General features: G+C 43.0%; 62 protein-coding genes, 1 tRNA gene and 2 pseudogenes (2 of these 65 running past the window's edge). 11 read left to right on the top strand and 54 right to left on the bottom strand.

The features are described from left to right. Window positions 1–623: the 3' portion of a transcriptional factor MsvR gene (locus tag BMX02_RS07620; protein WP_091690089.1), read on the top strand. 112 nt of this gene lie to the left of the window's left edge; only the last 623 of its 735 coding nucleotides appear in the window; its start codon lies off the left edge, out of view; the stop codon is at window positions 621–623. Window position 624: 1 nt separating this feature from the next. Here BMX02_RS07620 and BMX02_RS07615 read toward each other — a convergent pair whose 3' ends face one another. The 4 genes from BMX02_RS07615 to BMX02_RS07600 form a co-directional block, all read right to left on the bottom strand. Then, the gene (locus BMX02_RS07615; RefSeq protein WP_091690088.1) at window positions 625–1,314 is read right to left on the bottom strand and encodes a DUF2110 family protein; all 690 of its coding nucleotides are present in this window, start codon (window positions 1,312–1,314) and stop codon (window positions 625–627) included. Between the two features lie 24 nt (window positions 1,315–1,338). Then, window positions 1,339–1,917 (bottom strand): helix-turn-helix domain-containing protein, encoded by a 579-nt coding sequence (locus BMX02_RS07610; protein ID WP_244624949.1) that lies wholly within the window; start codon window positions 1,915–1,917, stop codon window positions 1,339–1,341. Between the two features lie 138 nt (window positions 1,918–2,055). Continuing rightward, window positions 2,056–3,216, bottom strand: a complete 1,161-nt coding sequence (locus BMX02_RS07605; protein WP_091690153.1) for a tRNA (guanine(10)-N(2))-dimethyltransferase — start codon at window positions 3,214–3,216, stop codon at window positions 2,056–2,058. 29 nt (window positions 3,217–3,245) lie between these two features. After that, entirely contained in the window at window positions 3,246–3,632 is a 387-nt protein-coding gene (locus BMX02_RS07600) for a cupredoxin domain-containing protein (RefSeq protein WP_091690087.1), read from the bottom strand. Window positions 3,633–3,816: 184 nt separating this feature from the next. On the opposite strand from BMX02_RS07600, the gene BMX02_RS07595 reads away from it, so the two are divergent. The 3 genes from BMX02_RS07595 to BMX02_RS07585 are packed head-to-tail and all read left to right on the top strand — an operon-like array spanning window position 3,817 to window position 6,487. Continuing rightward, window positions 3,817–4,395: a helix-turn-helix domain-containing protein gene (locus tag BMX02_RS07595; protein WP_091690086.1), complete on the top strand. Its 579-nt coding sequence runs from the start codon at window positions 3,817–3,819 to the stop codon at window positions 4,393–4,395. 10 nt (window positions 4,396–4,405) lie between these two features. Continuing rightward, window positions 4,406–4,807, top strand: coding sequence for an acyl-CoA thioesterase (locus BMX02_RS07590; protein WP_091690085.1), 402 nt, complete (start codon window positions 4,406–4,408; stop codon window positions 4,805–4,807). A 36-nt stretch (window positions 4,808–4,843) separates the two neighbouring features. Next, window positions 4,844–6,487, top strand: a complete 1,644-nt coding sequence (locus BMX02_RS07585) for an AMP-binding protein (RefSeq protein WP_091690084.1) — start codon at window positions 4,844–4,846, stop codon at window positions 6,485–6,487. Window positions 6,488–6,663: 176 nt separating this feature from the next. On the opposite strand, the gene BMX02_RS07580 is transcribed toward BMX02_RS07585, so the two are convergent. Beyond that, window positions 6,664–7,056 carry a thioredoxin family protein gene (locus BMX02_RS07580; RefSeq protein WP_091690083.1) on the bottom strand — a complete coding sequence of 131 codons (393 nt, stop codon included), beginning with the start codon at window positions 7,054–7,056 and terminating at the stop codon, window positions 6,664–6,666. Window positions 7,057–7,388: 332 nt separating this feature from the next. Between BMX02_RS07580 and BMX02_RS07575 the strand changes: the two genes are divergently transcribed. Then, window positions 7,389–8,264, top strand: coding sequence for a DMT family transporter (locus BMX02_RS07575; protein ID WP_091690082.1), 876 nt, complete (start codon window positions 7,389–7,391; stop codon window positions 8,262–8,264). Window positions 8,265–8,624: 360 nt separating this feature from the next. On the opposite strand, the gene BMX02_RS07570 is transcribed toward BMX02_RS07575, so the two are convergent. The 4 genes from BMX02_RS07570 to BMX02_RS07555 all read right to left on the bottom strand — a co-directional run bounded on the left by BMX02_RS07570 (window position 8,625) and on the right by BMX02_RS07555 (window position 13,927). Continuing rightward, window positions 8,625–9,275 (bottom strand): methyltransferase cognate corrinoid protein, encoded by a 651-nt coding sequence (locus BMX02_RS07570; RefSeq protein WP_091690081.1) that lies wholly within the window; start codon window positions 9,273–9,275, stop codon window positions 8,625–8,627. A 274-nt stretch (window positions 9,276–9,549) separates the two neighbouring features. Further along, the gene (gene mtgB / locus BMX02_RS07565) at window positions 9,550–10,977 is read right to left on the bottom strand and encodes a glycine betaine--corrinoid protein methyltransferase (RefSeq protein WP_091690080.1); all 1,428 of its coding nucleotides are present in this window, start codon (window positions 10,975–10,977) and stop codon (window positions 9,550–9,552) included. 30 nt (window positions 10,978–11,007) lie between these two features. Further along, the gene (locus BMX02_RS07560) at window positions 11,008–12,543 is read right to left on the bottom strand and encodes a glycine betaine uptake BCCT transporter (RefSeq protein ID WP_091690079.1); all 1,536 of its coding nucleotides are present in this window, start codon (window positions 12,541–12,543) and stop codon (window positions 11,008–11,010) included. Between the two features lie 655 nt (window positions 12,544–13,198). Further along, window positions 13,199–13,927, bottom strand: a complete 729-nt coding sequence (locus tag BMX02_RS07555; protein WP_091690152.1) for a methyltransferase cognate corrinoid protein — start codon at window positions 13,925–13,927, stop codon at window positions 13,199–13,201. 497 nt (window positions 13,928–14,424) lie between these two features. On the opposite strand from BMX02_RS07555, the gene BMX02_RS12135 reads away from it, so the two are divergent. Next, complete coding sequence (locus BMX02_RS12135; protein WP_135643955.1) at window positions 14,425–16,116, top strand: ATP-binding protein; 1,692 nt, start codon at window positions 14,425–14,427, stop codon at window positions 16,114–16,116. Between the two features lie 223 nt (window positions 16,117–16,339). Here BMX02_RS12135 and BMX02_RS07545 read toward each other — a convergent pair whose 3' ends face one another. The 5 genes from BMX02_RS07545 to BMX02_RS07530 all read right to left on the bottom strand — a co-directional run bounded on the left by BMX02_RS07545 (window position 16,340) and on the right by BMX02_RS07530 (window position 21,784). Next, on the bottom strand, window positions 16,340–18,718 hold the full coding sequence (locus tag BMX02_RS07545) for a PAS domain S-box protein (RefSeq protein ID WP_091690078.1): 2,379 nt from the start codon (window positions 18,716–18,718) through the stop codon (window positions 16,340–16,342). Window positions 18,719–18,892: 174 nt separating this feature from the next. Continuing rightward, on the bottom strand, window positions 18,893–19,012 hold the full coding sequence (locus tag BMX02_RS12415; RefSeq protein WP_244624951.1) for a hypothetical protein: 120 nt from the start codon (window positions 19,010–19,012) through the stop codon (window positions 18,893–18,895). Next, complete coding sequence (locus BMX02_RS07540) at window positions 18,975–19,292, bottom strand: hypothetical protein (protein WP_244624953.1); 318 nt, start codon at window positions 19,290–19,292, stop codon at window positions 18,975–18,977. The genes BMX02_RS12415 and BMX02_RS07540 overlap by 38 nt, the downstream gene beginning before the upstream one ends. 20 nt (window positions 19,293–19,312) lie before the next feature. After that, the gene (locus BMX02_RS07535; protein WP_091690077.1) at window positions 19,313–19,843 is read right to left on the bottom strand and encodes a gamma carbonic anhydrase family protein; all 531 of its coding nucleotides are present in this window, start codon (window positions 19,841–19,843) and stop codon (window positions 19,313–19,315) included. A 423-nt stretch (window positions 19,844–20,266) separates the two neighbouring features. Next, complete coding sequence (locus tag BMX02_RS07530) at window positions 20,267–21,784, bottom strand: glycine betaine uptake BCCT transporter (protein WP_091690076.1); 1,518 nt, start codon at window positions 21,782–21,784, stop codon at window positions 20,267–20,269. Window positions 21,785–22,182: 398 nt separating this feature from the next. Here BMX02_RS07530 and BMX02_RS07525 point away from each other — a divergent pair, with 398 nt between their 5' ends. Continuing rightward, window positions 22,183–23,529: an MATE family efflux transporter gene (locus BMX02_RS07525; RefSeq protein ID WP_091690075.1), complete on the top strand. Its 1,347-nt coding sequence runs from the start codon at window positions 22,183–22,185 to the stop codon at window positions 23,527–23,529. Window positions 23,530–23,602: 73 nt separating this feature from the next. Here the strand turns inward: BMX02_RS07525 and BMX02_RS07520 are convergent, their stop codons facing one another. Both BMX02_RS07520 and BMX02_RS07515 read right to left on the bottom strand, forming a co-directional pair. Continuing rightward, a complete protein-coding gene (locus BMX02_RS07520) occupies window positions 23,603–24,994 on the bottom strand; it encodes a tetratricopeptide repeat protein (RefSeq protein ID WP_091690074.1) in 1,392 nt (463 codons plus the stop codon). Between the two features lie 137 nt (window positions 24,995–25,131). Beyond that, a complete protein-coding gene (locus tag BMX02_RS07515; RefSeq protein WP_091690073.1) occupies window positions 25,132–25,698 on the bottom strand; it encodes a zinc ribbon domain-containing protein in 567 nt (188 codons plus the stop codon). Here BMX02_RS07515 and BMX02_RS07510 point away from each other — a divergent pair. Together BMX02_RS07510 and BMX02_RS07505 are read left to right on the top strand one after the other, a co-directional pair. Next, complete coding sequence (locus tag BMX02_RS07510) at window positions 25,627–25,995, top strand: ATP-binding protein (protein WP_342707212.1); 369 nt, start codon at window positions 25,627–25,629, stop codon at window positions 25,993–25,995. The two genes, BMX02_RS07515 and BMX02_RS07510, sit on opposite strands and share 72 nt — an antisense overlap. Before the next feature lie 18 nt (window positions 25,996–26,013). Further along, complete coding sequence (locus BMX02_RS07505) at window positions 26,014–27,306, top strand: hypothetical protein (RefSeq protein ID WP_091690071.1); 1,293 nt, start codon at window positions 26,014–26,016, stop codon at window positions 27,304–27,306. Between the two features lie 147 nt (window positions 27,307–27,453). On the opposite strand, the gene BMX02_RS07500 is transcribed toward BMX02_RS07505, so the two are convergent. The 9 genes and pseudogenes from BMX02_RS07500 to BMX02_RS07465 form a co-directional block, all read right to left on the bottom strand. After that, complete coding sequence (locus BMX02_RS07500; RefSeq protein ID WP_091690070.1) at window positions 27,454–27,861, bottom strand: 30S ribosomal protein S6e; 408 nt, start codon at window positions 27,859–27,861, stop codon at window positions 27,454–27,456. An 85-nt stretch (window positions 27,862–27,946) separates the two neighbouring features. Further along, entirely contained in the window at window positions 27,947–29,722 is a 1,776-nt protein-coding gene (gene infB, locus BMX02_RS07495) for a translation initiation factor IF-2 (protein ID WP_091690069.1), read from the bottom strand. 165 nt (window positions 29,723–29,887) lie between these two features. After that, window positions 29,888–30,337, bottom strand: coding sequence for a nucleoside-diphosphate kinase (gene ndk, locus BMX02_RS07490; RefSeq protein WP_091690068.1), 450 nt, complete (start codon window positions 30,335–30,337; stop codon window positions 29,888–29,890). A gap of 13 nt (window positions 30,338–30,350) precedes the next feature. Beyond that, window positions 30,351–30,539 carry a 50S ribosomal protein L24e gene (locus tag BMX02_RS07485; protein ID WP_091690150.1) on the bottom strand — a complete coding sequence of 63 codons (189 nt, stop codon included), beginning with the start codon at window positions 30,537–30,539 and terminating at the stop codon, window positions 30,351–30,353. A gap of 5 nt (window positions 30,540–30,544) precedes the next feature. Further along, complete coding sequence (locus tag BMX02_RS07480) at window positions 30,545–30,760, bottom strand: 30S ribosomal protein S28e (protein WP_048205001.1); 216 nt, start codon at window positions 30,758–30,760, stop codon at window positions 30,545–30,547. Window positions 30,761–30,782: 22 nt separating this feature from the next. Next, complete coding sequence (gene rpl7ae / locus BMX02_RS07475) at window positions 30,783–31,136, bottom strand: 50S ribosomal protein L7Ae (RefSeq protein WP_048194001.1); 354 nt, start codon at window positions 31,134–31,136, stop codon at window positions 30,783–30,785. A gap of 327 nt (window positions 31,137–31,463) precedes the next feature. Then, window positions 31,464–31,619 (bottom strand): annotated as a pseudogene (locus BMX02_RS12390) (ISNCY family transposase); the annotation flags it as partial. A gap of 205 nt (window positions 31,620–31,824) precedes the next feature. Beyond that, window positions 31,825–32,670 (bottom strand): hypothetical protein, encoded by an 846-nt coding sequence (locus BMX02_RS07470; protein WP_091690067.1) that lies wholly within the window; start codon window positions 32,668–32,670, stop codon window positions 31,825–31,827. A 138-nt stretch (window positions 32,671–32,808) separates the two neighbouring features. Next, window positions 32,809–35,352 (bottom strand): PAS domain-containing protein, encoded by a 2,544-nt coding sequence (locus BMX02_RS07465; RefSeq protein ID WP_091690066.1) that lies wholly within the window; start codon window positions 35,350–35,352, stop codon window positions 32,809–32,811. 341 nt (window positions 35,353–35,693) lie between these two features. Here BMX02_RS07465 and BMX02_RS07460 point away from each other — a divergent pair, with 341 nt between their 5' ends. Continuing rightward, the gene (locus tag BMX02_RS07460; protein ID WP_091690065.1) at window positions 35,694–36,599 is read left to right on the top strand and encodes a tetratricopeptide repeat protein; all 906 of its coding nucleotides are present in this window, start codon (window positions 35,694–35,696) and stop codon (window positions 36,597–36,599) included. Here BMX02_RS07460 and BMX02_RS07455 read toward each other — a convergent pair whose 3' ends face one another. The 4 genes from BMX02_RS07455 to BMX02_RS07440 are packed head-to-tail and all read right to left on the bottom strand — an operon-like array spanning window position 36,600 to window position 39,767. Continuing rightward, window positions 36,600–37,067, bottom strand: a complete 468-nt coding sequence (locus BMX02_RS07455; protein ID WP_091690064.1) for a nucleoside deaminase — start codon at window positions 37,065–37,067, stop codon at window positions 36,600–36,602. It lies immediately after the preceding gene. Between the two features lie 3 nt (window positions 37,068–37,070). Further along, window positions 37,071–37,667 carry a DUF447 domain-containing protein gene (locus BMX02_RS07450; RefSeq protein ID WP_091690063.1) on the bottom strand — a complete coding sequence of 199 codons (597 nt, stop codon included), beginning with the start codon at window positions 37,665–37,667 and terminating at the stop codon, window positions 37,071–37,073. After that, window positions 37,667–38,638, bottom strand: coding sequence for a triphosphoribosyl-dephospho-CoA synthase (locus tag BMX02_RS07445; protein WP_091690062.1), 972 nt, complete (start codon window positions 38,636–38,638; stop codon window positions 37,667–37,669). Before BMX02_RS07445 ends, BMX02_RS07450 begins: the two co-directional genes overlap by 1 nt. Continuing rightward, the gene (locus tag BMX02_RS07440) at window positions 38,628–39,767 is read right to left on the bottom strand and encodes a methanogenesis marker 9 domain-containing protein (protein WP_091690061.1); all 1,140 of its coding nucleotides are present in this window, start codon (window positions 39,765–39,767) and stop codon (window positions 38,628–38,630) included. The genes BMX02_RS07445 and BMX02_RS07440 overlap by 11 nt, the downstream gene beginning before the upstream one ends. Before the next feature lie 138 nt (window positions 39,768–39,905). Here BMX02_RS07440 and BMX02_RS07435 point away from each other — a divergent pair, with 138 nt between their 5' ends. Next, window positions 39,906–40,706, top strand: coding sequence for a carbon-nitrogen family hydrolase (locus BMX02_RS07435; RefSeq protein WP_342210517.1), 801 nt, complete (start codon window positions 39,906–39,908; stop codon window positions 40,704–40,706). A gap of 9 nt (window positions 40,707–40,715) precedes the next feature. Here BMX02_RS07435 and BMX02_RS07430 read toward each other — a convergent pair whose 3' ends face one another. The 25 genes and pseudogenes from BMX02_RS07430 to BMX02_RS07315 all read right to left on the bottom strand — a co-directional run. Beyond that, the gene (locus tag BMX02_RS07430) at window positions 40,716–41,693 is read right to left on the bottom strand and encodes a methanogenesis marker 12 protein (protein WP_091690060.1); all 978 of its coding nucleotides are present in this window, start codon (window positions 41,691–41,693) and stop codon (window positions 40,716–40,718) included. 18 nt (window positions 41,694–41,711) lie between these two features. Beyond that, a complete protein-coding gene (locus BMX02_RS07425) occupies window positions 41,712–42,059 on the bottom strand; it encodes a DUF2103 domain-containing protein (RefSeq protein WP_091690059.1) in 348 nt (115 codons plus the stop codon). A 131-nt stretch (window positions 42,060–42,190) separates the two neighbouring features. Continuing rightward, the gene (locus BMX02_RS07420; protein ID WP_091690058.1) at window positions 42,191–42,628 is read right to left on the bottom strand and encodes an ACT domain-containing protein; all 438 of its coding nucleotides are present in this window, start codon (window positions 42,626–42,628) and stop codon (window positions 42,191–42,193) included. A 45-nt stretch (window positions 42,629–42,673) separates the two neighbouring features. Then, window positions 42,674–43,978, bottom strand: a pseudogene (locus BMX02_RS07415) (phenylacetate--CoA ligase family protein). A gap of 49 nt (window positions 43,979–44,027) precedes the next feature. Further along, the gene (locus BMX02_RS07410) at window positions 44,028–44,993 is read right to left on the bottom strand and encodes a DHH family phosphoesterase (protein WP_091690057.1); all 966 of its coding nucleotides are present in this window, start codon (window positions 44,991–44,993) and stop codon (window positions 44,028–44,030) included. A 63-nt stretch (window positions 44,994–45,056) separates the two neighbouring features. Then, window positions 45,057–45,410 carry a prefoldin subunit beta gene (locus tag BMX02_RS07405; protein WP_091690056.1) on the bottom strand — a complete coding sequence of 118 codons (354 nt, stop codon included), beginning with the start codon at window positions 45,408–45,410 and terminating at the stop codon, window positions 45,057–45,059. 83 nt (window positions 45,411–45,493) lie between these two features. Beyond that, window positions 45,494–45,748, bottom strand: a complete 255-nt coding sequence (locus BMX02_RS07400; protein ID WP_091690055.1) for a KEOPS complex subunit Pcc1 — start codon at window positions 45,746–45,748, stop codon at window positions 45,494–45,496. Next, window positions 45,745–46,212: an rRNA maturation protein gene (locus BMX02_RS07395; RefSeq protein WP_091690054.1), complete on the bottom strand. Its 468-nt coding sequence runs from the start codon at window positions 46,210–46,212 to the stop codon at window positions 45,745–45,747. Before BMX02_RS07395 ends, BMX02_RS07400 begins: the two co-directional genes overlap by 4 nt. Before the next feature lie 6 nt (window positions 46,213–46,218). Beyond that, the gene (locus tag BMX02_RS07390; RefSeq protein ID WP_091690053.1) at window positions 46,219–46,359 is read right to left on the bottom strand and encodes a DNA-directed RNA polymerase subunit P; all 141 of its coding nucleotides are present in this window, start codon (window positions 46,357–46,359) and stop codon (window positions 46,219–46,221) included. 4 nt (window positions 46,360–46,363) lie between these two features. Further along, the gene (locus tag BMX02_RS07385; RefSeq protein ID WP_048193974.1) at window positions 46,364–46,651 is read right to left on the bottom strand and encodes a 50S ribosomal protein L37ae; all 288 of its coding nucleotides are present in this window, start codon (window positions 46,649–46,651) and stop codon (window positions 46,364–46,366) included. A gap of 94 nt (window positions 46,652–46,745) precedes the next feature. After that, window positions 46,746–47,537, bottom strand: coding sequence for an exosome complex protein Rrp42 (gene rrp42, locus BMX02_RS07380; protein ID WP_091690052.1), 792 nt, complete (start codon window positions 47,535–47,537; stop codon window positions 46,746–46,748). Then, on the bottom strand, window positions 47,518–48,543 hold the full coding sequence (gene rrp41, locus BMX02_RS07375; protein ID WP_091690051.1) for an exosome complex exonuclease Rrp41: 1,026 nt from the start codon (window positions 48,541–48,543) through the stop codon (window positions 47,518–47,520). Before rrp41 ends, rrp42 begins: the two co-directional genes overlap by 20 nt. A 50-nt stretch (window positions 48,544–48,593) precedes the next feature. Continuing rightward, the gene (gene rrp4 / locus BMX02_RS07370) at window positions 48,594–49,382 is read right to left on the bottom strand and encodes an exosome complex RNA-binding protein Rrp4 (RefSeq protein WP_091690050.1); all 789 of its coding nucleotides are present in this window, start codon (window positions 49,380–49,382) and stop codon (window positions 48,594–48,596) included. An 11-nt stretch (window positions 49,383–49,393) separates the two neighbouring features. Next, entirely contained in the window at window positions 49,394–50,086 is a 693-nt protein-coding gene (locus tag BMX02_RS07365) for a ribosome assembly factor SBDS (RefSeq protein WP_091690049.1), read from the bottom strand. A gap of 42 nt (window positions 50,087–50,128) precedes the next feature. Further along, a complete protein-coding gene (gene psmA, locus BMX02_RS07360; RefSeq protein WP_091690048.1) occupies window positions 50,129–50,902 on the bottom strand; it encodes an archaeal proteasome endopeptidase complex subunit alpha in 774 nt (257 codons plus the stop codon). 114 nt (window positions 50,903–51,016) lie between these two features. Beyond that, complete coding sequence (locus BMX02_RS07355) at window positions 51,017–51,379, bottom strand: Rpp14/Pop5 family protein (RefSeq protein ID WP_091690047.1); 363 nt, start codon at window positions 51,377–51,379, stop codon at window positions 51,017–51,019. Continuing rightward, window positions 51,376–52,107 carry a ribonuclease P protein component 3 gene (gene rnp3 / locus BMX02_RS07350; RefSeq protein WP_091690046.1) on the bottom strand — a complete coding sequence of 244 codons (732 nt, stop codon included), beginning with the start codon at window positions 52,105–52,107 and terminating at the stop codon, window positions 51,376–51,378. Before rnp3 ends, BMX02_RS07355 begins: the two co-directional genes overlap by 4 nt. Next, window positions 52,100–52,555 (bottom strand): RNA-binding protein, encoded by a 456-nt coding sequence (locus BMX02_RS07345; RefSeq protein ID WP_091690045.1) that lies wholly within the window; start codon window positions 52,553–52,555, stop codon window positions 52,100–52,102. The genes rnp3 and BMX02_RS07345 overlap by 8 nt, the downstream gene beginning before the upstream one ends. Then, window positions 52,552–53,145, bottom strand: coding sequence for a 50S ribosomal protein L15e (locus BMX02_RS07340; RefSeq protein WP_091690044.1), 594 nt, complete (start codon window positions 53,143–53,145; stop codon window positions 52,552–52,554). Before BMX02_RS07340 ends, BMX02_RS07345 begins: the two co-directional genes overlap by 4 nt. Window positions 53,146–53,334: 189 nt before the next feature. Beyond that, window positions 53,335–53,533 (bottom strand) — tRNA-Trp (locus BMX02_RS11885). Window positions 53,534–53,652: 119 nt separating this feature from the next. Then, complete coding sequence (gene cobT, locus BMX02_RS07335; RefSeq protein WP_091690043.1) at window positions 53,653–54,699, bottom strand: nicotinate mononucleotide-dependent phosphoribosyltransferase CobT; 1,047 nt, start codon at window positions 54,697–54,699, stop codon at window positions 53,653–53,655. A gap of 30 nt (window positions 54,700–54,729) precedes the next feature. Continuing rightward, window positions 54,730–56,166 (bottom strand): proline--tRNA ligase, encoded by a 1,437-nt coding sequence (gene proS, locus BMX02_RS07330; RefSeq protein ID WP_091690042.1) that lies wholly within the window; start codon window positions 56,164–56,166, stop codon window positions 54,730–54,732. 70 nt (window positions 56,167–56,236) lie between these two features. Then, window positions 56,237–56,902 (bottom strand): ZPR1 zinc finger domain-containing protein, encoded by a 666-nt coding sequence (locus tag BMX02_RS07325; RefSeq protein WP_091690041.1) that lies wholly within the window; start codon window positions 56,900–56,902, stop codon window positions 56,237–56,239. After that, window positions 56,899–57,279, bottom strand: a complete 381-nt coding sequence (locus BMX02_RS07320) for a cell division protein SepF (protein WP_091690040.1) — start codon at window positions 57,277–57,279, stop codon at window positions 56,899–56,901. Before BMX02_RS07320 ends, BMX02_RS07325 begins: the two co-directional genes overlap by 4 nt. Before the next feature lie 183 nt (window positions 57,280–57,462). Further along, window positions 57,463–57,671, bottom strand: partial view of an RNA-binding protein gene (locus BMX02_RS07315; protein WP_091690039.1) — the end only. The gene runs 277 nt beyond the window's last position; the window shows 209 of its 486 coding nt (coding positions 278–486); its start codon lies off the right edge, out of view; the stop codon is at window positions 57,463–57,465.

Raw genomic sequence — 57,671 nt, 5'->3', positions numbered from 1 at the left:
TCGATGAGATCGTAAAATACACAGGAAAAGCAAAATCCACGATCTCCGTGCACCTGAGTGACCTTAAGCAAAATAACCTTCTTGAAGAAAGGATCGATCCAAAGGACAAACGCAAGAAGACCTATGTGATGTGTTCCCAGTATGCAGCATGCTCACAGAAGCCCATCGTGGAACACTACCATGCAGCACTGAAAAAATTTACGACCACATTCGATAATGAAAGAGAACTTCTAACATCCATTCTTCATGCAGTGCAAAGCGGCTTTGAGGCCCAGGGTATCAACCACAGGCCAATAATGGAAACTATCGGACAGGATGTCGGCATGAGGGTCGCTGAAAATTTTACATCCACATACATTGAAGGACTTTTTGAAGAAGTCGCAGATTATTGGGAGACGCACAAGCTCGGATACCTTTCTGTTCCATCCTATGACCCCCTGGCAATACAGATCGATGATTGCTTTGTGTGCAAAAGCGCACCTGACATCGGACAAAAACTCTGCTCTTTTGGTGAAGGACTTCTTCAGGGAATAATATACCAGAAACTTAACATGCAATGTAATCTTGTGGAGATCGAATGTCATGGCAATGGCGATGACCACTGCCTGTTCGTGATGCAATGAATTAGTGAGTGCCCCTTATTACACCTATATCTGCCTTTACCAGAGGACCTATTTCCGCTACAATTCCCGGACCATCGGTTTTCTCACGGCAGACCACTATATTTTCCAGCAGGCCAATCCTTTCGATGCCGTAGATATCCCTACCATGACCCTTCTTCTTTATCGCACTTTTCAGTTCAGATCGTGTCACAGAGTTCACAATAAGCCTGTCAGTAGCAGCTTTTTTCCAGCCCCAGAAAAGATCGAGCTGGTCCTTAGTAAAACGGCCTGTAACCACACCATCCTGCCCTTCGATCCTGACAGAAACAGGGAGATGCGGGATCAAGCCAAAGCGGGATGCTATCTGTGAAACAGTACCCACGCCAAGAGCTTTTAGAGCCTCCGGCAGGAGCTTTACAGTAACACCGACATCAACAGTTATCCCTTCATCATCAATTGAAGAAATAGAGCCCTTGTAGACAATAGTATTTTCTACTTTGGTAACAGGAGTGCCGTATTTATCGATCAGGAAATTAGCCGCAAATACTTCATCCTCGCCTGAAACATTTGCCTGAAGCCAGCCTTCAGAATTTACGGAAACCTCGACGGTGGCATCAATATCCTTAAGTTCGTTTTCCAGCATGAACGCTGCAGAGCTTAATGCACGTTCTAAATTAGCGTATAGTTTGATAGTCAAAATTGCTGTTTCCATGGCTACTCATTGAACAGCAAGCATTTAACCGTTTTTGTTCAGAAGGGATAGGAATACTTCCCTTGTAGCATTAAAGGCACTGATGACATCATCATCGACAGGCGTTTCGGAAGAATCGATCACATCACCTATCATCGCCAGTTCACGGCTAAATGGTCCAAGTTTTCTTTTGGCGGTCTCAGCATCAGCATCAGAATCCACCAATTCCTTGTAAATGCTCTCAACCTTGAGGCGCAACTTATTGATCCTGTCCAGGATCTCAGCAGAAGTCGGATCAAGTTCATCACCACTAACCTCATGCCTGCCCTCAAGATCGTATTCATCCGGAAGCTCTCCACCCAAAGAGATGACAAGTTCCTTCAGGAGAGAAACGACATTGTGCCCTTTTTCGGTCAACTCAACATACTTGATCCGCCCTTCAACAGAAAATACTACAAGACCATCCTCTTCCATTCTTGACAGTATCTTTGTTGTGTGTGCGAATGTGGAATTGATCTCTTTTGTAATAACAGAGGCATATGTCCTTCCATAGAACCAGATAGCCAGTAAAGCAAGTGTTGGCTTCTCCTGCAAGAACAGATATTCCGGGTTTTCCTTTGCCAATCTAATCTCCTCTGAATACATATATATAAGTAGTTCTATATTTTTCGAACTAAACAATCATTATCTAATTTGATATATATTACTTTCTATAGTACATCGATAGTATATGATAATATTTGATAGTGTAATCCCATTGGCTTACAGTGATCTAAGGACATCATTTATGCGATCAAGATCTGCATCGGTCTTAAAAGAGGTGCCGCTAAAATGTGTTCTTGAAACACTGGCACCTGTTTCCCGAAGGGCTTCGACAAAAGCATCCATTGCAGGCGCTGAAATACCGATCCTTTTGCATATCAGATGCTGATCATAGAAGAAAGGCATGTCAAATTCATCCCGACAGGCAACAATGATCTTCTTTGCCTGCTCTTTCTTACCGAGATCCAGAGATTCCATCTCTGCCAGGACCTCATCACAGAACTCCTTTTCATGCAGTTGTCCCAGCCATAGAGGACCCGCGATCTGCATATTGCTTTCACATGAAGGGCATTTGTCATCGATCGCAACAGCCAGACCATAGAAAAATCTCCTTTGACCACATTTCTCACAATAGGCAAGAAATCCAAGTTCCCTGAGGGACCTGTCGGCCTGTTTAGCGCCTTTTTTAACCTGAAGATAGGCACGGACGTAATGCCTTGTAGCATGCGAAAGAAGCGGGGTCATGCCTTTGTCATGCTTTGCAAGTTCCCTTGCGACTTTACCAAGAAGTATACGCACGCCCATCTCGCTGTGGAACTCATTATTCAATGGCACAGAAGCGTATTTTCGCATTCCTGAATTAAAATGTGCACCGCAAAGTGGAGCTGTATCGGTTGCCGTGACCTCAAGAAGATGAACAACTGACCTTGTCGCAGCATCCAGATAAGGTGCAGGACTCCCAAAAGGATCGAGGTCCACAATATTGAACCTTCTCTCATGCATCAGCACATTCGCATTCTTGCATGTGGCTTCTGCGGTCTCCGATAGACCGGTCAGTTCAATATTCTCAAGAATAAGCTCAAAGGCATCATCGCTCCAATCGTTCAAAGTTGTTGAAACACCAACTTCGTTTGCGATCCTGAGTCCCCTGATACCTGATGCGGACATGGTATCAACATAGCTTATGTCCTCGATCCCGATATCCTTCTGGAATGAGAGTCTCCTTGCATACGCTAAAGTAGCTGCGACGGAGATATCGCGATTCAGTTCCATATGAGGATTGTAGAATACCGGTGCCTCTGATGGCGGGAATGATACGCCTTCAGGAGGTACCGGTACAAGGACCGTAGTATTACCTTCGGTGACCTTTGTGCTCTTCATCTGCATATTGCACGCTGTACAGCCCGCCATCATTTAACGATAACGGTACTGTTCATACTGTGCCATGGAGGGACACTGAAATTATACGTTCCTGCCTCGGTGAAGGTGTAATTGAACTGCATTCCGTAATTGATCCTCTGCTCTTCCCAAAGGCCATCTTCACTTATAACCTCAAATATCAGCTTTCTCTCGCTCTGCTCATTTCTCCAGTAGACCGTATCCCCTCTATTGATCTCAAGATAATTGGGTAATGCGGTATACCTATCCAGCCTTATTACGTAGACCTGTGGCTCAATGACCTCTCCGTTCTCATCAACAAGAACATCATCTTCTGAGATGTTCTCATCAGGAACATCAACAGGAGTTTCGTTCTCTTCCTCAGTTATGTCCCCATTGTCCCCAATACATCCTGCCATCAATAAAGATGATAGCACCAATATCAATATCAGCATTTTACTTTTCATGTGAATTCACAATGATATTTGGTTTTCAATATATTATAAACGTTGCCTGTAAACCATAACAGATACCTATTTAAGTTACGATTCTAATTTGAAATACCATTTATTTGCGTTGATCTGCGCAAAAGAGGTGAATACATTGACAGAAAAAAACAGCGTCGGAGAGAAGATACGCCAGTTCCGTGAGAATCAGGAGATGACCGTGGAAGAGCTGGCCAAAGAAAGTCAGAGCAGTGTGGAACTTATAGAGAAACTTGAAGCAGGTGAGCTGATTCCATCATTGACACCTCTTTTGAAGATCGCACGTGCACTGGGAGTACGCTTGGGCACATTCCTTGATGATATGCCACAGACAGGTCCTGTTGTCGTACGAAATGGAGCTTCAACCAACGTAGTTCGTTTTTCCGGAAAATCCAAAAACTCTGAAGAAAGTGCACTCGATTTCCATTCACTTGCAGCAGACAAGCAGGCAAGGAACATGGAACCATTCATCATTGATGTTCACCCTTTCAAGAATGAAGAGGAGCACGAATTATCATCCCATGAGGGAGAAGAGTTCATCTACGTGCTTAACGGCAACATAGAAGTGACATATGGAAAGGAAAACTACACATTGACCGTAGGGGATAGCATCTACTATGACTCCGTTGTACCACATGATGTCCACGCAGCAGGAACAGAAGCAAAGATACTGGCAGTAGTCTACACACCTATCTAAGGGATAAGAAATGTTCGTTACAACTGTGGCACCGCGATTTGGCGACATCGATGGTCTGGGACACGTCAACAATACTGTACTTCCGGGATGGTTCGAAGAGGCAAGAAATCCCATATTCAGAATGTTCAGTCCTACCCTTGACCTGACCCTTGGGAAATGGAACCTGATCATGGCAAGGATAGACTTTGATTTTCTTGGAGAGATGTTCTTTGACGGTGATGTTGAAATAAGGACCTATGTCCAGAAAATTGGCAATTCTTCCTTCACATTACTACATGAAGCCTGGCAAAGAGGAGAGTTAAGGACCAGGGGAACTGCAGTTCTGGTACATTATGATTTCATCAACAAGAAGTCTATTCCCTTGACCGGGACCATCAGGGAAGCATTAAGCGAACACCTCATCACAGAGTAATAAAAACGAATAACAGAACATAGAGGACCTGAGATCATGCTATTTACTAAATCTACTATTGGTGAGTTCTTTGAGGAACAGGTTAGAAAAGACCCGGACAGGGACTTTATGGTCTATCCTGACCGAAACCTGCGTTTTTCATACCGGGAGTTCAATGAAAGGGTCGATGACCTTGCAAAAGGACTTTTGTCCCTGGGGATCACAAAAGGCGACCATGTCGGCATATGGGCACGTAATGTCCCTGATTGGCTTACCTTCACATTTGCAACTGCAAAGATAGGTGCTGTACTTGTAACAGTGAACACCGCATACAAGAGCCATGAACTTGCCTATGTCATGAAACAGTCAGACATGAAGATGCTTGCGATCGTTGACCATTTCAGGGATGTCGATTATGTGGAGACGGTCTACGAACTGGTACCTGAGCTGAAGACCTGCAAGAGAGGCAATCTGAAAAGCGAGGAATATCCAAAACTTGAAAGTGTCATATTCATCGGGCAGGAAAAACATAGGGGAATGTACAACACTACTGAGATGCTCCTCCTCGGAAAACACACCAACAGCGACGAGCTGAACCGGATCAAGAAGACACTGAACTGTGAAGATGCCATTAACATGCAGTACACTTCAGGAACCACCGGATTCCCGAAAGGTGTCATGCTTACACACAAGAACATCCTTAACAACGGATACTACATCGGTGAAAGGCAAAAATTCACCAAAGAGGACAGGCTGTGCCTGCCGGTACCGCTGTTCCACTGTTTCGGTATCGTACTCGGTGTTCTTGCAACCCTCACCCATGGCGGAACCCTTGTAATGATAGAACTGTTCGACCCACTTCTTGTACTTGCTGCAGTACAGAAAGAGAAATGTACAGCACTTTATGGTGTGCCTACAATGTTCATCGCAGAGTTCTCACACCCAATGTTCGAAATGTTCGATATGTCTTCCCTGAGAACCGGCATAATGGCAGGTTCACCATGCCCGATCGAGGCTATGAAGAAGGTCATCGATGACATGAACTGCAAGGATATCACCATTGCCTACGGTCTGACAGAGGCATCTCCTGTTTTCACCCAGACAAGCACTGATGATACCATTGAACGTCGTGTAGGAACCGTAGGTACTTCAATGGATCATATCGAGGTCAAGATCGTGGACCCTGAGACCGGGGAAATTGTCAAACCAAACGAACAGGGTGAGATATGCTGCCGTGGTTACAATGTGATGAAAGGCTACTACAAGATGCCTGAAATGACCGAAAAGGCCATTGATAAAGATGGCTGGTTACACAGTGGTGACCTGGCAACAGTGGATGAGGAGGGCTATTACCGCATTACCGGAAGGATAAAGGACATGATCATCCGCGGTGGAGAGAACATCTACCCGAGAGAGATCGAGGAGTTCCTCTACACCATTGATGGAATTAAAGATGCACAGGTGGTCGGAATACCTGATGAAAAATATGGAGAGATAGTAGGTGCATTCGTAGTTCTTAACGATGATTCTAATCTCACACCTGAGGACATACGAGATCACAGCTTGACAAAGATCGCACGCTACAAGGTTCCAAAGCACATATTCATAGTTGATGAATATCCGATGACAGCCAGTGGTAAAGTTCAGAAGTTCAAACTGCGTGAGATGGCAACAGAACTTCTTGAAAACAAGAAAAATTAAATCAAAGATCGATCTAAAGGGTCCTTAAAGGACCCTTTAATATTCTATTTTTAGCGCTTGACCAGATAATTTTATTTTAGGATCCTGTCTATTATCAGGTTACAATTAGGTTACAATATTCTATATTGACAATTCTCTTACGATGTTTATTTAACATCGATCGTGATCCTGAACTTTCATTCATACAAAGAGATATCGTACTTCAGTTTTGTGATGTTCGCAGCACATGTCGATCCTTCTTTAATGAAATCCTCGATATTACTCTTGAGTATTGAAGGATGAGACACTCCGGCAAGCCCCTGTATCACAGTGCCCCCACAGAGAAATACGAACGTGGGTGTTCCTTCTACACCATATCTTTCCGCAGTCCAGGGACTCTGCTCTGCATCGATCCTGACAAATTTGCAGGATCTACTGAACTCCCCGGCATAATCCTGAAAATATGGTTCTATTGCTTTGCAATGTGGACATGTTGTAAGATAGAACATTGCCACTACTGGAAGTGATTCCCTTTCAACTAGCTCTTCCCAATTACCATCGGTTGCTTCTACGATAAGTTCATCCTGCATAATATCCCCATGTAAACAATGCCATTAATAAAATAAATAATTCATGTACAAAAAAGGCAATTATAAGATTTTTAATCTTAAACTACATTATATTCAACGAATGTATGATATTTAAAATGTATGTAAAATTCCTTTGTGAACCTATTCATCTCTTATTAAAATTATCGTGACATTCCTGCTCAGATTGTAGCTAAATATGTTCTTTACATTCTTATTCTTGAGAAAATTGCAGTATTTCAAAATAACACCAACAAATCCCAAATTCAAAGACAGTCCTCTCAAAGAGAAACATATTTCTATGTTTGGTAAGTCTATGAACACGAGAATAACACATGAAAAAACATTCATATGCTTTAATTGGAACAGGTGCCGCATTTTGGGCATCGATCTCAATTTTTGTCAATGCTCTTTATGAAGCAGGATTTTCAGCCCTGGAAATTGTGTTTCTCAGGGTTCTAAGCGCAGCTTTGATCATGTTCGTATACATAGGCCTTACAAATAGGGAACTTTTTAACATCCGCTTTTCTGACACCTATTATTTTATCGGGACTGGCATTTTCAGCCTTGTTTTTTTTAACTGGTGTTATTTCACAACCATCCGAGAAGCTTCTGTTGCAATAGCAGCAATCCTTCTCTACACTGCTCCCATCTTTGTACTGCTCATGTCCCGAATGGTCTTTAAAGAAAGACTCTCTTCGATCAAGATCTTTGCATTAACCGTAGCTGTTGCCGGATGCGTTCTCATATCAGGTTATCTTCCATCAGGGGGGGTCTTACTCTCGACCAGCATGCTTCTCATAGGTCTGGGGTCTGGTTTTGGTTATGCCCTTTACACTATATTAGGAAAAGCCGCCCTTGAAAAATATGATCCTATGACCGTTATAACCTATACGTTTGTTACCGCAACCATTGGCCTGTTTCCCATTAGTGGAATGGGAGCTGTGATCACTGTTTCTCATAACATCGACACATTGTTTTACATATTTGGTCTTGGCCTTATTCCGACCGTACTGGGATATGTCCTTTATACAAAAGGTCTTCACTACGTGGAGGCCAGCAAAGCATCCATCATAGCAGCAGTAGAACCCGTTGTTGCAACAACTATCGGAATATCCGTTTTTAATGAAATATTATCCATATGGCAGTTTGCAGGAATATTGATGATCCTATTTGCGGTACTTCTTGCAGAAAAGGAAAATGGGAAATGAGATGAGATCATTGAAAAGATGGATACAAATAGTGTTTATTTTTCATTTTGCTGATCCTATTGCACATTTTTTCAAACGACGATGGAATGTGAATTTGTAGAATTGTAGTATAAGTCAACAAAGTTGCATCTGCATAAGTTTCCTGTACCATTTCCAGGACTACATGTCATGAAAGTAGCCGTATTTAACTTTGAAAGTTTAAAAATACCTTAAAAGAGATCTCCCTCATATTTTTATTTTGGTGGGGAAACAGGAAGTTATAATACCTGAAAATATGAGGAAGATCGAATTGGAGGGAGGAGTTATCAGAAAATAATGGATAGATCCAATGTGGATCTATCTTTCATTTGTGACTATCGATCACTCAGCAGCTGCGTTACATTTAACGACTGCATCTGTCGCGTTCTCAGCGTAGATGTCTGAGCCGATCTTGTCTGCCCAGTCCTGTGTGACAGGTGCGCCACCGACCATGGTCATGACAGAGTCACGGATTCCAGCTTCCTTAAGCTGCTCTTCGATCTGCATCTGAAGGACCATTGTTGTGGTCATAAGTGCGGAAGAACCGATTACAAGTGGCTTGTGTTCCTTGACTGCATCGACGTATGTACCGATTGCAACGTCCCTGCCGAGGTCAACGACCTTGAATCCAGCGATCTTGAGCATTGTTGCAACAATGTCCTTACCGATGGAGTGGATGTCACCCTCGATGGTACCGATGACGATTGTTCCCTTTGATTTTACAGCCCCACCCTGTGCCTCAAGGACTGGGGTAAGTACTGCGACACCAGCGCTCATTGCTTCGGATGCTGCAATTACGTGTGGAAGGAAAAGAGTACCCTGTTCGAACTGGTCTCCTACTTCGTTCATACCTGCAGTAAGACCGTCCTGAATAAGGGATACTACATCGACTCCTGCATCGATTGCTTCTTCACATATTTCTTCTACTGCTTCGTCATCGAAATCCATGACTGCAGCTTTTGCTTTTGCGTTAATTTCATCTTGTGTAACCATATTGTAATCTCCTTTTTTCAATTTATTTAATTTGTTGCAGGAATTCTGTTCTTTCCTGCAACAAGACTATCATATCTTTCACAATATCAGTATCAAAAACATAAGGTCAGTGATCTTCCAATATTCATCCTGGTTTTTCGTCTGCAAGATCTACGGCTGTTTTTGAACCATCAATTTTTCGAAATTAAAGAAAAAGAAGTTGATACCAGCGAATTAGCATCAACGACCGGGTTGCTTTTCAGTCAGTAGATCAGCTTCTTGAAATGAACCTACTTTATTTTGTTAATTCAGCAGTGCGTTTCTCCATAAACTTTTGGAGAGCTTCATCAACAGCCGTATCAAGTTCTGGTGGTTCATAATTATCCAGCACATCTTGCCACTGTTTATTTGCACGCTGAAGAGTATCCAGACCAGCCTTTACCCAGTCAGTATACGGCAGCCTGTCACTTAGATCAGCATCGCGAAGTTCAATAGGGTAGTATTTCCTGGTGTGTTTCTGTGCCAGGAAATGTTCCCCTGGTCCAACTTTTTTGATCACATCAAAAGCAAACGCCTCTTCCGAAAAGTCGATCCCTTTGAGGTAGCGAAGTACCATACCTGCAATTTCATCATCGACTATGAATTTCTCATATGACATTGCCATGTATCCCTCAAGTATACCGGCTGTGTGAAGTACATAGTTGATACCAGTAACACCTGCATTCATGAGTGTCATCATTGATTCATAGCCTGCCTGTGCATCCACTACCTTAGAATCTGTCAGACCACCGCCACTACGGGTAGGTATTCCGTAGTGCCTTCCCATTTGAGCACAGACCGATGTGAACAGCGCACATTCCGGATTTCCAATGCATAATGCACCTGTTTTCATATCCGTGATCGCTGAGGATGATCCATAAACTACCGGAGTTCCCGGATTTACGCACTGTGCCAGAGCAATGCCTGCCAGAACTTCAGCATTTTGCAGGGAAAGAGATCCTGCTATTGATGCAGGACCTGACGAACCAGCCATTACCAAAGCTGCAATGACAACAGGCTGACCGGCTTCGGCATAAGCCATCAGTGAACCCGCCATATAATCATCAAATTTAAGCGGAGTGATCGAATTGATCAAACAGATGATCGCCGGCTTTTCCTTAATAACTTCTTTTCCACCGAAAAGGATTGCCGTCATCTCAATAACATCTTCAGCCCTTTCCCTGTTTGAAGCACTGCCCATAAAACACTTATCTGAATTTTTGATAGAGCTGTACAACATCTTCAAATGGCGAATTTCTTCAGTTATGTCGCTTGGATCAGCGATATTGCCTCCGGTCATGTGAAGATTCTCACTGGCGCCTGCCAGTTTTACAAAGTTATCATAATCTTCCATGACAGAATCACGGCGAGTTCCATCAGCTTCGTAAATAAATGAAACACCATATCCAGGCATGAAGATTATGTTGTCTCCACCACAAACAAGATCGTTTTCGGGATTTCGAGCATGTAAAGTAAACTGAGATGGAGCTTTCTTTATTTGCTCCTCTATAAACCCTCTGTCAAAATAAACTCTATTCCCTTCAACCCTCTGCCCATGTGCCTTAAAGACCTCAAGTGCAGGCTCGTAGAGGAAATCGAGCCCGACTTCCTCCAGTATCTTCATAGTATGTTCATGAATAGCTTCCACCTGTTCAGGGCTTAGCACATCTAATTTTGGTAACATTTAAACACCTCTTATCATAGAGTATATCTTTTAGGAGTGGTCCTCTTTCAGAGCTTTCAGCAAAGAATAACACATTGCCAGTATCACGAACATGAATGGGAATGCTGCTGCGATCGATGCTGTCTGCAAAGCCGTTAATCCCCCTGTGACAAGGAGAATTGCTGCTACACTGGCGATTGTAACTCCCCATATGCCCTTCACCTTGCCTGAAGGCTCCATACTACCATTAGAAGTAAGCATACCTAGAACGAAAGTTCCTGCATCTGCTGATGTTACAAAGAATCCAATGACCAGGATGATTGCAACGATCGATGTTATCATTGGTATTGGGTAGTTGGATAGGGTGACAAACACTGCTGATGCAAGATTTGTATTAACCGCATCGGCGATTCCGGCTCCACTGAAGATCTCAAGTCCGAGTGCGTTACCACCAAATACTGCAAGCCAGACAAAGCTGAATGCTGTTGGTGCAAGAAGTGCTCCTGCAACAAATTCTCGGATAGTTCTTCCTTTTGAGATCCTTGCAACGAACTGACCAACGAATGGTCCCCATGCGATCCACCATGCCCAGTAGAATATGGTCCAGCTACCGCCCCAACCTTTCTGTTCGATTGCATCTGTCCACAAGCTCATCGTAAAGAATTCGTTGAAGTATGATCCAGTGGTACTTGTCAGCATATTGAGGATGAATGTGGTTGGACCGAATATGAATAGGAATGCCATTAATCCAAGTGCGAAATAAACTGTCCATTTAGCAATGAACTCAATTCCTTTTTCAATACCGGCAACTGCTGCGCCAGTAAAGAGGATTGCGACCAATGCAATAATTATTACCTGTATAGTGCCGCCGATGGGGACGTTGAACATGAAGTTCAGACCGGTGTTGATCTGCAAAGCTCCCAGTCCAAGGGATGTGCCCAGTCCGAAAATCGTTGCAAATACTGCAAGAATATCAATGGCATTTCCAATAGGACCATGTATGCGGTCTCCAAGGATCGGATGGAAAACTGAACTAATAAGTCCGGGCATTCCTCTGCGGTATTGGAAGTAAGCCAGTGCAAGCCCTACAAGTGTGAAAATACCCCATGCGTGCAGACCCCAGTGGAAGAAAACATAACGCATTCCCAATTCAGCAGCTTCGGGGGTGCTGCCCTGCCCAACTGGAGGAGCTAAATAATGATACATGGGTTCGGCAATACTCCAGAACATAAGACCGATTCCCATTCCTGATGTAAAGAGCATAGCCAGCCATGCAAAATTGCTGTACTCAGGTTCATCATCGTCTTTACCTAATTTGATCTTGCCATATTTGCTCATGGCTATTCCTACTGCGAACACTAGGAAGAACAAAACTGCAACCAAGTATAACCAACCAAAAGTATCAATCGTAAAACCTAATATAGCGTTGAAAACAACATTAAGTGATTCAGGGTTAATTGCACCCCACAATACGAATACACCTGCTATTACCAGGGACACATAAAACACAATCGGATTGATCCTGCATGTTTCTTTATGTGGATCGCAAACATATCCTTCTTCGATAGACGAATCATTTTCAGCCATCAATTTTCACCTCAAATAACATTTGTTTAATATTTTGTAATTACACCTATTTCATGGTTCATCAGAACCTAATCTAATGGCTGCCTGCACACTATATAAGGCTATTTTTCCACAGGTCCCAATATATAAGAACATTGGTCATGAGAGTTTTAGTTTCCATGAAAGTAATAAGAATAATTGCGGCGCACGCTTTGCTTTTTCTGATTTAAAAAGATAACTGCAAATAAAATTTCAATCACTACAAATGGAAATGCTTATATAGAAGCATATCAAGAGGTTTTGGCACATTATATAAAAACAAATCGATTATAAAGTATCAATATCGAACCTGAATTATATTATACAGTGTGGCTAGATTGCGTTTGTTCAACAATTTGCAGATAGTTCCAAAAAAGTAAGCACCCTTCAAGCATGAGAGTTATATAGAAGAACATTTAGACAAAAAAAATAAAGATGTTGTGCAAATAATTACCAAATGTTATACATTAAATGATAGATTTTTTTCACGGGCACTGACACTGTTTTTGCTAGATAACAAATATTCCATAGGAACTATTTTAATCACTACCTAATAATTTAGTAAGGAAATTAGATACGATTGTAGATAGATTCTAGAATGAGTATGGATTTGCGAATCGTATTGACGTCACAATAGTTATATATTAAATATCACATATTTACGTATTAATTCTTTTATAGTTGCGCCATTAATGATATCTTCTGCTATTTCTGGCACATTCACTCCATCCTCACAATACACACCTAGCTCAAGGCTGGATACAAAATCCCTATTAACTCCCCCTCCACCGCACAAGAATGGGATTTTTATACCTTCTTCAAGCAGCTTGTCATTAACCTCCTTGAAAGAGTACCTTGCCATAGTTATGAGCGCCGTACCTGTCAACATGATCGGATGTTCCCTTTTTACAGAATCTATCACCTCATTTACGGGAACATCGCTACCAAGGTCAATTACTTCAAATCCTTTTGCTACGAGAAGTGCAGCCACAATTTTCTTGCCAATATCATGGATATCACCTTCTACTACATAAGATACAACTTTTCCTTTAAGCTCAGGTGTTTTTCCGGATCTTTCTTTACAATATTCGATTCCATCTTTCATTGCATTTGAAGCCATTATAATATCCGGCAAGTAAAGCATATCTCTGTCATAGAGTGACGAAACAATACTCATTCCAGCTAGAAGCCCTTTATCTATTAAGGACAATGGATCGCTTCCGGAATCAATAGCTTCTTTGAGACAGCTGATGACCTCGTCTTCATCACCATTAAAAACTGCTTCTGCGATTCTGCGCTCAGTTGTGTCAGATGGATAAAGATCTGCTGCCATCTCCTCGGGAGTAATCTCTTTTCCAGTTTTCATCAAATCACCGGTAGGGTGTGGAGGTATGTACCTTGACAAAATCGCCTGCAATCAGGGATAGTTCAAAAAATCTCCATATAGCTAATATGACATATACCGATGTCACATATAGGTTTGCATAGTTCCAATTTTCAAACTGCATTTATGGCAAAATGTAGTATGAATGAAGAGATTTGACTGTAATTACACATAACATATTTGGGCTCTGTAGAAATCCTCTTTAATGTAAGAACCTAAAATTGTGTTTTCTAGTTTTTATTTGCTGCTCATCTTTTAATCTTTGAATGAATTATTCTTTAAGGAGTTTGAGCCTATGGAATGTAAAAAGGCTCTTGTTTTTTGTGGTAAATATACAATTCTCTAATGGGTCTGCCATATGGTATTTCCTATTGATCAATTCTACAATCCAATAAATATATGTTCTATGTTTCTATAATATAGATAAAGACGCTTCAGTATGTTATTCCAATGAATGTCGGTTTTAAATCGTGGGGGAAATGATTGACAATTGTAAATTTTCGAGTTATCTTATTGGACCAAATAAACTTGTAATTTTGGCCATCCTTGTAATCTGCCTTTTATCTGTATCGAGTTATCCGGTTGATGCCAAAGGGGAAACAATAAGGGTTGGAGTCTATCAATATGAACCGGTGGTCTTTACAGATGATGACGGAATGATCAGAGGCTTCTATATTGATATCCTTGAACACATCGCCTCAAAAGAAGGATGGAATATCGAATATGTTCCGTGTCCTTGGGCAGAATGCCTTGAAAGACTTGAGACCGGTGAAATTGATCTTCTGGTAGCCATAGCATACTCTGAAGAAAGAGGGGAAAGATTCGATTTTACAAATGAGGCTGTGGTTTTAGACTGGGGTCAGATCTACACACGATCCGATCTTGAGATCCAATCTATCCTTGATCTGGATCAGAAAACCGTGATTGGCCTCAGAGAGGACATATACTATCTGAGTTTCCAGCCCTATTCAGAACAATTTGGTATCAGTTGCAACTTTATCGAAGCTGATGATTATCCAACAGTGTTTGGGTATCTTGAAAATAAAACAGCTGATGCTGGAATTATCCCCAGGTTATACAATCCCCCACAGAAAAAAGACTATGATGTTTATGAAACTCCTATAATATTTTCTCCAATAGAAATGCGTTTTGCGGTGCCCAAGGGAAAAAACAAGGAAATTCTCGAAACCATAGATAAGCACATGGTTGCACTGAAAGGTAATAGGGAATCGATTTACTATCAATCGCAAAATAAATGGCTTGCAAGTGTGGTGGAATTTGAGATCCCCGGATGGATTAAGCTGGCAGTTGGGTTTGGAGGAGGACTATTATTGTTTTTCATAGCTGCAAGTGCTGTCCTGAATACCCAGGTCAAGAGAAAAACAGCTGAACTGTCTGATAAAAACGAAGAGCTAATGGCAGATATCGTCGAACGCAAGCGGGCAGAAGAGATGCTGCAAAAAGCAAACGAGGATCTTAAATCCCTTGATAAAATGAAGGACGAGTTCATATCAAATGTAAGTCATGAACTCAAAACACCTCTTGTTTCTATAACCGGCTACAGTGAACTTGTAGATGATAGATCGTTAGGTGAAATTAACGATGAGCAAAAAAAAGCATTGGATACAGTTTTACGTAATTCTGAACGGCTCAGGCATTTGGTGGACTCCCTATTATTCATAAGTAAAGTGCAAGCCGGAGCTATTGAATATGCATTTGAGAAAGTTCAGATTGCAGAAATTATTAATGATGCGATTCAGGATATGTTTTTGGAAATAAAGAAGAAGCATTTGTCACTCGAAAGAAATGTCCCCGGTGATTTACCTCTGATAAATGGTGATAAAGGCAAATTGACCAACATCTTGACCAGTATTTTAGACAATGCAATAAAGTTTACACCCTCTGGGGGTTTGATAACTGTATCCGCAATTGAAGAAGATGAAAACGTGCATATTATAGTAAGCGATACTGGAATCGGTATTAAAAAGGAGTTGATGCCCAATCTGTTCCAGAGGTTTTATCAGGTCGATGCTTCAATCAGGCGCAGGTACGGAGGAACTGGGTTGGGTCTGTATATCTGCAAAAACATTGTTGAAGGGCATAAAGGAAATATATGGATCGAGAGTGAGGAAGGTAAAGGTACGACAGTTCATGTAACATTGCCTAAGTGAAAGATCCTGCTCTTTAATTTAAACTGCTCTGGGCTTAGTTTTAAGCTTAAAATTGAATTTAATATAAATTTTTCAGAAAATGGTGTAATTTTGGCTCTGTAGAAATCCTCTACCCTAAATTCAACTAATCTTCTATAAATTTAATAATAAGAAGTCACCTGTGTAGGTTTGCAACAAAAAACACAAGGGTGTGACTGTGTTTTGTCTAACAAATACTTAAATTTCATCTATAAATAAGCTCACGACCAAGTCCAACCAATACATCTTTGCCATTCCATTTTGCCCTTGTGAATTTAGTTTCTGCTAGAACAATGCTTCCATCATGTGATTCCATGGGTATATTAGAGATAGCTTTTTTTCCAGCTATAATATCCGCAAGCACTGAAGCTGCTTCAAGTGCCTTATTTTGTGGATAGAGCTTAAGAAGGCTCATGCCAATCAATTCATCTTTCACATAGCCCATAACATCGTCGAAATACTGATTAGTGTAGAGTATGCATCCATCCATATCAATAACAAAAAAAAGATCTTCCAAAGAATCGATCAGATATTGGGAAATATCTGTGCTTTTTTGCATTTGTGGCCTATCCCTGATGTTACCAATAACTGCCCCTGCCTGCATAGAAACAGTTTCGAGGGAACTACGGATATCTGACGGGATCTCAAATTCAATATGGGATGCCAGAAACAGCACAGCAACTATCTTCCTGTTATGTTTGATAGGGATTATTGCTGTAGCTTTCAGATCTTCATAACTTAGATCTTCATCTTTATTTAATGCATCTATCTCAGAATATAACTTATATATTGGATATTCTGTTGTGAACAATTTGCCATTAATTGAGTTAGGATTGTAATACCGTGTACTTTTTACAAAATTGGCGGATAATCCTCTGTGTGCCACTATGCTTAGTTCCCCTGTCAGATCGTCCACAAGATACAATGCCCCAGAATCTATCTTATCTATCTGCAATGTAAACTCAAGAAACTGTTCAAATACGCTTTTCATATCTCCTGCGGGGCTGAAGAAATCTCCGACTTCGGCTTCAATACGAATGAAGTCATTTACATTCTTGCGATCAGTAATATCAACAATAATACCCTGTATGTATTCCACATCCCCCTTTTCATCACGTTTGTAGATCGATCTTTCATCGACCCATCGGACTTCCCCTGATTTTGTAAATATCCTGTACTCGTATGAGAAATTCCTTCCCTCCTGATTGGATCGCAATACTTCTGTTTTTATATTTTCAATGTCGTAAGGGTGTATTATATCCCCATACAATACATTCCCCGAAGTAAAATCTTCTACGGAATAGCCAAATTGAGATATATTCTCGGAAACGAATTCCACCGGCCAGTCATTTTCAGGCCGCCATATAAATATGATCGTAGGGCTATCGTTGATCACATTTACCAAAAGTTTCTGCATTTCCAGGAATTCAAGAAGTTGTCTTTCCCTTTCCTTTTGTTCCCGAATATCCCTTATTATTGCCATATATGCTGGTTTACCCTCATGTTCGATGATGGATGAATTCAATTCAGCAGCTATCTTCTCGTTGTCCTTAGAAATTAGTTCTACTTCGTACTTACGAGGAGAAGTCCAGTTCTTAGCCATATCACCCCTGAAACGTTCACCTATCATCTTGCGATATCCTTTTGAAAAGAATTCCGAGAAACGCTTACCAATTGCCTCATCTTTTTGATAGCCTGTTACAGACCTAAATTTTGGATTTGAAAAAGCGAGACTGTCGTTTTGAACGATGACGATCATGTCATCTCCTTTTTCCACAAGTGTGGAATATTTTTTTTCCGAGTCCTTAAGCTCTATTTCAGCACGCTTTCTCTCGGAAATATCCCTAATAGTCATGACGACTGCAGGCTTAAGTTCATGGTGAATATATGAAAAACTGATTTCTACAGGAAATCTGTTACCCTGTTTCGTTAAAAACTCCGCTTCACTATTACGGCGGACATTCATTTTGTCATTTAAGGTCTTGTTGTACCTTTTTGAGATCATGCGCTTATAATCGACAGGCACATGATCCAAAACATCTCCACCCAGTAACTCTTCTCTTTCATATCCCAGAAGTTCACATATTTTAGAATTTACAAATTTTAGAGTATCATCCTGTACAATTATTATTCCATCATTTCCCTTTTCTACAAGTGTGACATATTTCTCCTCTGACATCCTAAGTTCCAGTTCGGCATTCTTATGTTCAGTAATGTCAAGGACCAGACCTCGAATATTAATTATGTTGCCTTTATTATCACGTATCAGAATCGATCTTTCTGCAACCCAGTGCAATTTTCCGGACCTGCTTATTATCCTGTATTCCAGATCAAGGAACTGCTCATCTTTATTTTTCCTACATTCTAATAACGCAAAGTTGATCATCTCAATGTCTTCAGGATATATTATGTCACGATACATCATTTTTCCAGATGAGAACTCTTCTTGTGCATATCCATATTGATTAATATTCTCTGAAACAAATTCCACTGCCCAATTACCTACAGGTTTCCATAAAATTGCAAACATACGGCTATTTTTGTGAAGCCATTCCAGCTCGCTGTTCTCTAAGTTGGATTTCATATGGGTAGCATCCTCATGTGTGGAGTATTATATTATCTTAATATTATGTATAAATGTGGTAAACCAACTTTGGTGCTTAAAATAAATATAAGTGTTCTTAGTTTAATTGAGTCAATCAGAATTTTCATTCTAACACAAATTGCTACAACCATTTGCTATTATGTAGAAGCATTTTCACCAACCCATGAAACCTTCTATCACACTTTCTGCAGCTTTTTGTGTTTCTGCCAGTACTACACCAATGCCCAGTGTACCTTCAAGCAGTTTGACAACAAGAGGTACACCGCCTACCATCTTGATCCATATCCTTGATGTCGTCAGGTTTACTTACATAACCTTTCACAGGTAGGCCTGTGCCCTTGCGGGAAAGCAGCTGCAAAGAGCGGAGTTTGTCTCTGGAACGGGTGATAGCAACCGATTCGTTCAACGGGTACACGCCCATCATTTCAAATTGTCGAAGTACTGCAGTACCATAAAAGGTCACAGATGCACCTATACGAGGAATAACTGCATCAAAGCTTTCAAGTTCTTCACCTTTATAGTATATGGAAGATTTATGGGATCTTATATTCATGTAAGCCCGCAGTACATTTATTAGTACTTCGTACCCTCTTTCTTCTGCTGCTTCTTATATTCCGCTGCCAATTCCACATATAATGCTGCATTTTCCTTTATCATGGCAACATCTTCCGGTGTGGCTTCCCTTCTGACCTTTCCGGGAACTCCTGTGATAACGCTGTTAGGCGGGATTTTCTTTCCCGGAGGAACGAGTGCATTGGCGCCAACGATGGAATTCTCTCCGATCTCGACTCCGAAAAGAATTGTAGAATTCATGCCAATGAGCACATTGTTCCCGATCTTGCAGCTATGCAATACTGCTCCATGACCTACGGATACGTCATCTCCGATCTCGACTCCGAAGGGAGGGTCGGTATGGATCATGGCATTGTCCTGGATGCTTGTACGGTTTCCGATATGTATCCTGTCCAGATCCCCCCGGATAACCGCATTGAACCAGATGCTTGATCCGTCACCTACAATTACATTTCCTATTATATCTGCAGAATCTGCAATAAAAGCAGTTTCAGCTATAAGAGGTTCCTTGTCTCTGAATTTTAATAGCATGTGTTTCACCTGATCAGATCGTTCTGTTCTATCTGTGGAATATCGGACTATTTAGTCCTATGGATTGCAGCAAGTTCGTCTTACAAATAATATATGAACTCCAATCTATGAAACAATTTCCGATATTTGCATATTTTATAATGAACGGGAGATATGGTGATCAAAAGGTTCATTGCATGGAGTTGTATAGGATGCAATGTGCCTCTGGAGGAAAATATATATCTAGGCAAGTAAACTTTTTTATTAATAGATACACCAAATTCAGTATGTTATTTGTGTAAAATATGGGAATTGAAAGAGTTTTACAAGACCAAAAAGAAAAAGGTAAGCAAAAGAACAAAGTTGAAAATAAAAAGGAATAAAGTGCTGGTACCAACCTTTCAATCCTCTCCCGGAGCACCAGCGTCTTGAATCTTATAATGCTTAGACCTTTTCTGAACTTATAGCTTTGATAATGGAATAAACCATTGCAATCATCACGAACATGAATGGGAAAGCCGCTACAATGGCCGCGGTCTGCAATGCAACCAGCCCACCTGTCACCAGAAGAACAGATGCCACCGAGCCCAAAATGATACCCCAAATGGCTTTTACACTGTCCTTTGGCTCTAAGCTACCATTGGAAGTGAGCATGGCTACAACATAGGTCCCTGCATCTGCTGAAGTGACAAAGAACCCGGCAACCAGGACGATAGCAATAATTGAAGTTATTGATGACAGGGGATAGTTGGCCAATGTAACAAATAAGGCAGATGCCACGTTTTGCGAAACAGCCTCAACAATGCCACCATTACCAAACAATTCTATTTCAAGAGCAGTCGAACCGAAAATTCCCAACCACAAGAAACTGAATGCAGTCGGAACTATAAGGACCCCGATAACAAATTCACGAATGGTTCTGCCTCTGGAAATTCTGGCAATGAACTGGCCTACGAAAGGTCCCCATGATATCCACCATGCCCAGTAGAACAGAGTCCAGCTACCAAGCCAACCGCTTTTTATTACAGGATCGGTCCACAAACTCATGGACAAGATGTTTTGTAGGTAAGACCCGGTCGTATTTGTTAACATGTCAAATATGAATGTCGTAGGTCCAAATACAAGGAGGAATCCCATCAGTATCAAAGCCAGATAAAAAATTCTTTCAGCAATGAACTGGATCCCTTTTTCGATACCTAAAACAGCTGCTCCGGTGAAGATGATTGTCATTACACCAACGATCAACAAGTGAACAAAATCAGAATCAGGTATATTGTATAAGAAATTCAGACCACTGCTGATCTGCAGGGTACCCAGACCCAAAGACGTGCTCAGGCCGAAAATTGTGGCAAATACCGCCAGGACATCGATAACATGGCCCATTGGCCCATATATGCGATCTCCCAATATAGGATAGAAAACGGAGCTGATAAGAATTGGAAGACCTTTACGGTGCTGGAAATAACCCAAAGAAAGGCCCACAAGGCTGTAGATAGCCCATGGATGCAAACCCCAGTGGAAGAAAACATAACGCAGAGCCAACGTGGCTGCCTCCGGGGTTTCGGCAGACCCGAAGGGGGGAGACGTAAAGTGTGTTATGGGTTCTGCAATACTCCAGAAAACAAGACCAATAGCCATACCTGAAGTAAACAGCATGGCTATCCAGGAAAATGTGCTATATTCTGGCACATCATCGTCTTTACCTAACTTAATGCTTCCATATTTGCTCAAAGCAATCGCTATTACAAAGATCAAAAATCCAAACACTGCAAACAGGTACAACCAACCGAATTGATCGATTATAAATCTCAGTGCAAGATTAGAAACAGATCGCATGGAACCAGGAAATACTGCTCCCCAGATCACAAACAGTATGGCCAATCCCAAGGCAGAATAAAAAACTGCAGGATTGAAATTACACGCTTCCTTATGTGGATCACATGCCAATTTTTCTTTGGGCATTATACAATATCTCCTTTAGCAAAACTAAATATTATCAGTCCAATTTTCAATGAATTTTTTAAGCAGATAATTTACATAATGAGCTTATACCATTTAAGTATTATAATGAACCCTAATGTACAGCTTCAACCTTCCAGAAGAAGATAAACGGTTAAGAAAAGTGCGGGGATATAGGTAACGTCAATTTTTTGTACGCTAAATTTTTATGGAGTTGGAATTCTATGATATGATAATATTTTTATTTAATATCTATAATTACTTCCTTTGTCAATGAATTAAATAAATAATCACTGTTTTTGATCCCTTGCCATATTGATAGGAAAATCCAACTAAGTATAAGTAAAAGAAATTCTCTTTCTTGTTATTCCTTTGAATCGACCTGAAAGAGAATTCAGATAATGCACAAGAACGATGCAATGCTTGGGAATGAATCCATAGGCAACCTCATAGTCAAACTCTCTGTACCCACTATAGTAGGATTGCTTGTACAGGCCTTATATAACCTTGTAGACACAATTTTCGTCGGAAGGGGACTGGGAGAGCAAAGCATGCTGGGCATCGCCGGCATATCCGTAGCTTTTCCTGTACAGATCCTCATGATGGCAATCGCTCTGGGAGTCGGTATCGGGGGCTCGTCTATTATCTCAAGGGCGCTGGGGAAAAAAGACATAATAAAAGCTGAGAGAACCGTTGCTAATATGGTAACACTGGTAGTCACCGCCAGTGTAGCCTTTACAGCTCTTGGCCTGATATTCCTCGACCCCATGCTAAAGGTCTTTGGAGCTTCTGATATTGTACTTCCTTTTGCCAGCGAGTACACGAAGTATATTGTCATTGGAACGACGTTCTTCACATTCTCTGCAGCCATGAGCAATGCTATCCGTGCAGAAGGAAATACAAAGTTTGCAATGGCTATCATGCTGGTCTCCAGCGTTACGAACATCATCCTGGACCCCCTGTTCATCTTCGAGTTCGGAATGGGAATAAAAGGTGCAGCCATTGCCACGGTGATCTCACAGCTGGTCGGATGCGTCATGGTGGCCTACTATTACGCAAGCAGCCTGAGCAGGTTAAATCTTATTTTTGCATACATGATACCTGATACAGAGATACTTGGCGAGACCATTTCCATCGGAATGTCTGAATTCATATTCAATGTAGTGGAAAGTGCTCTCTTCCTTCTTTTCAACCAGAGCCTGCTGTTATACGGAGGAGATGTATCGATCGCGGTCTTTGGTATCATCATTAAGGTATTCATGCTGACACTCATGCCAATTATCGGAATAAAGCAGGGAATACAACCGATAGTAGGATACAACTACGGAGCTAATGAGTATGCAAGGGTCAGGAAGACCATCTCCCTTTCAAATTACATTGTTACAGCAATGTGTATCGTAAGCACCATCATAGTGTTCCTGATACCGGAACAGATAATGCGTGTTTTCAGTGATGACCCAGAGTTAATATCCATGGGTATCGCGGCCCTGAAGATCTCATTCCTTATGATGCCATTCATTGGTTACCAGGTGGTCGCAACAGCTCTATTGCAATCAATGGGAAAATCAAAAGAATCACTTGTCGTGACACTTTCCAGACAGATCATATTCCTGCCGCCATTGGTGCTCATATTACCTTTGTTCTTCGGCCTCAACGGCATATGGATATCTTTTCCAATATCAGATTTCCTTGCCTGCGTGGTCGCAGTGCTTATCACAAGGAAAGAAATTGCCAGAATGAGATCATAATGGCATAGGTGGACGATCGAATAAGCTTAGAACGTTAGAAAAAGTTAAAATGAGAATAATAGATCTGTATCTATTATTCTGTGTCCTGCTTTTTTTTCCTGTAAACGAAATAGATCACAAGTGCAGAGAAAGCAAGCAAAATTACTGCGATCGAGAACGGACTTCTTACCCATCCCATCCTGAGCTGAGTCTCGGTCATTTCCTTGCCACCAATAGCGCCCTCATCCTCAGAATCGATAACTAATGCATCTTCGAATGCCTCCAGTGCCTCGTCGTACTCCTCAAGCTCATACAGGCTATAGCCCTGGCCAACAAGTGCAAGAGAATGATCAGGATCAACCTCAATAACTGATCCAAAAGCTTCGAGGGCCTCTTCGTACCGACCAAGGTCATATAGCACACGCCCGAGGTTGTAAAGTACATCCACATCTCCTGCGAAGAGTTCAACTGACCTTTCATAAGAGCTCAGGGCATCTTCAAGAAAACCAAGCTCAGAATAAGCATCCCCTCTTCCGGCCCATGCTTTTGCATAGGTGCTGTCGGCCTCTATTGCTGCATCGAATACTTCGATGGCCTTCTCATAATCACCAAGAGCAAAGAGTGCAAAACCTTTACCGCTTAAGGCATTAACATAATCCGGCTCAATAGATATTGCCTCATTAAAAGCATCTATCGATTGCTCATATTTTTCCATCTCATAGAGACAATAGCCTTTTCCGGACCAGGCAGAAGCATATTCAGAATCTTCTGAGATCGCATGGTCGTAAGCATTAATAGCGTCTTCATAAAGTCCAAGGCCATAGAGTGCATCACCCTTGCCTACCCATGCAACCAGATAATCCTCATTCAACTCAATTGCCGATTCAAAATTATCGAGGGCTTCCGAATACCTGTTCATTTCAAGAAGTGAATAGCCCTTGCCGGAATATGAGTACACGAAACCCGGATCAATGGATAAGGATGTATCGTATGCTTCAAGAGACTCACCATACTGGCTGAACTCGTAAAGGATCCGTCCCTTTCGATACCAGATCTGGGCATCATCACCACCCATCGCCGTTGCTTCATCATAGATGTCCCATGCTTCGTCATACATTCCAAGCCTTATGAGAGAATCTGCTTTGCCTGCATATGCACCCATGGAATCAGGATTGTACAGGAGAGCTTTATCGTAAGCTGTAACGGCTTCCTCATAGTTCCCAAGATGATAGTATGCATCACCTTTACCTAACCATGCGGCAGGATGCGTCTGGTGTAATGAGATAGCATAATCGAATGCGTTCAATGCGCCTTCGTAATCTCCTTCTTCAAGCATATCGTTCCCGCTTGCCACCCATTCAGATACAGTAGAGGCATTTGCAGGACTTATTAATAATGCAAACAAAAGTAAAAGTGACACTGGCAACAACAGTGTTTTTCTCTGGGCACATATTTTCTTTATGGCCAACTCCGGATATTTTGACAACGAACCACCTTTTCAAATTATAAAATATATAAAGTAAATGATATGTAAGAATCAAATGCATAAGTTATATGTTTTTTCAGTGAAAAAAAGAAAAAAATAAGGAAGGGGGATTTGCAGACCAGAAATAGTCTGCCTGTTCAGTCCAGCCTTTCCCCACATTCTTCACAGAACTTTGCATTATCCTTTACTTCTTTTCCACAAGCCGGGCACTTTCGGACTTCAGATTCCGAACCTATAGTAGAACGCTGGATAAGACTATCAGTAATATTGGTAGTGCTTATATTGTATTGTGCAGAACCCTCATCAACAAAAAGTTTGATATCGGTTCTCTTTTCGATCTCTTCCAGCATCTTATGATAGAAACCGGTAAGTGCGTCTTCTTTTTCAGCCCATGCTCTCAATATAAGGCGTGATCGGCTCTTGCCTACAACTTCAACATATGAGGCATACTTCAAACCACTAACACCTTCAGCATAGAACCTTGCAACTCCCGTAAAAAGGCGAGGTGTTGATGTGATCTCCGGCTCGATCATGTACATGTTCATATCCTTGAGAACCCGTGTAGCAATATCGAACAGGTTCTCTGCAGGGATCTCAAGGTCTTTAGAATCTTCTTCTGCTGAAATGAGGGTATTGACTACCGACCTCCAGGAAGGTTCATCGATCTGCCTGACCCGAAGTACCGGACACACTATGCTTACCATCTTGCCTTCAAGATCAACCTGAAGAAAAGACCGATCGATGATGATGTCAACGTAGAGAAACTGGCAGAGATGACCGGATCATATTCGGGAGCAGACATTTCAGCTATTTGCAAAGAAGCCGCTGACATTCCGCTTGGAGAGGCACTTCGTGGTGCAGAACCCCGGAAGATAAAGATGGATGATTTCATCAAAGTACTGGAGCAAAGGAAACCTTCGATCACCAGCTGGTATTCCGAAGCAAAACGTGAAATAAAGAAAAGTGGCGAAGAAGAAGTCTTTAGAGAGCTATTCCACTAATAGCAGAGAGTGAACGATATGGATCTGGAATCCCACCCTACAACATTGCAGGAAGAAAACAGGAAAAAAGTGCATGAACTCCTGAAGAACACGCATTCGCGCATCGAAAAACTGATCCAGAAGACATATCAACAAAAGGATTCAGCCGCTACTTCACAACTTCGACAGCTTCGGACGAGGATAACAGTACTGATATCAGAAGCGGAAAAAAAACAACTTGACTCCTTCGGAAGTCACAACGGCAACATTGATGAGTTCTATGAGAACGAAGAAAGATTCGTAGACACCCCTACGATGCTGCTTCAGGAAGTGGAGAATGCCCTTGCTACCGGTGAGAATGTCGATGTCTTTGCCATCAGTGACCTAGTGGATAAAATGGAGATGGGATTTAGCCACAGGATCGAACTTACAGACAAGAACCTGAGCGAATACGAGAACAGGATCATAAGTAAAAAGCAAGCTGAAAGAGAAGAAAGGGGAAGGGAAGAAAAGGAGAGAAGAGAGAAAGATCAGAAGGAAGCTGAGGAAAAATCCCCTGCAGAAGACAAAACTGAATTGTTTGAAATATCTGAATCTTCCCCCACCGAGATCAAAATCAGCTCAACTGAGGATATTGAAGATGAAACATCGATCCCGGATGACGCACAGGTCCCTATTAAAAAAGATGAACTTGATACAGAAGTCCTTTCAAAACTTTACAGTTACATTAATATTCTGGAGCAAAAATTTGAGAAACAGCATCCAGAGGTATCTTATGATGGAGAATACATTGCAGACAAGCAATGGAAGGTCGAACTATCAAAAAGAAGTGTGCGTGGCTCCATAAAGGAAGGCAGGTTCAAAACACCAATGCTTATCGTCGATAACTACTGGAAATCCATTGATGATAAAAGAGATATCATCGAGATGATACAGGCAAAAGCAAGTACCATCGAACAAAACCAGTACATGAGCCTGTGTTTTATCAACAGTTCCTGGGATCAAAGCATAAAGGACTGGCTAAGGACATATTCACATCAGAGACTGGGATTTTTCCTCTACGACCTTGTAGAAGACGATCTTGTATACAATGAAACTGATGAAAATAACCGGAAATTTGCATTCTGGCATTCCACAAATGGAACCCGGCCTAAATTGACAGAGATAGTGGACCAACTCATTGAAGATGAGGAGTACTTTGACCTCAATGATGTTATGGAACATTCCGGGCTTAACTTGAGCGGGGCTAAAAAATTCATAGATGGCCTCGTCAGGAAAAAAGTGCTCATCGATGTTGGGCTGGATTCACCAAAATATACAAGATCAAAATAAAAGTAAGGAATTGATCGATCAATAGAACATATCTATTAATGAATTAAATTTTTTAACGAAATGAATTTATTAATAAAATTAATCTTTTAATAAAATAGATTAATTAATAAAATAAATTAAAAAAAAGATAGAAAAAGAGTGAAAGGATCACTCTTCTGCAGGTGCTTCAGCCTCTGCACCGCCACCGAGGATGTCCTCAATGGTCTTATCACCGTATGCAGTAACCTTTGTGTTGATCTGGGTAATATCGGTCGCGACTTCTCTTCCACGAAGGAACTTTCGGCGGCGTACACCTTTTGATTTTGCTGAATAACCGACGCCTTTTGCAATGAGGACCTTCTGTCTTTTTGAACCAGGAAGGTCAGGGGTCATTACGAAACCACTGTTGTCGGTACCGCCTGTGATGGTCAGGGTGTATCCATCCAGACCTACTGTTGAGCCATCTACGGTCTGGCCAATAGCCTTACCGATGAACTGGTTTGATTCAGCACCAGTGATATCGAACTGGTAGGTCTTGGTTTTTGGATCTGAAACTACAACTTTAAAATCTGCCATGATTTGCCTCCAAATATTAGTAATATTTATCTATTGTTTAATTAATTTGAATCTGGTATATGTCTAACAGACATATATATTATATTTATTTCGCCCAGAAGGGATTGTCCCTTCTTTTGATCTCAAGAAATGCATCCATTGCGTCTAATTCGTCCGCCGAAAGTGAATCGTAAAGTTCATGCTCAAGGACCTTGGCATGTCTTTCAGGTATATTCGCATGCAGGATGTCGCCTTCGTGTATCTGCCTTCCCACGGTTGGGCCTTCGATACTCATAGCAACCTCCATGCCAGTGCGCGCTTCGCTAACATTCTCTCCCCGGGATTGCAGGCCTTTTATAGTACCTACGACAGTGCCATCTTCATTGGTTATGTCGACCTTGGTCTTGACAACACCACCAATGATCCTTACACCTACAACAGCCGGTTTGCTCTGCCGGAACGTACAATCCGGCATGATGGTGAACATTCCTGGCTTGATGATCGTCTCGGAGATCGTCTTCTCAGACAGTGCACGCTGCTCTTTGATCCAGTCCTTATAATCGTCAATAAGACGATATATGACATCGTTCATGAACAGTTTGACACCTGTAGATCGTAACTTCTCCTTTGCATCAGGAAGAATATTAACATTAAATCCAACTATCACAGAGTGGAATGGGTCTTCAATAGCTGAAACTTCCACAATATCCCTGTTAGAGATATCACCAACATCTGCTTTGCGAATAGGAATATCTTCTTTCTTCAGCTCGTTTACGAGAGCTTCAAGAGATCCGATCGTATCTGCTTTGATGGTTATACCGCTCTGGTCAGTGTCGATCTGAACGGCCTCAACCTCACTGCGAACTTCTTCAACAACCGTCTCAAGGGTCTCAGGAGTTGCTACCCTCACAGAACCGCCTGAAAGGGCTCCATCGAGATTCGGAGCTGAGATCTTTACACCAATAGCAGCTGTAACTTTGCTGACCTGCTTGAACTTGTCCTCCACATTGATCTCGGAAAGGACACGAGGTTTCAGCACTGCACGCACTTTTGTCTGTATAGGCTCATCCAGGCTTCCAACTACGATAGTATCGCCTTTTTTCAGTGTTCCGTCATAAAGTATAAGATCTATAGTGGTTCCAAGACCACGTTCTTCTTTTACTTCGAGTACGGTTCCGACACCAGGACCTGTTGCATCGTAATGCAGGTTGGATTCCAGGAATCTCTGTGCCAGTCCCAGAAGTACCATCAGAAGGTCAGGAATTCCCTCCCCTGTAATAGCACTGATAGGTATGACACCAATATTATGCTGGAAATCGGCCACCCGGTCGTATCGGTCCGAGCTGAAACCATGATTATAAAGCTCACCGATAACCTCATAGAACTTGTTGTCCAGACTGGTCCTCACATGCTCGCTTTGCTTGTTGTAGGATGCCATGAAAGGAGAATCTTTTTGCGGGTTCCAGCCATGTATCTTGTCGATCTTGTTGGCAACCACTACAAAAGGAGTTTTGTGCTGCTTCAATATATGCAGGCTTTCAATGGTCTGGGGCTTGAAGCCCTCATTGATATCCACTATAACAATAGCAAGGTCTGCAAGAGCCCCGCCACGACTCCTAAGGGTCGTAAAAGCATGATGGCCGGGAGTATCAATGAACAAAAGGCCCGGAACAACGAACTGGTCCAGTAAACCGGGATTTCCACATTTATCCACAATGGACCTAATCGGAACCTCGGTTGCACCGATATGCTGGGTTATAGCACCAGCTTCTCCGGACACAACCGCACTTCCGCGGATGTTATCGAGCAATGAGGTCTTTCCGTGATCCACATGCCCCATTACACATACGATAGGGGTTCTTAAGTCATCCTTTACAGCCATAGTGCAGCTCCCTTTGGAATTATCTTATTGATCAGATCAGTGATAAAAAATATACCCAGGGTCAATATGACCCTTTGAATATGACATCCACGACAGGCCGGAACTGTGGTCCGACCTGACGCTTCAGAATATCATTCAGTTGTCGATGGTTCGATCCTTTTAAGCTTACTCGTAAAGCTGTCCTTCATCGATCCTGGAATAGCCTGTGATCTCAAACTCTTCAAAGTGAAGAGCGATCTCACGCTCTGCTGATTCCGGAGCATCTGATGCGTGGACAATGTTCCTTCCGGTCTCAATAGCGAAGTCACCACGGATGGTGCCTGGTAATGCTTCTACAGGATTTGTCGCACCGTTGACGGCACGCATGATCTTGATAGAATCCTTGCCTTCTACAACCATTGAAACGGATGGTCCTGAGGTCACATATGAAACGAGGGAACCAAAGAATGGCCTCTCGGAGTGCTCTTTATAGTGCTCCTTTGCAGTAGCCTCTTCCATTACGTTCATCCTCAGAGCTACGAGCTTAAGCCCTCTCTTCTCGATCCTTGAAAGGATATCTCCGACAAGACCGCGCTGAACGCCATCAGGCTTGATCATAACATAAGTTCTTTCCATCAGACACACCCGCTTATGCTTTCTTCAGATATGCTCTGCCCTGCTCTGTCCAAACAGTACGCCTTGGAAGTCTTCCAAGACCGAAGTTGTTCTTGCATTTTGAAGAACAGAAATAATAGGAAGAGCCATCTTTTTTTGCGAAAAGGATGCCGGTTCCCGGCTCAAGTATCTCACCGCAAAATGAACACTTTCTCTGTTCCATTATCATCACCTGGTAGTTAATTTCTTAGCCTCTCTGGATGTCTCCATAAGCATGAACACATCGCCTATCCTTACCGGACCGACACAGTTTCTTGTAATGATCCTGCCTTTGTCACGACCCTCAAGAACCCTGCACTGGATCTGGCTTGCTTCACCATGCATACCGGTGTTGCCGATCACATCGATAACCTCGGCTGCAAAGCCTGTATCATCATCTGCCATTTGAGATGCCTCCGGTTACCGTTTATTTGAGTGCACTGATTTTCTGTGCAACGTCTTCTACAAGTTCGCCGCCCTTTCCTGCATCAGTGATCACAACAGCTGCACAGCCGACACCTATGCCACAGGCTGCACCAAGTTCTTTCTGCTGTTTTACAAAAATGTATGGTGTGTTCTTTTCCTCGCAAAGAGCTGGAATATGAGCAACAACTTCTGCTGGCTCAATGTCATCTGCAATGACAGCAAGCTTTGTAATGCCTCTCTCGATAGCCTTTGTTGCTTCGTTTGTACCTTTCTTGATCTTTCCGGTATCTCTTGCGAGTTCGATTGCTTCAAGTGCTTTATCTGCTAATTCGTCAGGAACGTCAAATTTTGCCATATTAAATTCTCCTTCGAAACCGCTTCTTATGCTGCGGCTTGTCATTATTCATTGTAATTCACTTAAACGCAGCAAGTTATTTTCCCGAATGGAACAATACTTACATACGCTGAAGTATTTGGTATGAATCGCCACAGTCACATATATAGCTTGCGCCAAAATGCGCTTTGACCGAGGAGATTATCAAATTAGCTCATAATTTATTCCATTCTAATTTGATAAGCATTTTTCTCAAACGTAATTTGCAAATGAATTCAGATTATTGATATTATTCTGCAAATTCGCAAGCAACATCATTTGGTAAACTACAAAGTTTGCCGTAATATAAAGTTTTCTGAAACACTTGACAACGGTGAGTTTTATCATAGAAGAAACACGATATCTAAAATGCCAGTCTTTATTGGAATGATGGTTATTTTCAACATGCTGTGCTATATCGTCAATATTAAGAAAATGTAACAACCGGCAAATTGACACATTCTCTTACCAACACCGTTCCTTTATACAAAGTATAAATATCCTTCACGAGACTGACCAAATTTATGTTATATGGACCTATTGCCCAGAGCTGATGTTTTTTGGGGGGCGAGGTCTTATAGAAAAAAGAGGTAAGCTTTAAAAACGAAATTCTAATTTATGATCTCATCACAAAAAAACCATCAACAAAGAAAAAAGGTGAGAAAATATCTCACCATGCAGGCTCCATAGCCAAAGAATAAATTCCAGAGAGATCTGACGTGATGGTTGTCTTCAGAATATCGTCTTCAAAGTAAACATCATAGACCAAATTACGTTCAGAACTATTATCTGCAAGGGCAGTAACATTCTCTATCGTACCATTAGTAGGATTAAGATAAATGTTAGTTCGTGAATAATTCATTTCGTCAAGCATTTTCAACTCGAAGTAATACTGATCTGCAACGCTATCTTCCGGTATTATCAATAACTGTCTCTGAGCTCCAGGTTCTACGAATTCCATGATTCTGTCAAACTGAGAAATGGTTTTTTCATTTTCTTCTATAGAATCCAAAACTTGCTCAAGCCTAACTTTATCCCCGAAAAGCATTGGCTCACCAACCACATCATAAACATTGTTACCACGGGATAGGAGCTGGTATCCATTGTAGAGATCCGGTGATAGGTAATATGGGAACGCTACGACCTGCGGAGAAATTTCATTCATATAGAAACCTGTTTCATCAATGTATTGTGCGATGTACACCTTATTGACCTGTGCTCCGTAAAGACCGTCAAGCTGTGATGTATTTCCTGTTATTAACTCAAGAGGAGTGCCCCTGATCGCCTGTATATCAGAATACTGTACAACAACAGCATCCTCAGCTGTCACCGTAAGCCCATCACTAAGAGAGTTCAATTCGTAATCCACGTGTTTGCCAGGTATGGAATCAAAGCTGGCCGCTTCTATAGATGAACTGTCCCCATTTGCCTGATTCGAATTTCCAGGGATAAATAAAGTTAGTATGGACATTACCATAATGACCGCTAAAAAGATCGCTATATATTTCTGATTCATTTATACACTCCGGGATAAACATTATAAGCACTTTAATAAAAGCACTTTTTTAAAAGTTGGAACATCCTATCTACATGATCCTATATAAAGACTGGTTGTTTTGTTTCGACACACAACAAATGATCAATTGGAAGGAAGTCAATCAAGAAAACGTGATGTCGATATCACACAGGGCTGATCGGACCATTCGCCGCACATAAGCCTTGACTCAACCTTATGCAAAGGACCTTCAGCACCTACCATAGATGTCTCGAACACGATCGTTTTGCCCACCTTCACTTTCGACAGAACAGAATCCACCCGATCCCATTCGGAATCTGGGTGCAGTTCTAGATAATGCATATCAGAAAGATCATCTTCCAAAAATCCCAGGTAGTCTGCTACGGCCTTGTTGGCATAAAGGACATAACCTTCCACATCCATCACGACCATCAACTCGTCCATCATATCAACAAGGGATCGAAGATCTTTATATTTCTGAGCAATACCAGATGAAGATCGCATTTTGGAGATAGCAATACCAATCTGGTTAGCTATCGTTTCAAGGGAACTGCGCGAATTATCAGGGATCTCATATTCACTGTGTGATGAAAGACAAAGCGCTGCTATAACCTTGCCTTCATGTTTCACGGGGATTATAGCAGCACCATGAAGCCCCTCATACCGGAGTTTCTCTCCGGTACCAATAGCATTCAGTTCAGAATGATGTTTGTAAACAGGCTGACCGGTCATGACCAGACGGTTCTGGACAGAGTTCCTTGGGAAAACGGAAGTATCTTTCACAAAACGCTCCGACAGACCTTCGTGTGCAACAAGCTTCAAGTCACCCGTTACATCGTCCAAAAGATAGAATCTGCCGGAATCCACCGGGTCGACCTTCAGGCTGAAGCTCAGCATCTGCTCAAAGGTTTCCTCAATTGTGTTTGCAGAGCTAAGGACCGTATCAAGGTCAAGCTGTACATGCATGAAGTCATCGGAATGTTTCCGATCCGTAACATCCACGATAATACCCTGCAAGTACCTTACATTTCCAGCCTCGTCATGTTTGATGAAAGTCCTTTCATCAACCCAGCGTACATCTCCGAACTTAGTGAATATGCGATACTCCTGATTAAAGTCCATGAAGCCTGCATCCACCCTCTTGGCAAGTTCTTTCTGCACGCGTTCCAGATCATAGGGGTGGACTATATCACCATATACAAGTTTGCCCGAGATAAAATCATCAACAGAATATCCGAACTGGGAAACATTTTCTGACACGAACTCAACAGGCCAGTTCTCCTCAGCACGCCATAAGAATACAACAGCAGGACTGCTTTTTATTACATCACCCAGGATCTTCTGAATATCAAGGGAACGGCGAAGTTCCTCATCTGCACTTTTGTGTAAGAGGATATTCCACATACCATTCATCAGTAGTGTAACCTGCCTTACATCGGACAGGTCATAATCCTCACTCTTGTTACCCAGACCAACAAGGGCAACAACACGATCCCTTTCAAATATTGGAATGCTCAGGAATCTCTTTATATCCATATGGCCTTCAGGATAGCCTTTTTTGGAAGGATTCTCTGCAGAATAATCATTGATAATAATAGGAAGTTTCTGTTTTAGCGACTCACCCCAAAGACCAACATGATCAACGTGGGACTCCGGCTTTTTATCTTTCAGTGAACACTCCTTCATCACTTCTTCAGACCAAGAGTCTATCGTGATCGTTTTTTCATCTTCACTTAAAAAAGCAAGATAGCCAACCTGGCTTCCAGTAAGCCTGACTGCCTCTTCCCGCGAAAAATCGATGATCTCCTGAACGGATGAATCTGTCATCTGATATAAGTTCAACAGGGCCTCGATACGCATCTCTTCAGTGTGCAGCACATTTTCGATCTTCTTACGCCCGGTGATATCAACGATAATACCTTGAAGATATGTGACCTCGCCCTTTGAATTGTGATGAAGATGTGTCCTCTCATCCACCCAGCGAACTTCGCCCGACCTTGTCAATATCCTGTATTCCTGGAAGAAATCAGAGTAACCGCCTTCAGTCGATTTAGAAACACCTGCACGTACCCGATCGATGTCGTCCGGGTGTACAATATCACCATAAACAAGTTCTCCCGAGGTGAAATCTTCCACCGAATAACCGAACATATCAATGTTCTTCGAAACGAACTCAACCGGCCAGTCTTCTTCAGCACGCCATAAGAACACAACAACGGGACTGAAATTTATGACCGATTCCAGTGTGTTCTTCATCTCCAGTGCACCATCCAGCAGCGCAATATCATCCATCCTCTGTTCAGTTATATCAACAACAATACCGTGATAGAACTTGAGCTTACCAGAATCGTCATAATGGACAGATGTCCTTTCATCCACCCACCTGACATCCCCTGATCTGGTGAGAATACGATACCTTAGATCAAAGCTTGTATCTTCCTTACTAACATGCCGGGACGCTTCGGACATGACCATGCCTGCATCATCAGGATGTAAAATATCAACATATCGGAGTTTACCGGAAGTAAATTCCTCCGGATCATAACCGAACTGAGAAATATTCTCTGAAACAAAATCCACCGGCCAGCCTTCATCCTCCCTCCAGACAAAGACCACTGCAGGACTTGAGTTGACCACGGATGAAAAGACCTCTTCCATGGATTCTGCATCAAGAAAAGGCATTTTTGCCTTATTTACATTCGTTTTTCCGGCAGTAATGTGATCGACCCCAATGGTTTGTAACTATCAATTAGAGATTGAACCTATTTATACATTAATACAAAGAAAATACAAAAATTCATTCTGTTCTTTATAAGTATGTTGTATTTTAGAAAATGATTTGCCTTAATCGGTCAAAAATCAATAATTGATACGATAAACACAGTTAACGCAATAATTACGATTAACAAGATAACTAAGGCTAACACAATAATTACGATTAACACGATAACTACGGTTAACAAGACATAAAACGGACATCATTCTGCAAAAACTATATCAACAGCCTTATTCTAATTCAACGTATGGGCATTTTCAAGGATATATTTAGTCAAACATCTGACAGGCGAAAGCTAAAGCAGATGGAGAAATCAGCAGAGAGCGTATTTGGAAAAGGCTACGTTCTTTTTGAAATGGGACGCTATGAAGAAGCACTGGAAAAATATGATGAAGCTGCAGCTATGTTGGAAGAGACACAGCAAATGTTGCTGGAAAGTGACATGGAAGAAGAAGCAAAGAGAATCGAGAAAAAAGCAAGAGATGCCCGGTTCAACAAATGTTTTATTCTTTTCAAACTTCAACGATATGAAGATGCACTTGAGATCATCGATGAGGCACTAAGTAAAAGTCCCGAAGACCCAAGGATCATATTCAGCAGAGGCTTTGTTCTGTTCAGCATAAGTCGATATGAAGAGGCACTTGAGGTACTTGATAAGGCCATTGAGATGCAACCGGAATTACCTGATGCATGGTACTGCAAGGCGAATGCCCTCTATCAAATAGAACGTTTTGAAGATGCACTTGAAGCATATGAAAAGGCTATCGAATATGCAGGCATAATGAATTTCGAGTTCCCACGCTATTCCCTCCTGAACATAGATCCCGACCCCACATTAAAGACAAATGCTGCCGGAGTATGGTATGCTAAAGCAAATACCCTCGATAAACTGGGAAGGCAGGAAGAAGCTATCGAAGCATACAGAAGCGCACTTGAAATAAAAAAAGCATTCCCGGATGCATGGTATTGCCTAGGCAACTGCCTGGCAGAGGTCGGCAGGGATGAGGATGCATTAACGGCTTTCACTAATGCACTTCACATTGAACCGGATTTCAACGCTGCACGTGAGAACAAAGCAGAGATGCTCTTAAAACTTGGAAGGCAGGAAGAAGCAAAAGAAACACTTGAATATGAACCGAAACCCGGGAAGTGATCAATACATCATCTTATCCGGTTTTTTCTCCCATTCATCCAGCAATTTGCGGCAGCTTTCACATTCGACATTGGTTTTTTCCAATACGGATGCTGAAGCACCTTTTCTCAGAATATCATAGATCATACCATCATCAAAGCCTATGGAAGCAACTTCATCGGTACTGGTACCATAATATACTTTCCTGATGCGCGCCCAGCATATGGCTGAAAGGCACATGGGACAGGGCATGGTAGTAGCATATAGCTCACAACCGGAAAGGTCGAAGTTTTCAAGAATTGAAGAAGCTTCGCGTATCGCAACTATTTCAGCGTGTGCAGAGGGATCGTTGGTGCCAAGCACTTTGTTGTGTGCCTTTGATATGATCTTTCCGTTCTTTACAATAACAGCTCCGAAAGGACCACCTTCATTATTTTGCATGCCTTTGCGTGCTTCCTCCACGGCAACGTCCATGAAGTTATCAGACATACGTTACTTTTTCTCCCCAAGGTAGTTCAGAAGAAACTTCATTGCATCCTTTTCAGCTTTACCGCCACATTTGTTCACAGTGCAGGAATAAGCCTTGATGAGCCTCATGTATTTTTCATCATTTGTCAGCTCATAGCGTGTCGCATGCACACATGATTCGATAACGAGATTGAATCCGCGGTTTACCGATCTAAAAACATGTTTGTTCATCCGTGCATGGAGGGGTTTTAATTTTGCCACCAGTGCTTCAGATGTTTCCTTCATGTCAACACATTCAAAAACCGCCCAGGACACTGCTTCCTTAAGCACTGCAAAACCGCGTTCATCGTGAGTGAAAACTTCGAATTCGGAACTATCGACATTACCAAAGGTGGTACGCACAAAAAGGAGGGGATCATAGACAAGGTTTGCCACAAGCATATGCTCTGCCATGACATTGTTATATGTGGTAGAGCCTTTAAAAAGTCGCACAAGTAACTCATCGTCTTTACGAATGATACCCATTGGAGCAGCATTTGGAGACCAGCCCTGGTAGGTGGTCACTATCATTTCACTAATGCCTTCATTTATACCAAATGTATCAAGATCAATTTTTGCCATTAGAATCTCAAACCCCCAAGCAACGTTATGAAAATGCCTGCTATGATCATATCTGCGGTAGATCCCGGATTTATTTTTCGATCAAGTAGTTCCGCATCGAAACTCTCGATGTCGCCCCAGAATAAAGACATTTTGTAATCGTTATTCTCTATTTTTGAAATAATATACTTTGCTTGCATAGAAACATTTTCCGCTGTTTCTATATTAGTCTTTGTCCGGATGAACGTGTCCGGATTTTCCGAGAGCAACTTCAAAAATGTATAAACGATGACCTGATTTATGTCAGGAATAGAATCTTCACCATCATGAACGGTCATTAAGCGAGTGATCGTCTGTGCACAATATGCACATGTTTTGAATCCATTGACCCACTCATTGGCTATCTGATCATAACCCTGTGACATCACCATCAGGTCGTATAAGGTAACCCCTTTTTCCTTCAATGAGCCCAGCGACCCTTCATCCTGAAGATCGAACTCATCCACATCAATTACGCGCACGCCCGCTGAACTGAAACATTTGTAGAAATCCAGGGCATCGTCTGTATCCGTTGACATTACGATCTCATGGGCGCGACTGATAAGCTGATCCACATCGAAAGGCCCATCCTTTTCCAGAAGTTCCCCTGCAGCCATAGAAAGCGGGATAAGGAGAAGAAATGCACCGAAATGTGTGTTACCGCCAGCCTGCCAGGAATTGCTCTGGCAAACAGCATCTTTTAAGCTCTCACCAATACCTGTGCATCCTCTGGCTGCATCTTCAATCACAGGATAGATGCTTACAGCAGATGCAAGGAAGTGCTCGTACCTGGTGTCATCGTAATCATGGTGACGGTCTATATTTCCCGGTTTGGGAGAAGCTGAGACCTCCAGGATCATTGCAAGCTGGGCACAACGTGCAATATATGATGCTGCAGACTTCCCGCTGCAGCTCAGTCCATTGGATGTTGACCCGTGATAATTAAAATTCATTCACAGGTTTTTTAGCATTATCTAGTATATAAGTTGCAAGGTCTTTCTTCAGTTTCATGTAATCTGCTGCAGAAAGATCAAGCAGATCAAGAACTCCATCCCTTAAATAACAGGGTTTTGAGATCTTACAACACCAAACAAGACTGCCAAAACAGGTACTATCCCCAAATTCAAGAGGGGTGCCTTTAGCAAACTCCATCTTGATGTTGGCAAATTCCTTAGGACTGTATCCAAGCTGTCCTGCCTTGTTGTGCACAGCACAGGGTTTAACGGGCAGGCAACAGAATGCAAGTCCCCTTAGATCCCCTTCACCACGGCAGACATGCTTGGGTGAATTATACCAACCGATCTGCTCCTGAAGCAGAGATACTTCCTCAACAAGATGATCAATAAGATACGGGTCCTGAAGCACGCCTCTTGAAACGGAGACCATGTCAGCACCTCTTGAGAACATCTCTTTAGCATCATCAAAATCAAGAATGGAATTGTTGCCTATCAGGAATAACCTTGTAGAGTCACGGATACGCAGTATCGCACTAAGATCCGCACCTGCGCCTTCCTTCATAGCATCCAGATGAAGTATATCAGCACCAGCATTTTCAATAGTCCTTGCAAGAGCTATATCATCGACCACATTTGCCCTTACCTTCACAGAAAGGACAACACCTGTTTCCTTGATCTTAGATATCCATTCTGCAAGTCTTGGTATATCTGTCATCAGTGCTTCACCAACACCGATTGAGATCATTTCATCCTGTCTGCAATGAGCATCCAGCTCAAGGATCCCGCCGGCATTTTTTATGATCTCAGCAGCTTTGAGCAATGGTTCAAGGGTCGTACTTCTGACATTAAAGGCAACAGCACCACCAATATTGATAGCTTTAGCTTCATTTTCCAAAAATTCCAGCGGAGTATCGGTTATGAACTCATCCCGACCTTTCCCAACAAGCGTCTTAGCCGCTATATTTGTCTCCCCATCCAGATTATAGCCGCCGATCACAGCAAGACCGGCATTCTTTGCATAATTGTTTGCAAATTCACTGTTAGTAACACCCGCCATTGGCGCAAGGGCTATGGGGTTGCTGAATTTGACATAACCAATCTGCAGATCAAAAAGTTCATCACTCACAATAATAGCCTCATAAAGGTTCATTTAGCTTAATTTGGGCTGTAAAAGAAAGTAGTTCCATATTAATGTAACGTTACAGAACAAATTGATATATACAGAGAGCAAGAGAATCAATCTAAAAGGAAGAGAGGACATAAAGTGAAACCTATAAAGGCCGCAGCCATCCAGATGGACATTTCCCATTGCAAAAAACAGGACAACATCAAAAAAGCACTCAGACTGTCTGAAAATGCAATTTCACAGGGTGCAGGGCTCATAGTACTCCCCGAAGTGTTCTCTACCGGATTCTGCTATGAAGACCTGGACAACGCCGGAGAATCAGAACCCTGCCCTACGATCGAAAAGCTAAGCGATTTCTCTGAACAGAATTCCTGCGTTATGATCGGTTCCATAATACAGAAACACGACAAAGAAGAAGAAAAGGAAAATGATCACTTTACGAATATGGGCTTCTGTATCGAGAACGGCGATCTTGCAGGAACATACACTAAAACGCATCTTTTTGGAAGGGAAAAAGGCTATTTCACACCCGGCGACCAGATCGAACCGATCCGCCTTAAAAGCTATGATCTTACCATCGGAATGGAGATTTGTTATGAGATGCGTTTTCCGGAAATTGCAAGAAAACTGGCAATCGCCGGTTCTGATATCCTTGTAACCATTGCAGAGTTCCCAAACCCAAGGGAATACCAGTGGAGATCACTTGCAACAGCGCGTTCTATTGAGAACCAGACATACCATATTGCCTGCAATAGAACTGGCACAGATCCCAGCTCCACGTTCTTTGGAGCCACTATGATCCTTGATCCCCTTGGAAACGTTCTGGCAGATGCAAAAGATAAAGAGTGCTTCATCATTCATGAGATTGATCCTGAAATGATAAAAGATACGAGAAAAGCAATTCCGGTCTTTGGTGACCGGAGACCTGAACTTTACTAAAGAGTGGAATTAGAAACTAAAATGGACATCAAGTCCAAGTATACGATCTGCTCCACCGGCGATGTCACGAGCGATCTCTGCACAGCCAATGGAAGCACTCCATTTACCAAGTACATCAGGTTTCACACCCAGATGCCTTCCGATCCTATCCACGACAAATTCATCTTCACCCATGGAACCAGCAAGGAACACCTTGCCTCTTGCCCCATGGTCCTCCATCAGTACCTGCATTGCAGCGATCTCCATGGCTGCGAAAAGTGAAATGCGATCCATTGCAAGTACAGCCTCATCCTCTTTGTCTTTCAGGGCCCTGAGAAGCTCTTCAACACTGGAATAAGGGCTGCGGCTCAATACACCGGCATTCATGAAAGCATCATTTGCACTGCATTTGCCTGCATCGACATCCCTGATAGCTTCAAGGTCAAGAGGACCGTGCTGAGTCCCCGGAGCAAATATGCAGGCATCAATAGCACCTACAAGTTTCCCCCCACAAACACCGACGGTCACAGTATTGGAGCTAATATCGGAAACCACCAGATCGTCCACACCTTTGCAGTGCGCATTGTATGCGATCCCGATCTTTTCCGGACTCGTTGAATGTGAAAAAACGTTCATACGGGAGTCAGTGTTGCTTTTCGAATGGATCCCGGGGATCAATACCGCAGGTATAACGGATTCTTTGATCGCATCAAAAACACGGGTTCCTGCACCGGTCTTCTTGCCGACACCCTCGATGCTTACAACTCCACGAGATGATACCATCTTAAGGTCTTCAATGGCAACTATGCCATCACCCATAGAATAGGTAACAGCAGCAAGTTCAATATCCGAAATATCGACCTCCAGATTGGAAGTTACAGATTCAAGGATCTCCGGTCCGGACATGTGTGCCACTTCTGAACGCGGTAGTTCGAAAGTTTTTACATCGCCTTCACAGACCCCGGCAAAACGCATTGCATTGGTACCGTGATCAACCCCGATGAACATAACTAACACCTTGAAATATTAGATATCAAAAAGCATGGCGTTAAGCTCTTCCATCACACGCTCACCTTCATCGCGAGTAGCAACGGTCGTAACGATCCTTATTTCCTGTGAGGAAGTGCCGTGGGACAAAAGCATACGCAGATTACCCCTTTCATCAGGACGCAGGACCTTTGCAGTAAGATTCCCGCCAGGAGAGCTCTTTCCTTTGACGGTTATAACGGATGGAATGATGCTCTTGACCTCTTCGTGCTGGCTTATGATACCGAGGATCTTTTTCCCCTGACGCTCACCTATAACGGTTGAGTGAGCACCATGAAGTTTCCCTTTTAACAAAGCTTCCCAATTTTTAATCGAATTATCATCCATGCACGAAATTTGAAAAGCTGATATAAAAACATTACTGACATATATAAGTCAAAAAGAAAGAGATGGAAAAAGAAAGTAAATTAAAGTAAAAAAGGAAAAAGGGATGTGCACCGATCGGTGCTTCTATCCACTTAAATGTCATGCACGTCGCTCATATCGAGCAGACGGATGTTTGCGCCATCAAGAGCCTTGACAGCACCCCTGATGTCATTTACGCGCACGATAAGGAATGCTTTCTCGGTCTTTGTGACAAAGGCATAAGCATAATCGATGTTGATGTCTTTTTCACTGAGAACATCTGCGATCATGGCAAGCTGGCCGGGCATATCCTCCATCTCCACACCAAGAACATTTGTCTCGGATACAGTAAATCCTGCATCATGGAGTACTTTATGAGCTGAATCGGGATTATCTACAACCATCCTGATTATACCGAAGTCTCCGGCTTCGGCAATAGTAAAAGCGCGAATGTTAATGCCGGATTCCTTAAACGTCTCAGCAATGTTTGCAAGCCTTCCCGGCTTGTTCTCTGCAAATAATGAGATCTGTTTGATCATTTTCTCTTCCATGAGATCAACCCCTTAAGTTCTATTAGAATGACTCCTTCTAAAGTTTTATATCTTTCTGTTATCGATAACTTTCTTTGCCTTACCCATTGAACGTGGCAATGACCCATGCTCAACAAGCTCCACCTTGACAGCAATGTTCAGTACGCTCTTAAGAGCTGCACCCACCTTCTTCTCAAGATCCATGATATCCGTGACCTTGTCACTGAAAGCAGCGTCAGTCATTTCGATCTGAACTTTCATAATATCCAGTTCATTGATCCTGTCAACGATGATCATGAAGTGCTCGCCTACCTCAGGGATATTCATAAGAACGGATTCTACCTGTCCCGGGAAGACATTGATGCCACGAACGATAAGCATGTCGTCAGCACGACCCAGTACACGCATGATACGTGGGTGTGTACGACCACATTCACATTCATCCCAGTTCAGCACAGTTATGTCACCGATCCTGTACCTGATAAGCGGCAATGCTTCCTTCACAAGTGTTGTGATCACAAGCTCACCACGTTCACCATTTGCTACAGGTTCACCAGTATCAGGGTTAATGACCTCTACAAGGAACTGGTCTGCCCATATGTGGATACCATTCTGAGACTGACATTCAGTGAAGAGAGGACCACTAAGTTCGGATGTTCCGAATATATCATAGGCTTTGATGCCCGTGGAATCCTCGATCCTCTTACGCATCTCTTCTGACCATGGTTCGGCACCCAGTACACCCACGCGAAGCTTTGTATCATCCTAGAAGCTGATGCCGGCATCCCTTGCAGCTTCGATCATGAACAAAAGATATGAAGGAGTGCATGCAATGACAGTGGACCCAAGATCCTGCATAAGTTCGATCTGCCTTTCGGTATTTCCAGAGCTGGTCGGAAGAACAGTACATCCGGCTTCCTCTGCACCATAGTGCATACCAAGACCACCTGTGAAAAGACCATAGCCATAACCTATCTGCATGACATCGTCCCTTCCTACACCAATAGAGGTCAATGCACGTGCAAGGGAAGTTGACCATGCTTTAATATCATTATCGGTGTAACCGACCACGGTAGGCTTACCGGTAGTCCCTGATGAAACGTGGAAGCGTACAAGCTTGTTGTTCGGAACACAGAACATACCTGTCGGATAAGTGTCCCTCAGATCTTTCTTGAATGTGAATGGTAGCTTTGTAACATCATCCAGTGTTTGTATGTCCTCAGGTTTTACACCTGCATCATCGAATCTCTTTTTGTAAAAAGGAGAATGCTCATAAACATATTTCACGAGCTGGCATAATTTCTGTTCCTGTACTTTTTTTAACTCATCAACAGGCATTCTCTCGATCTGTGGATTCCAGTATTCTATCATATTATCACGCTATTGTTGATTAATATTGATGAGGGTTTGTCATAACCACTTATAAACTCAACGGGTTTTTCTTATCCTTCAAAATTTCTCTTACCGACTCGACGCATTCAAAAAGAACAGTGTCCATATCGGCAACGACATCGATGCCTGCTGCACCGGCATGACCTCCACCGGTACCTTCATAGTGACCGCTGATCTCTTCCATGATCTTACCAAGATTAACTCCTGCATTTACAGCATCACGTTTTGCACGACCACTCACCCTTATGCTATCACCGCGGGCAGTGCCAACAAAAGCAACATCTCCGCCAATATTAATCAGCATGGAGGATGCAGAGCCGCCAAAGGAACTTACATTGGATGTTACCACAAGCCAGTCACTAATACGCTCGATACTTGCACGTGAAGCAGACTTGAGCATTGCGATCCTCATTGAGACGTCCTGGGGAGTTGAAGCCATCAGGTCAAGCACTTCCGCATACTCCACACCACTTGACTCGATGATCTTACCAAATGTCTTGAAGGTCTTGCTTGTAGCGTGCTTGAAATGACCGGTATCCGTAACGATTCCTGCCATCAGGCCCAATGCCAGTCGGTGCATGATTGGAGCACCCATGCAATTGAGTACATCATAAACGATCTCCGCCACTGATGTAGCATTGCGGTGAAGATAAAAAGCAGCATTTTCCGTAAGTGCAGTAGTTGCATGATGGTCTATCACGCAGTAATTAGAAAGTTTGATATCATTAAGCTGTGCGCTGGTAGATGTATCTACTACCACTACCAGATCATAATCTTCTGGATTTGGACTTTCTACTACATCGATCTCCAGCTTATCAACAAGAAGGGATGCAACTCTGTTGCTACCATCTACCAGACCTACGGTCCCCCCTATTGCTTCAGAGAGTGCAAATGCACTACTTATAGCATCGGGATCGGCATTACGGTGGCATAGATATAAGATGTTGTGATAATCCAGAAGTCGATTGTAAAAGCCAACTTCATCAACCTGCATTTCTACCTCTCATCTTTCTCGCAGAACACGGTCTGGAAAAGATAATCGGCGGGTTTACAAGGATTACTGTCCCTGTGTACCCATTGCCTGCTGAAGTTGTTCCTGGAGCTGGGTAAAACGCTTTGAGATGCGCTCTTCCTGACGGGATAGTGACTGAAGCCTCAATGAAAGTGTATCAAGTCTCTCTTTGAGCTTTGTTACGGTCTCTTCCTTGGTGGACTGGATCTGAAGATCTCCTACAGCCCTGTAAACAACAGCATCGTCTGAAAGCTTTTCAAGCTCTTCAAGCGCCATTTCGGACTCTTTCTGCATAGAAGCCGTCTGGTTCTTCTGCATTGCAAGAGACTGCGCCTGCTGCTGAACCTGCTGCAATTGTGCAAGCTGGTTCTGTACTTGTGGGGGTATTTCTGAACTCATTTTGGTTTCACCTGACCAGTCAATAAACCTGAAATGATTTTAATGTTTCTATCACGAATAAGGTAAAACAAAAGGCAGGCATCTCATATACCTTTACAGGCACTCTTGCCGACCACACATACATCATGTGCGATCTGCACAAGGCGGAGCCACGTATTCAATGTGGAACGCATGGAAATTATATCATCGGCACTTACGCACATAACAAGAGAAGAATTCCGGACCTCTACATTGACAGAAGACCTGTCAGTTACAGTGGTCTCCAGCTCAGGCAGGATAGACCTGTAGACAGCTTCGGCATTATCCATCATTATAACAGATTCCGAAAATAGCTTCAATCGGCTGCCTCCGAAACCCTGTAGCTCTTTACATTGAGTCTGAAAAGTAACTTGCCGGAATACAGGAACTCCATCCGGTCATCTTCTACCCGAATACATTTGGCCATTCCATCGCATTCGTCCTGAGGAATGCCAAAGTAAAGTGACAACATATTTCCAAGTTCACCATTACCCATTAGAAAAGGTTCCATGGATTTGAGATTGGAAAATTTGTAACCATCAGGATAGAACATACTCATGCGAATGGATAAACACTCTGCTACTTCTTCATCATAGAACATGAGACTGCCGGGACTTCCGTGATAATCACCAACCACTACTACATGAGTGTCGTCGGAATAGGACATAACGTCAGCAAGACCCATTTTACCCCGGGTCAGATACTCACAATTAAAAAAAGATGCCAAATACTTGCACAAAGTGCGAGTATTGACAGAAGGTTTGCGAGAAGACGTTATTAACATGACTTCTTACTCGGCTTTTACTGTTTTGATCGATGCCTGCGACCTTTCCTTTACAAGTATCCGGTGTCCACAATAAGGACAGCGGATACCGGTATATTGATAGTCGATCTCGACCGGGCGCTTGCATCGAGTACACTTGTAGTCCATATGATTACTCAACCTGTTCAGTGGCTTTCTTAACAGACCTCATTACAGTACTACCTACTGTAGTAGTTGGAAGGTATGTGCCACCTGCAAAGGTATATCCACACTTTTTACATTTCCAGATGCCGGTCCCAACTCTCTTTACAGTCAGGCGTGCACAGTTTGCACACTTGTGTGGCATGTGCATCTTTTCTTCAAGATCCGCAACCAACTTACGGTCTCTTCTTCCATAGCGTGTGCCGAACCTTCCTGCAGACCGGGACACACGTCCTTTCTTTGTGTATTTTTTTGCCATTATAATCGTCTCCTTGATGTGGATTCCTTAATAATAGAGCTTATAATGATCGGATATAATCGTCATGAACTGCTACGATGAGCATCGATCAAACTCATATGTTAAGGAGGTACTCCTCCCTTATCTTAGCGCCTATTTCACATGATTTTTCAACAGCTTTCAGGAACTTTTCCTCTGAAAGCGAACCTGCGCCGCTCTTCTGCATGGCACAGATCGAACCATCCTGGTTGGAAACGATAGTGACCTTTGTATCACAGATCGACTCCTCGTTGTTGCTTGCATCAATGAAATACTCACCTCCAACGTTAACAAAGGTAAGTGATACAGGCATCTCACGAATAGGCATCTTTGTATCCTCTCCACGGCCTTCGCGTTCTGCCGGGATGGTTGCTGTCATGAGAGCTGCAATTGCACCAAGTGATGCTGCATCCAGCAGGTTTCCGCTGTCGTTCAAGACATGGACGTCTATAAAGACCATCCAGACCTCTTCTCCTTCCGTAATACACAACTTGTTTAAATCAATTGCGCCTGATTCACGGATACCACGGTCGACCACGCGTGCCATTTCGATAGCTTTCGGTCTTGGAGGACCTGCCTCGAAGTCTGGTGAAGCGATCGGATTCAATTCCATGCTGGTGATTATAACACCCTTATCAGCAGAATCCGGGAAAGGTGTACCGACCTGAAGCTTTATACCTACAATAACCTGGGTATCGCCGTAATAGACCTTTGCAGAACCTTCTGCTTTGTCTATAACATTGGTCTCAAGTTTGATGTCACGCATCTCATCGAATGCACGACCGTCCTCACGCTGACCCTTGAGAGCCAGGTTGAATATAAAATCTTTTTTAAGTCTTGATACAGCTTCATTGCTCATATTTCTCACCCTCTTCCTCAGTGGACTCCTCGCCCTCTGGCTCTGAAGCGATGTCTTCTTCATTTACTTCTGCTGCTTCTTCCTCGGCCTCTTCCTCGTTCACTTCAAATTCAGTGACGTCTTCTTCGAACATGGCTTCAGCTTCTTCGACCTCAACATCTTCAGGATCTTCGGTTTCTGCAGCTTCAAGGTCTTCACTTTCTTCCACAGCATCCTCTTCTTCAGCTGCTTCAGAAACTTCTTCTTCCTCGGACATGAGCTCAGCCTGAAGCTCAGCATCTTCAAGGACCTCTTCCTCTTCAGCAGTGCCGAACCTTTCCAGAAGAGCGGCTTTCTGTATTGCAAATATCTGCTCACAGCCTTCCCTGACCATCTCGATACCCTTGTTGACCTCCTCAACGGTCAGGTTTCCATCCATCTGCAAGAGAGTAATGTCACCATCTTCGGTCATTGCAATAGGCAGATCTGCATCACCATAGTTGTCCTCAGGTTTGTTAAGGTCAAGCACAAGCTGACCGTCCACCTTACCGACAGCACAGGCAGCCACCAGTCCCTTCATAGGGATACCGGCATCCACCAATGCAAGTGTTGCAGCATTGATAGCAGCTGTCCTTGTTCCTGCATCGGCCTGAAGGACCTCTGCAAACACATCGATAACAGCAGATGGGTAAAACTGCTTCATAACAACAGGTTCGAATGCTTCTCCACTTACTTTGGATATCTCAGTGCTTCTCCTGCTTGGACCAGGACGTATGCGGTCCTCAACGGAGAATGCTGCCATATTGTACCTGTATCTGACAAGCGCTTCACCAGGGCGCTGAAGCCTGCGTGGGTGAAGTTCCCTTGGACCATAAACTGCAGCAAGAACCTTGTTATTACCCCATTCAAGATAACATGAACCATCTGCCCTTGTGAGTACGCCCATCTCAACGGTCATAGGGCGGATCTCATCGACACGCCTACCGTCAAGGCGAATCCCGTTTTCATCAATAAATTTTTCCGGTTTATCACTCATATTCAATCTCCAATTTCATCTCTTTTCTCCCATAGTTCAGCAGGTCTTGTTCATGCCTCATCCACTTCATCATCAAGGAGTGCATCGACCTTACGACAGGTTTCTTCTGTAACGTTGTCTTCTTTTGCGGGCAGAGTTGACCTTTCTTCCTCTATCAGCTCATCCGCATCCGACTCCGCAACCTCTTCCGGTTCATTCCTCAGGAACCTGCCTATTTTATCCGTTAAACCGGATATATGAGATTCACGTTCGATCATTTCAATAGCAGCCGCCAGATGATCCATATCATCTGATTTTCCGTTGATCCAGATACGGCCGTTCTTTCCTACGAACACATCACAATTCGACTCTTTCTTAAGGATCGAGACCATGGAACCACTATGACCGATCACACGAGGGACCTTTGCAGGTACGACATCGATGATACGACCCTTTGTCAACACTCTTGAACCCGGCTCACGCATGGTAAGTTCCACTTTCATGGACTTGCTGACATCCTTTATACGAACAATTACGCAATCCCCAATACTCATACATTTTCTCATTTCTGAGGAGTCAACGCGCTTTGGATATTCGGAAACATGAAGCAATCCGTCATAAGGAGAACCAGTTTCCATTATCCAATTCGAAGGAGTTACATCAATTACAGTACCGATTATGAAATCCTTGCGTGAAGGATAATATTTCCCTGAAAAAGGTACAACTGAAACTTTGTTCTTGACGTTTGCAATTCCATAGAGCAAGGAATATACCTTGCCATCCTTTACATATGTTCCCGGTCCGGCCATTTTCTCCTTATCAGAAAGGAGCTGTCCGGGGATTACGATTTTCCGATCCATGAATTTGCCTCTTACAAAAGTTTGGTTTCAGCATCCCCTTTTGTCAGATTGTTTACAAGACCGTAAAAATCATTCTGCAACCCTGCAGGCATCTTGACCACAGCAACCCATGATCCATCATTCTCCCACCTATCTTTAAGCATAGTGCCGAACTTTGCAATATCACCATATGATTTACCAGCATATTCTGCAGGGACCTTGACCTCTACCTCCACTTCTTCAAAACGTATTGGTATAATTGGTCTAATGGCCTTCATTACGATATTGACCTGCTCATCGACGCTTTTTAATGGGTCAATGTGGATCTTTGCCTCTTCCATGGCCTTCTCTATACGTGCCGGGGGATGAGGGGTCCTAGTCTGTGGATTGATCGCGTTCTGTGCAATAATGGAAATGACCTGTTTGGTCTTTTCCTCAAGAATGTGTTTCCTCTGCTCTTTAGTGAGCTGAAGTTCACCGTGTTTTATAATATGTGCTGCGATCTCGAACACATCAGTGGTCTCGAATGCATTGGAGAGATCGGACTCCGCCGCGTGGTATCCTTTGCCAGCATCCTCAAAGATGGATTCGACTGCAAGAATATCCTCTATCTTTACATTGCCACCTTTCTTGAACTCCAGTGCCTTATCAGGATCTACAAGCACTTCATAATGCATGCTGCCTTTCTTCAACCTTGCAACCAATGATTCATCAAGTGATACCATACTTTACTCCCTCCTATTTTACTAAGCAATGTTCAAAATGAATTACTCTTCCTGCTGTCCCTCTGACTCTTCCTTTTCGTCGTCTTCTTTGTGTTCTTCAAGAATGCGTTCCACAAAGGATGCGACCTCTTCTTCAGGACATTTTCTGAACTGGTGGTCTTCAAGAGTTACCATACCCACTTCAAGTGTGGATGCATCCAGTTTCACATCTGTTGCTCTGTAAAGTGCTTCCATACCAAGCATAACAACTTCATCCATGGTCATATCATCGCGGTGTTTTTCCTCGAAGGTTTCCATGAAGGTGTTCCTGCCTGCACCGATAGCAGTTGCCTTGTACTCAAGAAGTGCGCCACTTGGATCACTTTCGAATAACCTTGGTTTGTTGTCATCAACGCCTGCTATCAAAAGAGCAGTACCGTACGGACGAACTCCGCCGTATTGTGTATAGGTCTGCTTGTGGTCACAGATCTTCTTGGAGAGAACCTCTACACCTATAGGCTCGTCATATGTGACCATATTGATCTGAGCTTCGACCCTTGCACGATCTACAAGTGCACGTGCATCTGCAACAAGTCCTGATGTTGCAACACCTATATGCTCATCTATCTGGAAGATCTTTTCAATTGACTCTGCCTCTATCAATCTGCTTGTGATCCTCTTATCTACCAACAGAACCACACCGTCCTTTGCTTTTATGCCAGCTGCCGTAGTACCTCTCTTGACAGCCTCCCTTGCATACTCTACCTGGAAAAGCCTTCCATCAGGACTAAAAACAGTAATTGCTCTATCATAACCCATTTGTGGTGCCATTTGCATGATCTTTTATCTCCTACTATTTACTTTCGTGATGCTAAAAAACGTATGAATAGAGTTTCTGTACATTCACCTAGTTCACTTATAACTTATTTAAATTATTCTATAAATGGATGTTCATGGTTTTTCTTCAGGACTATATACCGTACACCCTTCTAAATACTTTTTTGTTGCTCCATGAACAGTACCTGATATACCCAGAACATGGACCATCACAGGATTCCCATTAACTGAAGTCACAGAAGCAAGGACTGCACGTGTCATATCCATCCTTTCCCGGAGGCAACGTACAACACCTTTGGAATCCTCAAAATCAAGTAACCTTATATTACATTCACTGGAACCTCTGTCACCAATAAGCGAGCCTGCGCACGAAAAGATCTCGCGAAGAAGGTCACTGCGATCTACACCATTTCCACCTATCAGTTCAAAAGCAAAGTACCTTTTATTAGTACGCTGTGTGGGAGGAAGTATCTTCATTTATCCTCACCTTTCATGCCCGAAGGATCATCTTCAAGGATCTCCACACCTTCGCATATGAAGTTGTTACCACGGCGAACTCGCCTTATAATTTCTGCAGGAGTCTCGCTCAAAGCCATTAAGGCCTCACCGCGCTCCATTCCAAAAAGTGTTGCCAGAGCCATCATCTCTCGCGGAGCACGCAGACCATAAGAGAATGATGCATTATTCGTAAGCAAAAACGGAACATCATATTTCCTTGCAAGTGCCAGGATCTCCCTGAAATGTGAAAGACTATGCACACGCCGGCCTCCACGCAACATTATGAGAGAAGCCATATCAAATGCAATTGCGACATTATTATCGCTTGCGGACTTTGCAAGCACATGGTTCAATCCACATCCTTTTGGAGTGCCAGGATGCAAAAGTATATCCACATTCGGATTTTCCACCGCTGCACGATTTATGCCCTCATCGCCGCCATGTACAGCAAGTATCTCCACTTTTTTGCGATATTTCCCTACAATCCCGTGGAGCTTAGAAGGATTAGAAGAGACCAGTTCGACCCCGCGTAATACCTCAAAGCCTTTGTCTGAACTACCTTTTGGAAGGGAATCCGAATTGGAATGATTCGTTAGTGCAATGCCACCAAAACCCAGATGTCTTGCCATTGCAACCATTTCTTCCTGTGTACTTTTGCCATCTGGTGCACAATGAACACAAAGATCATAGAACACAGGATCAGCCAAATAATTCCTCCACAATAATTCCGGCCTGCTGACGGTCCTTTGGGTATGTTTCTATCTTCAACTTCACGATTATCGCATCAGATGAAGAGGAAAGTTTTACCTTACCATCATATGCCGCCTGCTTATCGAACCTTAAGTGGAACATCTGGTCATCATCCAGCCTGCCAGGCATCTCACTTCTAAGCAGTTCCACATCCCCAGGAGACATGTTGCTACGAACAAATGTTGCAAAAGCACGTGTATCGGGTTTTCTTTTGATAGTAGCACTTAAAAGGGAAATAGGGTTACCATGGTAACCTTCGACATTAAGTACCTCAACATACTTCCCAGTATCAGTACATTTGCCCTTGTCAAATGAATTTAATAAAAATAGGTCCAGAGCATTTCTTACTCTGGACTCATCCTCAGTAGCATGTGCGGTTACACGCACAGAGATATAGTGAATCACTTTCTGCTGCTGTTGATGTTTGATCTGATGCTTGGCCTGGTCTTTTCAGTACCGGTGCCGCGCGCCCTCATACCTCTGCCTTTGCGGCCTGCGCTGGTCTTACCGCGGAATGCCCTTCCACTGTGAGCCTTGTCACAGATCCAGTTGAGGTTCTTGTCGCTTTTGATAACAGGGTGGCTTGGGTCAACAAGGATAACTTCATACCATTTCTGTTTACCGTCTTCGCCAACCCAGTAAGAGTTAAGTACTTCCATGTTAGGGAATTTCCTGCTTGCACGCTCTTCAGAGATCCTCTGGATGCTTTTGCCAACAGTGATCTTGTTCTTACCTGTATGCTGAGTACGCCTACCACGGATGTAGCGTGACTTCCTCATGCTACCCCTTCGGACCTTCACACGAGCTACGACGATACCCTGCTTTGCCTTGTAGCCAAGTGCTCGTGCACGATCGATACGGGTTGGGCGCTCTACCCTTGTAACTGAGCCTTCCTTTCTCCATACCTGAAGTCTTTCCCATCTGAGATCACGAACATATGAATCTCCAGGGTTCTTCCATGCGTCTCTTACATATCCATAAAATGATTTTGACAATTTGTTCACCTTGTTTCATGTTAGTTTCACGGTTCAGCCAAAGTTACTTCGGCCACACTCCTACGGGACTCTCATCCCGACATTGAAACATCCGGTAGTACATACACCATACCATTTAAAGCTTTGTATAAGACGAAAATAAAAAGAAGCAGGGCTATTTGAAAATTAAGAAAATAAAAAGAAAGGACGTGGGGCTGGTGAGATTCGAACTCACGATCGACGGGTCTCTCCGAACACTGCCATTACGACAGTAAATGTTCTTAAAGAACACACATCAGTGCTCCAACGGTTCCTCACCGACCTACCCCGTCGGGTAAATCTCAGCAGACCCGTTGTTCATCATTTATCCGCTGGAGCCCGTCGCCATTCCTGGCTAGGCCACAGCCCCGCAACCTTGCGATTGCAACCCTCAAATACATCTCATCAATAATATAGGTATCGGTATGAGGGACTGAAAAATCGGGTTTAGAATGCATAGGAATACATCCATAACCACAACACTAACAATTATTCCGCGTCTATAAGGTCAGCAAGCTCAATGCAGATATTCTCGATCTCTTCACGAATGCTGTCCACAGATACACCCAGAAGACCTGCAAGATAAAGTGCACCACCTGCACCAACGCCTTCCTTAACATATCCAAGCTCATACTGTCTCAGGCCTTTGTGGGAAGAACGTCCAAATCCAGGGTCAATAGCATGCATATCCGCACCAATTGCTTCAATGATCTCTTCGAAATTGGCACTTTCATCATCCACCACATAGCTGGTGGTCACAATGGAAACATTACGGAGATCAGCACCCATATGTTTCATGAAAGCGTAGACCGCTGCCATCTGAGTACCACCTGCAAGGATAATACGCTTACCTTTGAGACCTTCCACAAGACCTGCGGTTGCAGGCATCATAGGATCGCCAAGACATGAAAGAGCTCTTAGAGGGTCAGACTGAAGACTTCCCTTTGTAACACCTGAGACCTCCATTGCTTCACTAACCACTTTCTGCTTTAAAGCAACCGGGTTCTCAGAAGAACTACTGCTTACATGGCCATCATACCCAAGTGCATTGAGCACACCCATTGCAGTGGTCGTTCCGGCAGGAGTACTTTCCCCGATCACGAACATATCATGATCATCACGTACCTTCTCACCCACTTCACGTGCACGCTCAATAATATCTTCGACATCATGAACCGCGATCTCTTTACGGATATCTTCACCGGGCTTTGCCTTAAGGTCCTCAAATGGAACCTTAGGAGCGATCTTTAAACCGGAATTCACGAAGAGATGAGGTACATTTGAAAGCTGCAAGGATGCACGGGTGATAAGACCCGGAGTAGGGGTATTGTACGGAGGGGTCATTGGAAGTACCGGAGTGCTGATGATACCACCGGTCTCCACAAGTTCTGCATCCCCTGTCGGAGTATAGTCCGTCAGTTTGGCAGTCTTTCCTGCGGCAGATATCTTTTCAATGTAGGCAGTTTCAGTATTTGCCAGCACACAAATGAAAAGTGGCTTTTCAGGTTTCTTATCATTAGCTATCAGAGATTCCATTATTGATCACCCTCCCGTGTATTTACAATATTAGTAAGTCTTTGCAACATAAACCCTTATGCTGGTATCCTTGCCACACATAGGGCACTTGTAGTTCCCTTCGTCATCCTGATCGGTAGGAATTCCAAGTATGCCTGCACCAACCTCTTCATCCATTTCAAGTCCACATTTCTCCTCGCCACACCATGGAACATGTGCAATACCTTCAGAAACCTTTTCTTTAATCTCTTCCACAGTATTACAATCAAATATACGTGCTTTAAGGTTCTCTTTTGCATTCTCCAAGAGAGAGAACTGGATGACAGCGAACCTCTCGATCACTTCATTGGCAATAGACGAAATAGGTACCTGTTCTTTCTCACCAGTATCACGCCTTACAAGCATAGCGGCTTCCTTCTCAAGATCCCTCGGACCTATCTCGATCCTTAAAGGAACACCTTTCATTTCCCATTTGTAGTACTTGGAACCAGGACGCTTATCACTATCATCGATAGTAACACGGACACCTGCAGCTTCAAGGGTTTCCTTTACATCATTACATGCAGCCAGAACAGCTTCTGACTTCTTGAAGAGGATCGGAATGATCACTGCCTGGACAGGTGCGACCTCCGGTGGCATGATAAGACCCTTGTCATCACCATGAATAGAGATCAGAGCAGCAATAGAACGTTCAGAAACCCCATAGCATGTCTGGTGGGCATAGACCTGTTCACCTGCAACATCTTCATATTTGATATCGAAGGTCTTTGCAAAATTGTCACCCAGATGATGGGCAGTTCCAACCTGCAATGTCTTGCCATCCGGCATCAGTGCATCCACTGCGACCGTATAATCAGCACCCGGGAACTTATCCCAGTTAGGTCGCTTTGAAGGTAACACAGGAACTGCGAGTCTCCTGTAGAACTCAGAGTATAGCCTTATGGCCTCATCCACCTGTGCAGCAGCCTCATCCCATGTAGCGTGTACCGTGTGTGCCTCCTTGAAAGATGTGATCTCTCGCAGGCGTATAAGTGGACGGGTATGCTTTGTTTCATACCTGAAAGTGTTAACGATCTGATACAATTTCAATGGGAGGTCAGCATGCGAGCGCACCCAGAGACGGTACATAGGATAAATTGCAGTTTCACTGGTAGGGCGAAGTGCAAGCTTCACATCCAGAGGAGTTGTTCCTCCGTTCAATACCCAGTAAACTTCATCCTCGAAACCTTTAATGTGCTCTGCTTCCTTCATGAACTCATTTTCAGGTATCAAAAGAGGGAACATCGTTTCCTGATGGTCCTTGTCGAGAAGTTCACGAATTATCCCATACACGTTCCTGCGAATGGAAAAACCAAAAGGATACCATACGTACGAACCCTTCACAGGATAACGTACATCCATGATCTCTGCCACCTGGAGTAGGTCGTTATACCATTCACTGAAGTTCTCTTTTGGAGGAAGCGCTGCTTCTTTTTCTTGTTCGGCCATAATGTCACCAATAAGATCAAAATGATTCAATTAGAATATTTAATTAGAATTGTGTCAGCTAACACATGCATCATTTATATTCATTTCCAATCGGCTGGATCTTATCAGAAGAATCGACTTCCAGCTCGGAAGAATCGACGTCAAAGACTACCATACCACTATGGAGGTTAGCTGCCTCTTCTTCAGAAAGAGTACGGGATGTCGCTTTTTCAGAAATGATAGCACTATTTCCCAGAGGATCCTCGATAATGACCTTTAACGGAAGTTCACCCTGAATAGCTTCTTCAAGCATCTTCTGTAGCTCCAGGCCACGTTCATATGCTTCAGGTTCATCCTTTACCCATTCAGTAGCTGTCACTACAACAGATCTGACCCTTTCCAGGATGCCTTCAATATTTGTTACATAGGACTCTGAAACTGAGCCCGGTTCAACGTCAATGCCCAGATCAGGAATGCGGATAGTACCTGACGTGGAACGAATTACCCTTGCATTAAGATCTTCCAGGCCTTCTACCATCATCTCAAAACGCACTGGTTCTTTTTGGGTCAGGATCATAGTGTCCGTGAACCTGAAACTACAATTAGAACAAGTAGTCGAAATATACATCACTTCCCCGAAATAGGGGATCTCATCGCCATTCCACTTGATAACAAGCTCCTCATGGCAGAGAGGGCATGATGTTCGTGTCTCAAAAGAATTCCGGGACCCTTCCCCGGAATCGTTCTCTGTGCTCAATACCTTCCACCAACTATCTTAGACCTGTCTATCTTGACGCCTGTTGGTGTGACAAGCACCTGATCATCCTTGATACCTGCAATATCACCATGCACATCGATGACTACATCCTTCAGGTCCTTGAGTGCCCTGTCAAGCATAAGTTTGTCAGCTTTGATGTTGGAGATGTCGATCATGAGGATATTGCCATCATAGACCTCTTTCTTCAGACCAGGAAGCTCGTTCAGGTTCGTAAGTTCTGCCACTCTGACATAGGTCTCTGCAGGTTCATCTGCCAGTTCCTGCTCAAACTTGCCGAGATCAAGCTCGGTATATTCGTCAGCATCTGTTGCACCCTTTGATCCGCTTCCAAATAATTTGTCCATGAAATTTGCCATAGTCCGCACCTTTGTGTTAAAATTTTATTGAATGGATATAGAATATATCTCTATTAAGTCTTTTAATATTTAAGCCATTAGCCATTTTAGGAACTTTTAGCTTTGCAGCAATGTTAACGGGTTTATTATGTATGGTCATCATATTTTAATGGTGGCTTTGCATCCATAAATATCACCGACATCTTATGCTTCAAGATTCCACAGATCATCCCCGACATAATGAATGGATTTTACCGCTTTTCCGGACTTCCCGACCATCTCGCTCGCAGGTATCAGTGCACGACCAATAGCAAGCGGTTTGCCGTGAGTCTCTTCTGCGATGATAACAAAATCGTTCGCCGCAATTTCAGGATCAGCACTTACGATACCCGGACACATGATATCTGCACCGT

This window comes from Methanococcoides vulcani (assembly GCF_900111645.1).
In the GTDB taxonomy this organism is placed as follows: Archaea; Halobacteriota; Methanosarcinia; order Methanosarcinales; family Methanosarcinaceae; genus Methanococcoides; species Methanococcoides vulcani.
This window is presented reverse-complemented; position numbering and strand designations above follow the sequence as displayed.

What these genes read in the sequence shown, in the direction of transcription:
- BMX02_RS07615 (WP_091690088.1), bottom strand. Translation starts at nt 1,314, where the DNA reads ATGGAAACAGCAATTTTGACTATCAAACTATACGCTAATTTAGAACGT.
- BMX02_RS07605 (WP_091690153.1), bottom strand. Translation starts at nt 3,216, where the DNA reads ATGAAGAGCACAAAGGTCACCGAAGGTAATACTACGGTCCTTGTACCG.
- BMX02_RS07600 (WP_091690087.1), bottom strand. Translation starts at nt 3,632, where the DNA reads ATGGCAGGATGTATTGGGGACAATGGGGACATAACTGAGGAAGAGAAC.
- BMX02_RS07590 (WP_091690085.1), top strand. Translation starts at nt 4,406, where the DNA reads ATGTTCGTTACAACTGTGGCACCGCGATTTGGCGACATCGATGGTCTG.
- BMX02_RS07585 (WP_091690084.1), top strand. Translation starts at nt 4,844, where the DNA reads ATGCTATTTACTAAATCTACTATTGGTGAGTTCTTTGAGGAACAGGTT.
- BMX02_RS07580 (WP_091690083.1), bottom strand. Translation starts at nt 7,056, where the DNA reads ATGCAGGATGAACTTATCGTAGAAGCAACCGATGGTAATTGGGAAGAG.
- BMX02_RS07575 (WP_091690082.1), top strand. Translation starts at nt 7,389, where the DNA reads ATGAAAAAACATTCATATGCTTTAATTGGAACAGGTGCCGCATTTTGG.
- BMX02_RS07570 (WP_091690081.1), bottom strand. Translation starts at nt 9,275, where the DNA reads ATGGTTACACAAGATGAAATTAACGCAAAAGCAAAAGCTGCAGTCATG.
- mtgB (WP_091690080.1), bottom strand. Translation starts at nt 10,977, where the DNA reads ATGTTACCAAAATTAGATGTGCTAAGCCCTGAACAGGTGGAAGCTATT.
- BMX02_RS07560 (WP_091690079.1), bottom strand. Translation starts at nt 12,543, where the DNA reads ATGGCTGAAAATGATTCGTCTATCGAAGAAGGATATGTTTGCGATCCA.
- BMX02_RS07555 (WP_091690152.1), bottom strand. Translation starts at nt 13,927, where the DNA reads ATGAAAACTGGAAAAGAGATTACTCCCGAGGAGATGGCAGCAGATCTT.
- BMX02_RS12135 (WP_135643955.1), top strand. Translation starts at nt 14,425, where the DNA reads ATGATTGACAATTGTAAATTTTCGAGTTATCTTATTGGACCAAATAAA.
- BMX02_RS07545 (WP_091690078.1), bottom strand. Translation starts at nt 18,718, where the DNA reads ATGAAATCCAACTTAGAGAACAGCGAGCTGGAATGGCTTCACAAAAAT.
- BMX02_RS12415 (WP_244624951.1), bottom strand. Translation starts at nt 19,012, where the DNA reads ATGGTAGGCGGTGTACCTCTTGTTGTCAAACTGCTTGAAGGTACACTG.
- BMX02_RS07540 (WP_244624953.1), bottom strand. Translation starts at nt 19,292, where the DNA reads ATGAATATAAGATCCCATAAATCTTCCATATACTATAAAGGTGAAGAA.
- BMX02_RS07535 (WP_091690077.1), bottom strand. Translation starts at nt 19,843, where the DNA reads ATGCTATTAAAATTCAGAGACAAGGAACCTCTTATAGCTGAAACTGCT.
- BMX02_RS07530 (WP_091690076.1), bottom strand. Translation starts at nt 21,784, where the DNA reads ATGCCCAAAGAAAAATTGGCATGTGATCCACATAAGGAAGCGTGTAAT.
- BMX02_RS07525 (WP_091690075.1), top strand. Translation starts at nt 22,183, where the DNA reads ATGCACAAGAACGATGCAATGCTTGGGAATGAATCCATAGGCAACCTC.
- BMX02_RS07515 (WP_091690073.1), bottom strand. Translation starts at nt 25,698, where the DNA reads ATGGTAAGCATAGTGTGTCCGGTACTTCGGGTCAGGCAGATCGATGAA.
- BMX02_RS07505 (WP_091690071.1), top strand. Translation starts at nt 26,014, where the DNA reads ATGGATCTGGAATCCCACCCTACAACATTGCAGGAAGAAAACAGGAAA.
- BMX02_RS07500 (WP_091690070.1), bottom strand. Translation starts at nt 27,861, where the DNA reads ATGGCAGATTTTAAAGTTGTAGTTTCAGATCCAAAAACCAAGACCTAC.
- infB (WP_091690069.1), bottom strand. Translation starts at nt 29,722, where the DNA reads ATGGCTGTAAAGGATGACTTAAGAACCCCTATCGTATGTGTAATGGGG.
- ndk (WP_091690068.1), bottom strand. Translation starts at nt 30,337, where the DNA reads ATGGAAAGAACTTATGTTATGATCAAGCCTGATGGCGTTCAGCGCGGT.
- BMX02_RS07485 (WP_091690150.1), bottom strand. Translation starts at nt 30,539, where the DNA reads ATGGAACAGAGAAAGTGTTCATTTTGCGGTGAGATACTTGAGCCGGGA.
- BMX02_RS07480 (WP_048205001.1), bottom strand. Translation starts at nt 30,760, where the DNA reads ATGGCAGATGATGATACAGGCTTTGCAGCCGAGGTTATCGATGTGATC.
- rpl7ae (WP_048194001.1), bottom strand. Translation starts at nt 31,136, where the DNA reads ATGGCAAAATTTGACGTTCCTGACGAATTAGCAGATAAAGCACTTGAA.
- BMX02_RS07470 (WP_091690067.1), bottom strand. Translation starts at nt 32,670, where the DNA reads ATGAATCAGAAATATATAGCGATCTTTTTAGCGGTCATTATGGTAATG.
- BMX02_RS07465 (WP_091690066.1), bottom strand. Translation starts at nt 35,352, where the DNA reads ATGCCTTTTCTTGATGCAGAATCCATGGAAGAGGTCTTTTCATCCGTG.
- BMX02_RS07460 (WP_091690065.1), top strand. Translation starts at nt 35,694, where the DNA reads ATGGGCATTTTCAAGGATATATTTAGTCAAACATCTGACAGGCGAAAG.
- BMX02_RS07455 (WP_091690064.1), bottom strand. Translation starts at nt 37,067, where the DNA reads ATGTCTGATAACTTCATGGACGTTGCCGTGGAGGAAGCACGCAAAGGC.
- BMX02_RS07450 (WP_091690063.1), bottom strand. Translation starts at nt 37,667, where the DNA reads ATGGCAAAAATTGATCTTGATACATTTGGTATAAATGAAGGCATTAGT.
- BMX02_RS07445 (WP_091690062.1), bottom strand. Translation starts at nt 38,638, where the DNA reads ATGAATTTTAATTATCACGGGTCAACATCCAATGGACTGAGCTGCAGC.
- BMX02_RS07430 (WP_091690060.1), bottom strand. Translation starts at nt 41,693, where the DNA reads ATGTTCATCGGGGTTGATCACGGTACCAATGCAATGCGTTTTGCCGGG.
- BMX02_RS07425 (WP_091690059.1), bottom strand. Translation starts at nt 42,059, where the DNA reads ATGGATGATAATTCGATTAAAAATTGGGAAGCTTTGTTAAAAGGGAAA.
- BMX02_RS07420 (WP_091690058.1), bottom strand. Translation starts at nt 42,628, where the DNA reads ATGGAAGAGAAAATGATCAAACAGATCTCATTATTTGCAGAGAACAAG.
- BMX02_RS07410 (WP_091690057.1), bottom strand. Translation starts at nt 44,993, where the DNA reads ATGCAGGTTGATGAAGTTGGCTTTTACAATCGACTTCTGGATTATCAC.
- BMX02_RS07405 (WP_091690056.1), bottom strand. Translation starts at nt 45,410, where the DNA reads ATGAGTTCAGAAATACCCCCACAAGTACAGAACCAGCTTGCACAATTG.
- BMX02_RS07395 (WP_091690054.1), bottom strand. Translation starts at nt 46,212, where the DNA reads ATGTTAATAACGTCTTCTCGCAAACCTTCTGTCAATACTCGCACTTTG.
- BMX02_RS07390 (WP_091690053.1), bottom strand. Translation starts at nt 46,359, where the DNA reads ATGGACTACAAGTGTACTCGATGCAAGCGCCCGGTCGAGATCGACTAT.
- BMX02_RS07385 (WP_048193974.1), bottom strand. Translation starts at nt 46,651, where the DNA reads ATGGCAAAAAAATACACAAAGAAAGGACGTGTGTCCCGGTCTGCAGGA.
- rrp41 (WP_091690051.1), bottom strand. Translation starts at nt 48,543, where the DNA reads ATGAGTGATAAACCGGAAAAATTTATTGATGAAAACGGGATTCGCCTT.
- rrp4 (WP_091690050.1), bottom strand. Translation starts at nt 49,382, where the DNA reads ATGGATCGGAAAATCGTAATCCCCGGACAGCTCCTTTCTGATAAGGAG.
- BMX02_RS07365 (WP_091690049.1), bottom strand. Translation starts at nt 50,086, where the DNA reads ATGGTATCACTTGATGAATCATTGGTTGCAAGGTTGAAGAAAGGCAGC.
- psmA (WP_091690048.1), bottom strand. Translation starts at nt 50,902, where the DNA reads ATGCAAATGGCACCACAAATGGGTTATGATAGAGCAATTACTGTTTTT.
- BMX02_RS07355 (WP_091690047.1), bottom strand. Translation starts at nt 51,379, where the DNA reads ATGAAGATACTTCCTCCCACACAGCGTACTAATAAAAGGTACTTTGCT.
- cobT (WP_091690043.1), bottom strand. Translation starts at nt 54,699, where the DNA reads ATGGAATCTCTGATAGCTAATGATAAGAAACCTGAAAAGCCACTTTTC.
- proS (WP_091690042.1), bottom strand. Translation starts at nt 56,166, where the DNA reads ATGGCCGAACAAGAAAAAGAAGCAGCGCTTCCTCCAAAAGAGAACTTC.
- BMX02_RS07320 (WP_091690040.1), bottom strand. Translation starts at nt 57,279, where the DNA reads ATGGCAAATTTCATGGACAAATTATTTGGAAGCGGATCAAAGGGTGCA.